Genomic DNA, 57,671 nt, shown 5'->3' on the forward strand with positions numbered 1-57,671 from the left:
CCCAGGCCCCGCACCGGATCCCACCCCGCAAGGATGATGGTCCCCACCCATAATCCCGCCAGCAGGGACAGGTACACCCGACGGCTCCACAATGCCAGGGAAATAGCAATGACGGGGGGTAAAAGGACAATCCACTCCACGGAATCACCGGGTACTACAAAGGGATACTCTGATCAAAACCACTTCGCTCAGCGCTTCACGTTCGCGCGTAAAGGATATCATGATTCCATCGTTGAAATCGGCTGAAAACATTGTGGTTCCAGAGCGCCGCGGACGTGAAGCGCCCTTCGGGAGGCTGCGAGGGGTGCGCTGGCCGTGTCATTCCTCATTATGTGGGGCCTGCCACATTGCTTCGTCATTCCTTGCCAGCGCACCCCTCGCAGCCTCTGAGCTTTGTGGACCTAATCAGAGTATCCCAAGGCGATCGATCAGGCGGGCCTGTTGCCGGGTTTCCACTTGATATCGCATCCTATGGAAGGAACCTGCTCGGCCAGAACCTCTCCGGACGAAAGCAAAAGGTCGAGCGCATCGTGCAGATCCTTGCCCGTCGCGACCCCCATGTCGGGGCGGGTTTCGTCGTAGCGCCCCCGGTAGACCAGTTTCCTGTCCCGGTCGTACACGAACAGATCGGGCGTGCATACCGCGCCGTACGCCTTGGCGACCTCCTGCGATTCGTCGTACAGGTAGGGAAACGGATACCCCTTTGCAGCGGCCCGCGCCGCCATCGCATCGAAAGAATCTTCCGGGTACCCCCTTGCGTCGTTTGCGCTGATGAGTACGAACTGTACATCCTTGTCCGCCCAGGCAGCGGCAGATCGGATCAGCGCATCCTCGACATGCTTCGCGAACGGGCAATGGTTGCAGGTAAAGACGATGACAAGCGCCGCCGCATCATACTGGTCAAGGCTCCGGCGGTCGCCGGAAAGGCCGTCCGCAGAGGGGTTCGCAGCGGGCAGATCGAAGGGCGGAGCCGACGATCCGAGCTCCTTCATTATCGAGTAGGTAAGCGCCATAATGTTGCCTTGTAGTACGTGAAAAACGAAAAGAAAGTGGTTACGAAAACCGGACAGATATCGATGTGTCCTGTGCACGCTGCTTTGCGCAGCGTTTTGCGCCCGCAGAATACATCGTTGGACATGCGATTGTCAAGCGAGCGGGCAGCGTGTTGCCGGTAAAATAAAAAAACCGCCGCCGGATATACCACGTACCCGGGAATCTGTCCGAAAAAAACGGAGGTCCCACCCCTACCGATACAACCCCCGCTTCGCTATGATTTCAAGCACCGCCGGGGGAACCATCTCCCGGACGGACCGCCCGGTCCGGATGCGTTCCCGTATGTTCGTACCGGACAGCTCGATCAGAGGCGTGTCGGCAAATTCCACATACTTTCCGAATCCTTCCGGGACCGCCGCCTGCTCGTACCCCGCGCGCGGAAACACGATGAGCGGCGCGCGGCGGACGATCTCTTCCGGCTCGCGCCACCGGGAAAATCCGGGCAGTTGATCGCTCCCTACCATCAGGCGAAAGGCCGCGCCGGGATGCGCCTCCTGTAACTTTCGCAGCGTTTCCACCGTATACGAGGTACCCCCTTGTCGTGTCTCGATTTCCGAGACCGAAAAAGCGGCGTTTCCCGCCGTGGCGGCGCGAACCATTGCAAGGCGGTCCGCGGCATCGGCCAGTTCCTCACCGGTCTTGAAAGGAGAACGGCTGTTCGGAATCCAGAGCACGCGATCCAGGCCGAATCGCTCGCGCACCATCTCCGCCAGACGAAGATGCCCCCTGTGCGGCGGATTGAAGGTCCCCCCAAAAACACCGATGCGCAGCACGCTTTCCGTTGCGGATCCGGCCACCTAAGGCTCAATTAGTAATTGCAAGTTCGGCAAGCCGCCCGGAAGCCTCTTCGTAAAGCGTCTCCGCTTCCTTCGCAACCGGGCTGTCGCGGAAAAGCTCGATGAGGCGGGTATAATTGTCGATCGCCAACTGGAGCCGCTCCGGCTGACGCGATTCGATACTCAAATCGGCGAACGCCATATACGAGCGCATCGCTCCCAGCAGCGCATCGTCGGCCCACCGGGTATCCGGATACGTATCGAAGACCCGTTCATACGAAAGCGCCGCCGCCTCATAGATGCCCCGGCGCTCGTACAGGCCGGCCGACTCGTATCCCTTCTGCGCCAGCTTCTCCCGCAAGACTTTCAGGTGATCTTCCGCCTCCTCCTTCAAATCGGAATCGGGAAACTGATCCAGAAACAGTTGCAGGTACGTGATCGCCTGGCGGGTATTGGTTTGATCGAGGGCGTACTGCGGAGAAAGATGATAGTACGATACAGCCCGCTCGAACGCGGCCGCCTCTACATTTTCGTGGGTCCGATAGGTATTCACGAACCGCGAATATTCGGAAGCAGCCAGAATATAATCGCGGCTTTCAAAATGGGCCCGCGCAAGGTGGAGTTGCGCATCGGCAGCCACCTCGGAGGTCCGCCCGTAATCGAAAACGCCCTGGAAAAACGGAACGGAGCGATCGTATCTCCCTTCCTCAAACAGGCGCAGGCCCTTGGTATAGGCATCTTCCGGGGAATCGTACCGGATGCGCCCCGCACCGGCGCACGCAGACAGCGCAATCGCCGTAAGTAACAATACGACAGGCAGAAACGGGCGCAAGGACCAGGACATAATCAGCGGCGTGAATACGTACACAGGGAACAGGGAAAGCGCGCGAAACGCGCCGGGAAAAGGCTGAAAGTATGTACCTTCGCCTGCTCCTGCTGTTCCTGCCGCCGGCGCACAGCGGACTGCGGCGTTTCGCCCGCGCCTACCTCAGCCGCCGCACCATCCCGTCCTGATACCTGAACCAGAACATGGCCGCGTTGACGTTGCCCCCCTCGAAGTCGATGCGCGTACCCAGTCCTTCCCGGAGCGGCGCCGCACGCACGCGATCCGCCAGCGCTTCTTCGGAATCATCCACGAGAAGCGGAAGCAGAAAGCGGGCCACATCGTACCCGGTGATCGCAAGGCGCCCTTCCGGCTCCGCATCCGAAAGCTCGCGGTACCGCGCCGCAAATGCCTGCAGGGCAGGATCATCCCCGTCCACGTAAAAATCGTCGGCGTAGGTCGTGGCGTACCGGGAGGCCCGCATCGTATTCGGAGCAAGCCGCCAGTCCCCGTTTCCGAGTACGCGGATCCGCTCGCCGAGACCCATGCTTTCGAAACTTCCCATCGCTGCATCGATGCGGGCCACGCTCTCTCCCGAAACGATCGGCATGTAGACGGCGCTCGCGCTCAGAATCGTGTCCCGGGGCAGCGTTTCGGACAAGCGGCTCCAGGCCGTTTGCGAAGCCAGCAGCGTATCGTACCGCACGGTCCTTCCCTCCAGCACCGCCTCCTCAAGAAATCCCTGCGCCATGCGTTCGCTGATGCCGTCGCGGTCCCGTTCGGCTATGACTCCGAAATCGTCCAGCCGCAGGCTCCTCGCGGCAAAGCGGGCCATGAGCCGCCCGCGCATGACGATGGTGGGATTCGCCTGAAAAACGTAGCGCTTCCCGCCCGACACGCGCTCATCGGTGGCAAGAGGCGCAACCAGCACCACCCCGGCCCGCTCCGCCGCCCCGGCGGAAGCCACCGCCTCGCTGCTGTAGAGCGGACCGATGATCGCCTGCACCCCAAGGAGGGCTATTTCCTCGACAGCACCCGTAGCACGGACCGAATCGACGCCTGTGTTTCGGAAAATCATGCGCACGGGGCGGTCGGGATGCTGCGCATTATGCTCGTCCACGGCGATGCGCACCCCGGTAAAAAGGGCCTGGGAAAGCGGGGCATCATTGCCGTCCAGCGGCAAAAGAATGCCCAGATCGCGCGGCAGCGGAATGTCGCGTTCCAACCCTTCTTCGGCCATCTCCCGGAGACGCCGGGCTGCGTCGACGTAGCCGCTCGACGGAAATTCCGACTCGAGGAGGTCGGCGTGCTCCATGACCTCTTCGAAACGCCCCTCCCGGTAGAGCGCTTTCGCTTCCATAAGCAAGGCCGCCGTGGTCTTCCGATGCAGGTCGTACGCCGATCGGACAACCCCGAACAGCCGGCCGGCCAGCGCATATTCGCCCTGTTCGAATGCTTCGAGGGCATCCTCGAACATCCGCTCCGCATCCTCGATTTCAGGCACATCGGCAACAGGCGGGGCATCCTGGGCAAACGCAAGGCCAGGCGCCGCCGCCAAACAGGCATACCACACCGCCATGAAAAGCAACGTGCGCATCAGACCCTGCATCGCGAATCGTCTCATTATTCCCACTCGATCGTTGCCGGGGGTTTGGAACTGATGTCGTATACGGCCCGGTTGACTCCTCGGATCTCATTCACGATCCGGTTGGACACATGCGCCAGAAAATCGCCCGGAAGACGCGCCCAGTCCGCTGTCATGCCGTCCACGCTGGTGACTGCACGGAGCGCGCACACGTTTTCATAGGTGCGTTCGTCCCCCATGACGCCCACCGTCTGCACGGGCAGCAGCACCGCAAAGGCCTGCCATACCGTATCGTACAGACCGCTCAAACGAAGCTCCTCGATAAAAATGGCGTCGGCCTCGCGCAGTATGGCGAGAGACTCCCGCGTCACCGGACCGACGATCCGCACAGCCAGGCCGGGGCCCGGAAAAGGATGCCGCCCGACGATAAGTTCCGGGAGGCCAAGCAGGCGGCCTATCTCGCGCACCTCGTCCTTGAAGAGCTCCCGGAAAGGCTCGATCACTTCGAAATTGTGTTTCTCGGGCAAGCCCCCCACGTTGTGGTGCGTTTTGATCGTGGCCGACGGCCCCTTGAACGAAACGCTCTCGATGACGTCCGGATACAGGGTCCCCTGGGCCAGAAATGCAGGATGATCGCCCGCCTCTTCCGCAATTTCGTGGGCTGCGCGGTCGAATACTTCCACGAACGCATTGCCGATGATTTTGCGCTTTTCTTCCGGATCGGAGACGCCCGCCAGACGGTCCAGAAACAGATCGGTGGCGTCCACGGCCTTCAGGCGCAGGTGAAAATGATCCCGGAAAACAGCTTGTACCTCCTCCCATTCGCCTTTCCGAAGCACCCCGTTGTTCACATAAATACAGGTGAGCCGGTCACCGATCGCCTCGTGCAGCAACACGGCGGCCACCGAAGAATCCACGCCCCCGGACAGACCGAGAATCACATGGGCATCGCCGACGGTCTCCCGTATCTCCCGCTTCTTCTCGTCCACGAAGGAGGCCCGCGTCCAGTCGCCCCGGCACCCGCAGATGCCCATGGCGAAGTTTTCGATGAGCAGGCGCCCGGCGGCCGTATGCACCACTTCGGGATGAAACTGTACGCCGTAGTGGGGGAGCCGGTCGGACGCTACCGCCGCAATCGGCGCATTGCCGGTATGGGCGATCACCCGGTAATTCGACGGCAGGCGGGTCAGGTGGTCGCCGTGGCTCATCCAGACGATGGAGCCGTCGGATACGCCCTGGAAAAGTCCCGAGGCATCGTCGATATGCAAATGAGCGCGCCCGAATTCGCGGCGCTCGGCCGGAGCAACCTCTCCTCCCTCAAGGCGGGCCATGGCCTGAAGGCCGTAACAAATGCCGAGCACCGGCATCGGCGACCCGTCGCTCCGCGTCATTTCGAGGAAAGCGGCGTCCAGTTGGGGCGCTCCTTCATCGAATACGGAGCAGGGACCTCCCGACAAGATGATCCCTTGCGGGTTCATCGCCCGGATTTCTTCCGCAGGTTTGGTGCAGGGATGAATTTCGGAATACACGCCCGCCTCGCGTACGCGCCGTGCAATGAGCTGCGTATACTGGCTCCCGAAATCCAGAATGATGATGCGTTCGTGCATCTTGCGCGGCCTATCCGGTCATGCGTTCGTAATCGTCCGAGGAAAGCAATTCCCCCGTCTCTGCGCCATCGGCGAGCGCAATGCGAATCATCCAGCCTTTCCCGTACGGATCGGTGTTGACATAGTCCGGGTGCGCCTCCAGCTCCTCATTGATTTCCAGGATGCGGCCCGACAGAGGCATATACACATCGGACACGGTTTTAACCGCCTCGACGGCGCCGAACGGCTCGTCCCGGGCAATCTCCGAACCGGGCGGTTGCAGTTCGACAAACACGACATCCCCGAGTTCGTCTTGCGCAAAGTCCGTAACGCCTACGGTCGCCGACGCGCCGTCATCCTCGATGCGTATCCACTCGTGGTCTTTCGTGTAGAGAAGGTCGGCAGGGTATTTCATGGAAACTGTGATGCTAATGCGGCAAAAAACGTCAGACTTCCGCTTCCGCAGGCGCCAGATCGAAGGTATCGAGAAACGCCGTGGTAAACTCGCCCGCCTGGAAAGAGGGATCTTCCATAAGCCGGCGATGGAACGGGATCGTGGTATGTACGCCTTCAATCACGAATTCGTCGAGCGCGCGCATCATTTTCCGGATCGCGAGCGGACGGGTCCTGGCATACACGATGAGTTTGGCGATCATGGAGTCGTAGTACGGGGGAATGGTATACCCGGCATACGCATGCGTATCCACGCGAACGCCCTGCCCGCCCGGGGTATGAAACGCGGTCACGACGCCCGGCGAAGGACGGAAATCATTGAACGGATCCTCGGCATTGATCCGGCACTCTATGGCATGGCCCGTCATCGGAACTTCCTTTTCCGGAATCCCTTCGCCCATCGCAATGCGAATCTGGAGTTCGATCAGGTCGGCGCCGGTGACCTCTTCCGTGGCCGGATGCTCCACCTGGATGCGCGTGTTCATCTCCATGAAATAAAAATCGCCGGAAGCATCGAGGAGAAACTCCACGGTCCCGGCGCCGGCATAGGCTACGGCCTCCGCCCCAAGCACCGCCGCGGCGCCCATGCGGGCCCTCAGCTCCGCATCGACTGCGGGGGAAGGAGATTCCTCGACCAGTTTCTGATGCCGCCGCTGGATGGAGCATTCCCGTTCGCCGAAATGCACCACATGCCCCTTGCCGTCTCCGAACACCTGGATTTCCACGTGGCGCGGGCCGTCCACATATTTTTCGATATACAATTCGCCGCTGCCGAAGGCAGCCTCGGATTCGGCGCTCGCTGCCGAAAACTGGCGCGTGAAGTCGCCGGCTTCGCGAACAATCCGCATGCCGCGCCCGCCGCCGCCGGCGGACGCCTTGACCATGACCGGATACCCGATGTCGTCGGCGATCTTCTTGCCGGCGCGCGCGTCGGGCACGGCCCCGTCGGAACCCGGCACCACCGGCACGCCCGCGTCCCGCATGGCCTCCTTGGCCGAACTCTTGTTCCCCATCAGGGCAATGGTCCCCGCTTTCGGCCCGATGAAAATCACCCCGTGATCTTCGCAGATCGCGCTGAAATCGGCATTCTCCGCAAGAAATCCGTAGCCGGGATGTACGGCGTCCGCCCCCGTCACTTCCACGGCGGCAATGATCCGGTCGGGGCGCAGGTAACTTTCCCGGGAAGGAGGCGGGCCGATACACACCGCTTCGTCCGCAAATCGAACATGCAGGGCGTCCCGGTCTGCCGTAGAATACACGGCCACCGTCCGAAGCCCCATTTCCTGGCAGGTTCGAATGATGCGGAGCGCGATTTCTCCGCGGTTGGCGATGAGCACCTTCTTGATCACGACGGAAACGGGATCGACCTGCCCGGCAGTTGTCAGGTTTCTATCAAAAAGAGGGGGTGATCGTACTCGACCGGCAACGCGTCATCGACCAGAATCTCCGCCACCTTGCCGTCCACCTCGCTCTCGATCTCGTTCATGAGTTTCATCGCCTCGATAATACACAGCGTATCCCCTGCGCGCACGATATCCCCCACCTCCACGAACGGTGCTTCGCCGGGCGCCGGAGCCCGGTAAAAGGTGCCCACGATGGGCGCCTTGACGACCGTGCCGTTCCGGCTGGCGGCCAGCTGGTTCTCAGCCACCGCTTCCTGCGATGGAGGCGGTTCGGGCGCCGGAGCAACCGGCGCGGGCTGCGCCGGGGGAGCAGAAGGCGCAGGAGCAGGCGCCGGAGGCGGCGCATAGGCGGCCGGAGGAGGCGCTGCATACGCAGAATAGACCGGCGGCGGCGCGGAAGGCGCCGGTGCGGCAGGGGGCTGCGTACGGACAACCACCTTGAAATCGTCTTCCGTAATCTCGACTTCGGCGACGCCGCTGTCCCGGACGATTTTAAGCAGCTTTCTGATCAGGGAAAGATCCATATGCACCTGGTAGCAAGGATCGGATTCAGTGGACAGTACTCGGAAAAATCGGGGTTCGGAAACAGTTGGTCAGGCCTTTTCCGCCGTGGCCGCGCGCGTTACGTATTCGCCGGTCTGCGTGTTGACGGTAATGACATCCCCCTCGTCGATGAAAAGAGGAACCAGCACGACGGCGCCGCTCTCCATGATGGCCGGTTTGGTGCCGCCGGTAGCCGTGTCGCCGCGCACGCCCGGATCCGTATCGACCACGGCAAGATCGACCTTTCCGGGCAACTCGACGTTGAGCGGTTCTTCGGCCTCGGCATGAAACAGAATATCCACGGTGGTGCCCTCTATAAGGAAATCCCGTCCCTCCACACGATCCGCCGGCAACGAAAACTGTTCGTAGGTCTGCGCATTCATCATATGAAGACCCAAGTCGTCCTGATACAGAAACTGGTGCGGGCGGCGCTCGATGCGGGCGGTTTGCACTTTCTCGCCGGCGCGAAACGTGTGATCCACGATTTTGCCGGAGCGAACCTGTCTCAGTTTGGAGCGCACGAAGGCGCCTCCCTTGCCGGGCTTTACGTGCTGGAACTCCAGAATCGTCCACAGGTCGCCGTTCCGGACGAGGGTAAGGCCGTTGCGAAAATCGCTTGTATCAGGCATGGCGAAGGGAGTGAGAACCGGTGCATTGCACGGCAAAAGCCGTTAAAACAGGACTTCCGCGGCCCTGTGCGGAATGCGTATGGCGAAGGGCTAATATACCTCCGGAGGGGCCTGTCAGTCAATCCGGACAGGACCGGACACATCCGCAGGCTGGGCAGGACCATATTTCTCGACCAGATGCCTCACAGAGGCTTGCAGCAATTTCCGTAACGCATCCATGTCGATATCGTCGAGTTTGTTTACGTACAGGCACGATTTGCCCGTCTTGTGCTTGCCCAACGCGCCCATAATCTCGTCCTGCCCGTCAAATCCGGTCATGACGTAGATGGAAAAGGCCCGCTTGCGCGGCGAGAATCCGGTCAGCATCCAGTCGATCTCCCGCCCGCTGGCATATTTGAACAGGTAACTCCCGAAACCAACGATATTTTCTCCCCACATGGCGGGTTCGTACCCGGTAATGTCCCGCATCAGGGCAACAAGCGTATGGCTCTCGCGCCGCTTCCGCTCATCGTCGAGGGATGCGATAAAACCATCCACGCTCCGGTCGTTCTTTCTGGTTTTCAGTTCGGCCATCGTTCGTACATGCGGGATTGCGTTTACCGGAATTGTTTCCTGTTGTCGAGCGTGCGCATGAGGTCGCTCACGCCGACCGGACCGTGGCGGTACAGGAACGGTTCCCCGTATTCAACCCCGATCCGGTGACCGAAGGTTCTCGCCCGGGCCTGTATCCAGTCCAGAAATCCCTTGTTCGATACGAAGGTCTCCGGTTCGCCGGACCCCGCCTCGTAGCCGGGGTTGTAAAATTGCGAACGGAACGCTCCCAGCGCTTCGAGCCGCTGTTCCCAAACGTCCGTCACATCCACCACGAACGTGGGTTCGAACTCGACGATATGCATGTAGTGCAGCACATGCTGCGGGCGCCAGGGAAGCTGCGGCGCCCCCTCGTCGTCCTCGGTCGGGATGCCCTGCAGCCCCGAATAAAAGCAGGCGTCGGCGCACAGGCGGGCTCCGGCGCCATGGTCGGGATGCCGGCACTCCGGCCCGCCGATCAGCACGATATGCGGGCGCCAGGTCCGCAGCGCACGGATGACGGGAAGACGGTTCCCGGGCGTGTTGGCGATGTTCCCGTCAGGAAGGCCAAGGTTCTCGCGGACCGTCAATTGCATGATTTCCGAAGCCCGGGCCGCTTCTTCGGCGCGCAGTTCCGGCGTCCCCCGGGTGCCCAGCTCGCCCCGCGTCAGGTCCGCCACGCCGACGCGGTATCCCTGCTTCGTGAGCGTGCAGATCGTCCCGCCCGCGCACAATTCCACATCGTCGGGATGCGCGCCAAAGGCAAGCACGTCCAGTGGAGGCGTTATGGAAGCAGCACCGGAAGCCATGTTACACCACGAAGTTTACGATGCGGCCGGGAACGTATACCTCTCGCTTTACGGCGCCTTGCCCGATATGCTTCGCCACATTGTCCTCCATGCGGGCCGTCTCCAGCACCGCATCCTTTGCGGCGTCCTGCGCCACGGTAATCGTCGCCCGTATCTTCCCGTTTACCTGCACCGCTATCTCTACGGAATCCTCATGCAGGTATTCCTGCACGAGTTCCGGCCAGGATTCATAGGCCAGCGTGTGTTCTCCTCCCAGCCTGCGCCAGAGTTCCTCGCCGAGATGCGGGGCGAAAGGACTCAGCAGAAGCACGAACGCGCGGGCCACGTCCTCAGGCACCGCGTCCCACTTGTACGCGACATTGACAAACTCCATCATGGCGGCAATGGCCGTGTTGAAGTGCAGCCGCTCGATGTCGGCGGTGACCTTTGCAATGGTCCGGTGCAACACGCGCAACTGCTCCTTCGACGCGGCGACCCCGTTCACACGGCCCTGCAGGGCGCCCGTCTCATCGTCGATCAGGAGACGCCACACCCGGTTCAAAAAGCGATGTACGCCCTCGACGCCGCGCATGCTCCAGGGCTTCACCTGTTCCAGCGGCCCCATGAACATCTCGTACAGGCGGAGCGAATCCGCCCCGTACTGCTGCACCACGTCTTCCGGATTGATCACATTGCCCCGACTCTTGCTCATCTTGTGGGCATGGGCCTCGGCCGGAACCGAAGGATCGCTCCTGAGCACAAACCCCTCCCCTTCTTTCCGCACCTCCGATTCGTCCACGCGCTGCCCGGCGACCGTATACTCCATTTCGCCGAGGATCATTCCCTGATGTATGAGCCTCCTGAACGGTTCGGGCGTGCTGACCACCCCGGCGTCGTAGAGCACCTTGTGCCAGAACCGCGCATACAGCAGGTGCAGCACGGCATGTTCCGCCCCGCCGATGTAAAGATCGACCGGCATCCAGTACCGCTCTTTTTCCGGATCGATCAGCATGCGGTCGTTGTGCGGATCGATGAAGCGCAGAAAATACCAGCACGACCCGGCCCACTGCGGCATGGTATTCGTCTCCCTGCGGGCCGGCGCGCCCGTTTCGGGGTCGACCGTATCGACCCATTCGGTGGCCGTCGCCAACGGGCCTTCCACATGCCCGGAAGGCCGGAAATCCGCAATGTCGGGCAGGGTCACAGGCAGCGCATCCTCCGGGAGCGGTTTCGGGACGCCGTCCACGAAAATCAGCGGAAACGGCTCGCCCCAGTAGCGCTGGCGGCTGAACAGCCAGTCGCGCAGTTTGTAATTGACCTTCCCGCACCCGCAGTCGTTCGCCTCCAGCCAGTCGATCATTTTCCTTATGGCGGCGTCCACATGCAATCCGTCGATGGACACGCCCCGCTCGGCAACGCCCGGGATCGCCCTGTGCTCGCTGGAGGAATTGACAAGTACGCCGTCCCCTGTCCAGGCCTCCTTTGCGATGTCGCCGCCTGAAACGACCTCCCGGATCGGCAGGTCGAAAGTTTTCGCGAAATCATAGTCGCGTTCGTCGTGGGCGGGCACGGCCATGATGGCGCCCGTGCCGTAGGAAATCAGGACGTAGTCCGCGATCCAGATGGGAACGCGCTCCCCGTCCACCGGATTGAGGGCGAATCCACCGGTAAACACGCCTGTCTTGTCGTGCTGCAGTTCGGCGCGCTCCAGATCGCTCTTGCCGGATGCCTCCCTGACATAGGCCGTAACCTCGTCGAGACGGTCGGGCGTCGTGACCTTCGCCACAAGGGGATGCTCCGGCGCCAGCACCATATAGGTGGCCCCGAACAGCGTATCCGGGCGGGTCGTGAATACGCGGATCTTCTCGTCCGGAAAATCGCACACGGGAAAATCCACTTCGGCGCCCTCGGACTTGCCGATCCAGTTGCGCTGCATTTCCTTGGTGCTCTCGGGCCAGTCGAGTTCGTCGAGCCCCTCGAGCAACTGCTCCGCATACTCCGTGATGCGCAGCATCCACTGGCGCAGGGGCCGGCGCACGCAGTCGTAGCCGCCCACTTCGGACTTCCCGTCCACCACCTCTTCGTTGGCCAGTGTCGTGCCCAGTTCCGGGCACCACCAGACGGGCACCTCGCTCTGGAACGCCAGCCCCTTTTCGTACAGCTTGAGAAATATCCACTGGGTCCACCGGAAGTAATCCGGAGAGGTCGTATCAACCTCGCGCCCCCAGTCGTACGAAAAGCCGAGCATCTTGAGTTGCTCGCGGAAACGCACGATGTTCGCTTCCGTGGTGATGCGCGGGTGGGTGTTCGTCTTCACCGCGTACTGCTCGGCGGGCAGGCCGAAGGCGTCCCAGCCGATCGGATGCAGCACATTGAACCCCTTCATGCGCTTGTAGCGCGCAAGGATGTCGGTTGCCGTATACCCCTCGGGGTGCCCTACGTGCAGACCCGTTCCGCTCGGATACGGAAACATGTCCAGGATGTAGAACTTCTCCTTATCCGGATCCGGCTCGTCGGGAGTCCGAAAGGTCTGTTCTTCGTCCCAGTACTGCCGCCATTTCCGTTCTATTTCGGCGAAGGGATATCCGGCCATGCCTGCCCTCGGTGAAGAAAATATCGGTCAAAGCGGGTAGATACTCTCTGAGGGGTGAAAGGGTTCGGAAGGGGTGGTTTGGGGGAGAAGGGAGTGTGCGGGAGTTGCGCCGGCGTGGTGGGGGCACGGCGGAGGCGTAGCGTGGATGTCGCGGGCGACACAGCGTGTAAAGTAAAGCGCAGGCAAATTGTAACAATGTTGCAACGATCCGGATCGGGCCTTGCGGAGCAGGAAAGGGATGTATACCTTGCAAGCGTTCCCTAATCGTATCGAGCATGGATTTCGACCTCGTTCTCATATCGTCCGTGGCCGTAGCGCTCGCCGGCCTGATCGCCTGGATGATCAAGTCGCTTGCCGAGCTGCACAGGCAGATCGCCGAGCTCCAGGGACAAATCGGTGATCTTCGGGGAGAAATCGGCGATCTTCGGGGAGAGGTCCGGGGAGAAATCGCCAGTGTCAGAGTAGAAATCAGCGATCTCCGGGCAGAAGTCCGGGAAGAAATCGCCAGTATCAGGGTGGAAATCAGCGACCTCCGGGCGGAGGTCTACAAGGAACTGAGCGAGATCAACGCCCGTCTCGGGCGGATCGAGGGGCATCTTTTCGGCGCAGACTTCCCGGCTGTTGCGACATAGATGATCGCTTCTTTTGTCGGCTTCCTGCTTTTTTTCACCCTCATCGGGGTGTCTTCCGCGTGGCTCAGCCGCGGCACCCGGCATGACTACTACCTGGCTGGCAGCAGCGTAAAGCCATGGCTGGTGGGGCTCTCCGCCGTGGCGACCAACAACAGTGGCTTCATGTTCATCGGTGTCATCGGCTACACCTATGCCACTGGCTTCCCCGCATTCTGGTTGATGTTCGGTTGGATCGCGGGAGACTTCCTGAGCTCTCTCTTTGTCCACAGCAGGCTGCGGGCGGCCACGTCACGCACCGGCGAGGTAAGTTATGCCGGTGTATTGGCCAACTGGTATGGGGCGCCGCACGACTGGCTGCAACGTGTCATCGGCGCGGTATCGCTGCTGTTCATGCTGGCTTACGCCAGCGCACAACTGGTCGCAGGCTCCAAGGCGCTGCATGTGTTCTTTGGTTGGCCACAGTCCACCGGCGCCATATTGGGGGCCGTGCTGATCACCGTTTACTGCTTTGCCGGTGGTATTCGCGCATCCATCTGGACAGACGCGGCTCAATCCACCGTCATGATCGTCGCCATGGGCGTACTGTTTTTCGTGGCGACCGAATCTTTAGGAGGTTTCAATGCAGCGCTCTCCGCCATGGGCGGTATTCCGGGTTACACCGACTGGTTTCCCGGCAACCTGCTGTTACCCGGGGCGGCGGGTACGGTGCTATTCATCCTGGGTTGGATGTTCGCCGGTCTGTCGGTGATCGGCCAGCCTCATGTGATGATCCGTTTTATGACCCTGGACAGTTCCGAACACATGCACCGAGCGAGAACCTGGTACTACCTGTGGTTCACCGTCTTCCACTTTCTGGCCACCTCCGTGGGGCTCCTCTCACGTATTTACCTGAGTGACGTCCCTGCTTTCGATGCTGAATTGGCGCTGCCGACCATGGCCGTGGATATGCTAAACCCGGCTCTGGTGGGACTGATTCTGGCCGGTATCTTTGCCGCCGCCATGTCCACGGCGGATTCACTGATACTGAGTTGTTCGGCCGCGATAACGCACGACCTGCTGCCCCGTCGGATAGAGCGTACGCTGCTCATCAAGGGAACGACTATCGCCATCACGGCGGCGGCGCTGGGCCTCGCAATGATCAACAGCCAGAGTGTGTTCAGTTTGGTCATCATGGCCTGGTCGGCCCTGGCAAGCGCGTTTGCTCCGCTGCTGATCGCTCTCTGCCTGGACTGGAAGCCTTCATTGCGCTTGAGTCTGTCAGCTATTGTGATTGGGCTTTCCGTAGCACTGTTGTGGCGATGGCTGGGTTGGGAGCAACACATTTATGAAGGCCTGTCCGGCGTTATCTCAGGCCTGGTGGTACTTCGCCTTGGGACCTATAGACATTCAGGCAATTCCGGAACGGCGATAGCTCGCAAGGGAGAATGAGACGATGCAACCGGGCAACACCCGACCCATCTATCTATCCTGTAATCACTCCACCTCACACCCCTCTCTCCGCCTCGTATCGGTGATCTGCGTAATCTTCCAGGCGGAGCCGTCGTGGAAAAAATGAAAGGCGTTGACGCCGCAGTGGCTGAACGTCTCCCCGAGATAGAACGCATAGTTCATCCACGCCTGGGCAAGGTGGCCGTCCACGGCGATTTCCACATCCCATATCTTTTCGTCCCACACTTCGTCATGTGGGGTCCCCACCGCTTCGACGAATCCGTCCACGCTGCCTGTATTCAACACGGGCTGACCGTCGCGCACGAACGCGGACTGCAGGCGCGCCTCCGGGTGAAACGTTTCCCGGACCATCGTGCTGTCGCCGGCCCGCATGCCGTCGAAGAGCTGGTCGATGACGGCCCGCACGCCTTCGGAAGACAGGTCGCCGGAAGACTGCGCCGCAACCGGAGCGGCAAGCGTCAATAAGCCAAGCGTCAGTATGATGCAAAAAACGGAACGCATGGGCCTAATCTAACGACCGAAAGACCTGGATCGCAACCCATGCCCGTATTGAATCCTTTCCGCATAACGGAACAGGCGCAAAATGACGCGACAAATCCGTAAAATGCCCTGCCGCGAAGCGCCTGTTCCTTTCGGGCACACACTGAACCACGCAAAGGGTTTACCACCCTACCCGCCTCCCTGTAACCGCACCACCTGATGCTCGGCGGTATCCGTATCGAGCGTCTCGCGCAGCAGATCCACGAAGCCCATGCCGTATTTGTTGAGAAAATGCAGCACGGACAGCTCGCGCTCCTGCAATACCCCGTTCGGATACAGATTTCCTTGCGCCTTTTCGAGGCGGGCGCGCACCAGGTCCTGTTTTTTCTTTTCGGCCCGCACAGCCTTTGCCCGCAACCGGGCCAGTTCGGTCGTCAACGCTTTTTGGGTGGCGTCGGCGGCCTTCGCCAGCGTACCGTCCACTTCCCGGAGCGGCGCCCGCACCTGATCGACCACCCCGCCCAGAAGCCGGGCGGCCTCGTCGAACGCCTCCTCGATATCCCCTTGCATCGAGTCCACCACGACGCGGTGAAAAAGCCGGTCCGCATCTCCCGCGAAATCCCCCACGGCGAGCCCGTACGTATCCAGCACCTTCGCTACATGCGGTTCGAGGAAGGTGGCGCCAGCACGGGGATAGATAAGCGGCATGGGAAGGCCCGCCCATTCGTACAGGGGATGGCACTGCGCAAAGTAGGCGATCTCGCCCGGCCCGCCCACATACAGCGCCGTGGGAAGCAGAAGGTCCTGCATCAAAGGGCGAAGCACCACATTCGGGCTGAAGGATTCCGGAGCGCGCTGCAACAACTCCAGGGCTTCCGCCCGCGTCATGCGCCGGCCCGTACCGCGCTCGACAAAATCCTCGCCATCCAGATCAAGCGGAATGCGCCCCTGTTCGTTCAGCAGAAAAAGATTGGCCGGACGCACGAACACCTGCTCATGGTACGTCTGTCCCAGTTCATCCGAAACGCGGCGTACGAGTGCGGCAGCGGTCTCGGCTTCCTCGATTTCCCGTGCGAAGAGGGGCGCGGCCAGCCGTTTCAGGGCCGCGTCGTCGGGATTGATGATCACCAGACAGGGAAACAGTGCCCGGAGCATCCGGGCGAAACCTTCGGAGAGCGTTGCGCCGGCGCCGTATGCTTGCCGGACCATACGCAGCACATCCCCCTTGAAATCCGTATCGGGAAGAAGCCCCTCCAAGCGGTCCGTAATCCCGTTACCCGGCCGTATGCGTCCCGCCGGCCCCGGAAGGCCGGCTTCATCGGCCTGCAAGCGCAACTCGACGGGCCGGTTGCTTTGCAGTGCAACGACCCTCGAAATCTCGTCCACATCGTGGTCTTCGCCCCCCAGCCAGAACACCGGCACGATGCGCCGCCCGGTTTCTTCGGCAAGCCGGTCGGCCAGCTGGATGGCGGAAAGCGCCTTCAGAATGGTATAGATCGGCCCCGTAAACAGGCCCACCTGCTGGCCGGTTACCACCGCTGCGGTATCCGGCTCCCGCAGCGCCTCGATGCCGGCGCGCGCCGCTTCCCCGTCTCCCCAGGTCGCATGCTGCCGCAACAGCGCATCGGCCAGTGCATCCCGGTCCCGGTCGAATGCGGCGGCCCGTTCGACGGCGCTTGCCCGTTCCCCGGAGCGGCTCCAGTCGCCCGCGAAATAGTCCGAAAGGGCTTCGTAGTTCGTGCAGTAATCCCGGAAAAGCGCCGAAAACCCGTGCAGGTCGGTAAACGGAATACGCGCTACGGACGCCTGCATATCGGTGGACGAAAGATGGGAACGGCGTAACCCGATATACGGCGCCGCGCTAATTCTGCTGACGCTCGCTCTGAAGCCGTTTGATTTCGTCGCGAAGTTCGGCAGCCTTCTCGTAATTCTCTTCCTGGACGGCCGCATCGAGCTGGTGCTCCATCCGCTCCAGTTGCGTCATGGCGACAGGGGCCGGTTCCTTCTCCTGGCGTATGCTGGCGTCCTGCATTACATCGGGGGCCACATAAATGGGAGCATCCATGCGCACGGCAAGCGCCACGGCATCGCTCGGACGGGAATCGAGATGGGCGGTCTTCCCGTTATGGGTATAGCATATCTTGGCGAAGAACGTACCCTCTCTGAGCTCGTCGATGACGACTTCGGTCACTTCGGCCTTCACCGCCTCCAGCGAATCACGCAACAGATCGTGCGTCATGGGCCGCGGCGGCTGAATCTTTTCCATTTCGAGAGCAATGGCCTGCGCCTCGAATGCGCCGATGATAATGGGAAGCCTGCGATCCCCCGCCACCTCGCCCAGAACAAGAGCATAGGCGGCACCCCCACTCGAAGGAGTGGTGGAAAGCCCGATGATATCTACCTTTACGTATTTCATACCGACAGCGCACGTTTTAACGCCGTGATAAATGCCTTGTTCTCGACTTCCGTTCCGGCGTTTACGCGAAGAAAACCCTGTAACTCAGGGTATCCGGACATGGAACGAACAAGCACGCCTTCCTGAAGAAAACGCTCTTTCAGGTCCGCTGCGTCCTGCGGCGTTCGGAATAGTACGAAATTCGTTTGGGACGGTACCACTTCCACGTCTTCCATTACTGCAAGAGCAGCAGTAATCGCAATACAGTCCTGTCGAATACGACGGGCGCGCTCCTCGATCACGTCCGGGTACGCGGTGAGCAGGATATGCGCCGCCGCGGAGGCCAGCGGATCGATCATGAACGGCATCCTCGCCTTGCGCAGCTCCTGCAGCACATCGGGATGGGCTATAAGAAAACCGAGGCGCAGCCCGGCAAGCCCGCACGCCTTGGAAAAGGTGCGAAGCAGAATGAGGTTGGGGCGTTCGTCCATAAGCCGGAGCGCACTCCCCTCGTCCGAAAATTCCAGATACGCTTCGTCGACGACCACGAATCCCTCCGAGGCGTCGGCAACCGCCGCAATCTCGTCGAGCGTCATCGCGAGCCCGGTGGGATTGTTGGGCGTCGCAAGCACAATGAGCGACGGGCGGCGCTCCTTCGCCGCCTTGACCAGCGCATCCGTATCGAAGCGAAAATCTTCGCGGCAGGGGATTTCGAGAAGATCGCCGTCGTGGAGAAGCGCCAGCTTCGCATACAGAGAAAACATGGGACGCGGCAGGACCACCGGCGTACCGCGCTCGATCAGCGCCAGAGCCAGCAGCCCGGCAAGGTCGTTGGAGCCATTTCCTGTTATGACCTGATCGGGATCGCATCCGGCATACGCTGCGAACGTCCGGGTCAGCCGCTCCGAAAATTCGTCCGGATACCGGTTGAACGGAATACGCGCAAACTCCCGGAGCACCTCCTCCTTGATCTCGGGCGGGAGATCGTACGGGCTCTCGTTCTGGTTCAGTTTTACGGTGGTCTCCTCGGGAAGGCCTACCAGATACGGGCGCCGGTCGCGGACAGCCGGACGAATGCGGCGTACGAGCTCATCCATGCGGATCTGCCTGTTCATCCTCTTGCCTGTTCGAGGCGCTGTGTGTAGAAATATCTCCTGTCAATCGGGCCTCCACGGCACGGGCATGCGCCTCCAGCCCCTCCGCTCTCGCAAACGCGGCGATGCGTGCACCGGTTCTTGCCAGCCGCGCTTCCGTCCATGCAATGACGGACTGCCGGCGCAGAAAGTCCTCCACGCCCAGCGCCGACGCATACCGGGCGGTGCCGCCGGTAGGAAGCACATGGTTCGGACCGGCAAAATAATCACCTACCGGCTCCGGCGAGAAGGGCCCCATAAAGACAGCGCCCGCATGCCGGATCCGGGGAAGCAGCGCTTCGGGATCCCGCACAAGCAATTCAAGGTGCTCGGGTGCCAGTTCGTTGACTGCTTCCACCGCCTGATCCAGCGTATCGGTCACGATGCAGGCGCCGTAATCGGTAAGCGAAGCCTCGACGATCGCCCGCCGCGGCAAGGTTGCCGTCATCGCAGCGGCATGGCCGCGTACGGCTTCCGCCAATTCTGCATCCGGAGTCACCAGCACCGCGGAGGCCCGGGGGTCGTGTTCGGCTTGCGCAAGCAGATCGGCCGCCGCAAAACGCGGATCAGCCTCCGAGTCGGCCAGCACGACGATTTCGCTCGGCCCGGCCACCGAATCGATATCCACCATGCCGTAGACCTGCTTCTTGGCCGTCGCCACATAGGCGTTGCCGGGGCCTGTGATCTTGTCGACGCGCGGCACGGTCTCCGTCCCGAAAGCAAACATGGCAATAGCCTGGGCTCCCCCCGCTGCGAATACGTGATCGACGCCGAGAACATGGGCCGCCGCGAGCACAAGCGGGTGCGGCAACCCGTCCGGCCCGGGCGGCGATGCGAGGTACAGATGCTCTACGCCCGCAACCTGCGCCGGAATGACATTCATCAGCACACTGGACGGATACGCCGCCGTGCCGCCGGGGACGTACACCCCCGCCCTTTCGATCGGTACGTACCGCTGCCCCAGTCCGGCGCCGTCTTCTTCCGTATCGAACCAGGACGCCCGAAGTTGCTTCTCATGGAACCGCCGGATGTTGTCTGCGGCTTCGACAAGGATACCGCGCAGCGCATCATCCAAACGGGCATGGGCCTCGGCAAGACGAGCAACATCCACGCGCAAGGAAGCGGAACGCACCCCATCGAACCGTTCCGTATAATCGAGGACCGCCGCATCGCCCCGCGAACGGACTTCCTCCACGATACGACGTACCGCCTCATCGATCCGGTCGCCGAACAAGGCGCTGCGACCGAAAAGGCGTTCCAGTTTTTCCCGGCGCTCGCAAAAAGGTACGACAGGAAGCATGATGAGAAGAGAAAGGTTGCGTAAGGACTCAGCGTGCGGCGACCGAACAGCGCCGCCTGCCGGGGCCCCGTGCCCGTAACAGCAAAAGCCCTGCCGGTTCGAGCGACAGGGCTTTCCATGCAAGACCGTCTCCGCCCGTATTAGCGGCGGTTCGTGCCTTCCGAGGAATGATCCCGGTCGTTGATACTGGTAAGCTCCGGCAGATTACGGAATTCGTATCCCGGGAGCCGCTCGTCGACCACATGCTTCACGACATCGTGCAGCGCCGTGATGAACTTGCCGAAATCCTCCTTGTAGAGGAAGATCTTATGCTTTTCGTGTCGGGTTTCTGAAACGCGTTTGCTCTCCGTAATGGTTACGAAGAAATCCTCGCCCGACCGGGTCGTCTTGACATCGAAGTAATAGGTTCGTTTCCCTGCGGGGACTCGCCTCGAATAGATTTCATCGCGGTGCGAATACATATCTACCTGGCCGTCCCGTCCAATCAACTCGTCGTTCGTCACGTGCTCAGCGTACGTTTGTTTATAGGATATCGATGGTGATCAATGGGGCCGGCGGTACAACACACAACAGCACAACCCCCTGCATACGGCATTCACCTTGCGGAAAATCCGACCGCAAAATATAACGATCTTGTGAACCCGGAGACAATTTTTTGTGTTCCCGCGTCCGGCATGGCTACGCTTGCCGATCCGTTTCACGTGCAAGATCAAACACCACACGGCGCGCCAGATCGAAAGGATACCCCCGGCGCACGAGATAATCGCAAACCTTCTTTTTTCGCTTCATGGGATCCGGCTCTCCCGACAGTCGCTCCCACCACGTTCTCCCCACCTCCACCGCACGGTCCGCAAGGGCATCCTGCTCAACGAACACGGCGTCCAGTGCAGCCTCCAGTACGGCAGGCGCCACACCCTTCCGCAGCAGATCGGCGCGCACGCGTACGGGGCCATGCCCTTCCTGACGGAACCGGCGTTCGGCAAACGCCTCCGCAAATGCCCGATCGTCGAGCAGGCCCGACGCACGCAGGCCCCCGACCACTTCATCTGCGATTTCTTCAGAATATGTCTTGCGCAACCGGCGTCGGACCTCCGCAGCCGTCCGGTCCCGGTAGGCCATATAACGCAACGCGAGCACTCGCGCCTTGAGCACAAGGTCCTGCCGGACCATCCGCACCTGCTCCTCGACGCCGAGCGATTTTCCTTTCGCCAGTCCGAATTCGAGGACCACATCCTGGTGCAGAGAGAAGGCAAACCGGCCGTCAATATGCACGGAAACGCGCTCGGGGGATTTGTCCAGCGCCCGCAGCAACGTAATGCTTCCCGACCGGAATTCGATATCCTGCGTCATGGCCGGTCTGAATCACTGCGGCGACGGAAACGCTCCACCCGTCCTGTCCACCTGCACATGAACCGAATCGACGGAGACTGCCGCAAAGATGCCGATCCCCCCTTGCACGCCGGAAACAGGTTCGCGCTGGTCGGGATCGTCCCTGCTCGCGGCAAACCGGGCATAATCCGGCCCGGATCGCACCAGCGAAACGCGCAGGCCATGTTCCGGCAACGGATCGCCTTCCTCAGGTACGCTGACGGCATACACCCCGGTCCAGGTCTTGCGTTCCGCGCTGATTTCCTGCGTTTGCTCTCTGAACACCTCGTCGGAACGAAGAAACAGATCCACAATGGGAGAAGAAAACGTGGTGAAAGGCTGCAACTGCGCCCGCACCCAGGACTCTTCCTGAAAAAATCCCGCCTCCGGCGCAGCCCATTCGATCGTGGCCTCGATCGGATATATGTACCCGGTGTAGGCGCCGGTCGCCAGAGTGTCCGACAACGCCAGGGAGTCGAGCAGCACCGCCGAAACGGGTTCCTCCGGGATTTCGAACGATACGGCAAGGATTTCTATTTCGGGCGGAACGACGCCATTCGCCTCAACCACGGCATCCCTCCAGACCGCGCTGAATGAGAACACGTCGCCGGCAGCCGCAACCCCGGCGCCGTTTCCCTCGGGCAGATATCGGCCCGACTGCCCCGGATCCGGCGTATACCGGACCAACTTATCCCCCAGCCTCATCTCCACAGCAGCGTCCGAAACGGCGGCTTGCGCAGCATCGTAGGGCTGCCGGGGCGACAAGGTCCGGTGTACGAACACAGGTTGGAGAGGCTGCCCGGAATTGAGGAATCCTTCCACCACGACCTGCGCCTCGTCAACCGGAGCCACCGTATCGCACCCCGCCGCTGCAAAGCATGCGCACAGCATGCCTGCAAACACCAGCCTCACGCTATGGATCGCCTGCGGCTTCATAATTGCATCCTGATTTCGAACAGGGGCAGGATGGGCAGACCGCGGCGGTTCTGCACCTCCATACCCTGCTCCGAAGGAAGGTACTGCCGCGCTGTTACATTGCGCCGATTGGTCACGTTGTACAGGTGCAGACGGGCAAGCCAGAACGCGCCCAGCACCCGGAAGCTGCGCTCCGCGGCTATGTCCATCCGGAAATAGGGCGGCAATCGCCCGTTGTTCAGAAACGGACGGTACAAATACCGGGTCGTTTCGTCGAGCGGATCGCCTATGGCGTACTGCGCCACAGGCACCGTCGTCGGGTAGCCGCTGCGCGCCTCCAGAATGGAGGTTACCCGCCATTTCCCGATTTCCCGGGCAACGAGAGCCCCAAAAGATCGGGGCACGTCATATCGGGACGGCCGGAACGAGGTTTCTCCCAACGCCTCCGAGCGTGTCAGAGATCTTCCCCCTGCATAGTTCAGGCGAACGGACCAGGGCCCTCGGTCGGCGACTGCGGAAAGTTCAACCCCGTACGCCCGCGCTTCTCCCCTCACATACTGCCCGAGCAATTCGCCCACATCGATCCCCGGCCCCACCAGTTCATTTTTATTGCGAAACTCATCCTCCGGCAGCAGGACATCCGTTACATAACGCCAGTACATATCCCCATGCAGGGTCAGCCCCCGCAAGGGCCTGCTCTCGAGCCCCATCGATCCCTGGTACCCGGAAGACGGCGCAATATCTTCACTTGCCGGAATCCAGCGGCTAGTCACGAGATCGTACGTAAAGGCATAGCGGTCGCGCAATCTGTGGAGATATTGCATGGTCCGGCCGACGCCGGCCCGCAGGCGAAGCCGCCGGGGATCCATGACATGCTCAAGCGCGAGGCTCGGGCTGACATCCGTGCGAAACTCGGCTCCGAACACATTCAGGCGCACTCCCGGATGAATGATCCAGCGCTCGTTCAATTGCCACACATCCTGCGCATACACGGCCAGTTCGGGCTCCGCCGCTTCGTTTTCCTGCGCATGCCGGTCGACCGTTCCCGCCGAGCGGCGGATCACCGCATCGAGCGATGAGGAAAAATCGCGCACACCGGCTTGCAAACCTACCTTTATCCGGTGGGAAACGGATTGAAAATATTCAATGTCCAGCTTCATCCCCGCGTCCCGCAGGTCCACCCGGTAGTCGGACTGCATGACCGCCGAGATCGTCGGGCGCAGCAAGGTGCTCTCGCGTGCCCGGTAGGTGGACAGATACGCTGTTCCCGTCGCGAAAAGGCGCTCGGAAAACAGATGCTGGTATCTTGCGCTGACCAACTGATTCCGCCACTCCTGAGCCACCTCGAAGAAAAGGTCCGCCGGGCGAAGCCAGGACGAGAAATCCAGCGACAAATCGAACGGCAGGCGCAGGTCGAGCTCATCGCCCCCGCGATAATAACTGATCGATAATCGATCCGCGCTCCCGAACCGGTGCGTGTACTTGGCGCTCGCGTCGTAGAAATGGTATCCCGTGCGGAGCGTGTCCCGGCGGCCGTCCGCATTTTCTACGGGGTGCTCGCGTCCGATAATCTTGTCGAGATAGGACCTGCGCGCCGCCGCCATGAACGAACTGTTGGCGGTCACCGGCGACTCGATCACCATACGCCCGCTGAGCGGACTCACCGCCATGAACACCCCGGGTTCCTGCTGTGACCCGTCCTTCATCTGCGCATCCAGGACCGACGATATCCTCCCCCCGTATTCCACGGGAAAAGAGCCCCGGTACAGCTTGATATCCTTGAATGTCTCGGTCTGGAAGATGGAAATGAGGCTGAATGCGTGCCAGGGATGATACACAGGCGCTCCGTCGAGCATATAGAGATTCTGATCGGGAGAAGCCCCGCGAATCAGCATGCCGCCGTGGAGTTCGCCCGCTTTGCGTATACCCGGAAACCGCTGAAGGGCCTGGAACAGGTCCGATTCCCCGGGGAAGGACGGAAGCCTTTCGAGGCGGCGAACCGATTCCCTGAGCAGACCCGGCGAAGCTGCGCCCACCGCATAGTCCGCGCGTTCGTCTTCCACGACAATGCCGCCTCCTTCCAGCGCTACAGGGACAAGGGGCACGATAACCGGCAAGGGGGTCTCCGCAATCCGCCGCTCCCCGGTCGTATATCCCAAAAAGGAAGCCTGCACGGCATAATCGCCCGGAGGCAGGGAAGACAGCGCAAAATACCCGGCATTGTTCGTCACTGCGCCAATGCGCAGTTCGGAAAGGTAGATGTGCGCACCCGGCAGCGCTTCGCCGGTTTCCCGGTCGATCACGAATCCGCGCAACGTCCACCGGCGTGCGGTTCCCGCCCCGTCGGCGACGGAAGCACGCACTACAACGTATTGCCTGCGGCGCACGCGCTGCGCTTCAAGCGTTGCCGGCCTGAGCACGCACGCAAGGGCATCCTCGACAGACGATCCTTCGTACGTGCAGGTCGTGTTCCGGTCCAGGACCAACGCTTCCGAGAACACGATATCGACGCCCGCCTGATCCCGCACACTCAGCAGCGCATCCCGCAGCGGCGTTTCTTCGACCTCGACGCGGATGGTTTGCCCCACCGCCGGGAGCGACAAAAGCAGAAAGAGGAATATGACCGACAGCCTGCGCACGCCCCAAAATACCGATTTACCCTCGGACACGCCCTCCGGAATCGGACAGAGAGAAAGCCCCGTGCGTCCGGGAAAGGCGCAAAAAGAGAGTACCGGAAAAGTGCGCCGGGGTTCGCGTCAGCGCAAAGATGTGAGGTGGTATCCCTCGCTGCCGTCTTCGGATTCGGTCTTGTCCGTTTCGACGGCGGCGCCTATCGCCATGGCTACGATGTCCAGCGTTCCGGCAAGCGATTCCTCCTGTGCAAACCGGCCGGTCACCCGCTCGTCGAGCAACGCCTCATCCGCCGAAATATCGACCCCGTAGTGCCCGGAAAGCAGGGGAAGGATGTCGCGCACCGGCGTAGCGTGAAATACGAACAGGCCCGTCCATGCGAGGTGTTCGTGGATCCGTACGAATACAGGGTCCGAAGGAACGCCTGCTGACGTCATACGGCTCATCTGGCCGGGAGCAAGCAGAACCGCCTTGTCCGGGGCCCGCCGGCCGCTCAATCGCAGACTACCCTCTACCAGGACGACTTCCGTGCCATCCCCGGCGGTACGCGCGCCGAAGGACGTGCCGAGGACCGTCACCTGCGCATCCGGCGTAACGAGCAGGAATCGGTCGGTACCCGGGATAATGTCGAAAAGGGCGCGCCCCTCGAATTCGACGCGCCGCTGCCCGCCTTCGACCATCGCACCGGACGCATAGGTCAGACGCGAATCATCCAGCAGGCGTACGCTGGAGCCGTCCGGCAAGGCAACCGTTCGCACTTCGGCGACGGCAGTCCGGACCGTAACTGTATCCGGGTCAACCGGGAACAGGAAAAACACAAGCGTTGCGAGGACGGCTGCGGCAGCCACGCCGATTCCTGCCTGCAAAACGCGGCGTTTGGAAGAAGGCGCTTGCGCCGGAACCCGCCGGGAGGGGATGCGATCCCTGCGGACAGGTCGAATAGAGCGGGAAGAAGATACACGGGGCGAAGCAGGCGCTTCCCCAACGGACGCCTCCGTAAACCACGCCGCCCAGTGCGCCTCGAAATCCTGCATGTCGTTGCGAATGACGCTCGCTACAGCCGCGAGCCCGGAACTATCTGCAAGAATTTGCCGAAATGCAGGGGCAATCTCTTCGACACGCATTCGTTCGGAATCGGTCAGCGCAGCCGCTCGCCCGCTCTCGTGCAGCACGAACAGAACAAACTGTTCCGGATCCGCCGAGGCTTCGCCCATTTCGCGAACCAGCGAAGCGCGTACGGCACACCATTTCCGGAGGAGCGCAGCGGCAGCAGGATCGGAAGCCAGAATATCTTGCAATTCCATGGCCCGCTCCGGGGTCAGGTCGCGATACAAAGCGATCGCATCAATATGTTCAAACGGCGCAGGCACGAAAACATCCGGGCATAGAGCGGTGCGTTGACATTATGTTAAGCCGCTGTGGAGACCGAAAAAGTAACGCCTCGTCCAAAAGAAAAAGGCATACGGCGAATTATGCGCCGCCGGATTCTCCGAGTGTTTTGCGCAGTTTGCGGAGCGCTCGTTTCACCTGCATCTTCACGGCAGCTTCCGTCATATCGAGCGACCGCGCGATTTCCGCATACCGATAGCCGTATTCGCGCATTTCCAGAATCGTACGGGCCTTTTCACTCAGGAGATCGAGCGCCCGCTCGGCATCGATGCGTACGCCCGCCCCCGGAATCGCTTCACTCCATCTCGATAATGCATCCGGGCCGGCAAGGTATTCCCGGGGGGCATACCGTCCCCGGTAGTAGTCCTGGGTTTCGAACACCGCCGCTTTCATGACAAAAGCCTGTAACCGGTCCGGCTCATGCAGGTCCGGGAGGCTCCGGTGGAGGCGCAGGAGCGTGTTCTGCACCAGATCGTCTACCTCCGCCCGCTGCCCGATCCGCGATACGAACCAGGCGCGAAGCATGGGATCGAGCCGTCTGACGATTGCCTCGAACGCCGCTTCGTCGCCTTCCTGCGCTTGCCGGACGAGTGCGGCGTCTATGAGACGATTCCCGGACAAATCGAAAAATCCTGAAAAACGAGCGTGGAATGGCGAGGCGGAACAGCAAACAGAAGATAAGAACGAATTCGGGAGCGATCAGGCCGTCGTCGCCCCTTTCGGCAGCCCGCCACACTACCATCCACGAGGACAGCCACATCAAGGCCGGTCCTTTTCGCCTGCGGAGTCATTGTTCCACATACTACGCACCTTGTGGGCGTCTCTGACGCCGGTGACGAACGCCACGACAAGCGTAACCGCAAGCCCGACCACAAACGCAATCCCGACAAAAATGACGATCTCTGTGATGCTCATTACTTCAATAGCATCATGCGGCGCACCAATACACGCTCGGGAGTTTCGAGGCGGTACAGGTACATGCCGCTCGGCAGACCGGAACCATCAAACTGTACCTTGTGATTTGCCGCCTGCCGGATACCGTCCACAAGAACAGCCACCTCCTTGCCCAACAGATCAATGACGGAAAGGCGCACACTCCCCGCTTGCGGCAAAGCATATTCGATGGTTGTCTGCGGGTTGAAGGGATTCGGGTAATTGCCCGAGAGTTTCAAGAAAGCAGGCACCTCTTCCTGCTCTGTGGATGTGGGCGTTGTGGGTGTAGTAGGTGTGGTGGGAGGTGTTCCTCCTCCGTCTCCTCCTGAGCCTGGCCCAGGGTCCGATCCTTGGCTGGTAGCGGGTTGTATGAAGTCGATGGCGAGATCGCTTTTCGTGGCGTTCGTGACATTAGAGGCATCGCCGCCAGTAAATGCGCCGTCGGCCAAAGCAACAGTCAGGTTGTTCACGTCATCGACATGGGCCGTGGCTTGGCCTGTGAGCGTCAGAGTCAGGATCGTGCGGTCATCGTCAAGAGCATAGTCTACGGCAAGCCCTTCCGGCAGATTTGTTACGGTAACGTTCTCGCCCGATGCGACGCCAGCGGTGAATGTGTCGTTGGTCAGCGTTGCTGTGACGCTACCCGTTACCGAGCCGTCATTCGCCGCCGCTTCGGTAAATCCTCCCGCCCAAGCAATACTCCGCACCACAGGCACGGCAACGGTCCCCGAAACAGTTACCGACGGGGCGCTTTCGCCATATGCGCTCAATGCAATCACCCGGTAGTAACGTGTCGTTCCATAGGGAACGTTTTGTTCGGTGAAGATGACTTCGTTCGCCGGTGACAGATTGGGCGTAATCGCAGTCCACGGGGCGTTGCCGTCAGCCGACCGCTCTACCCTGTAGCCGGTCACAGGCGCACGTGACGGGTCTGCTACCGATGCCGGGAACCTGAAACTGATGTTTTGGCCATTCACTGAAACCTCGACGGCAGTAAGGTCAGGAGCGATTGGGACGCTCAGGTTAGGCGAGGCCACCTTGTAGTTTGGGTCACTTATGATCGAATAACTCTGGTCGAAGACGATATTCGCAAACGTATCTGTGCATGAGGATCCGGCGCAAAACTTCTTGATTGTGCCGCCATTCGCATTGATCGGATCAACAAGAGTGATGCCGTCCGCATCTTCATCTCCTGCCTGCACCGTGTATTTGAACAGCAAAATACCCCATTGCCCCAATCCGTGAGGGTATGACGCCACGGGATCGTAAACAGCATACTTTATATTGTCGCTTCTGCCGTCTAAACCCATTCGGATAGGCAGCAGTGGGGTCCCTGTCACTTCCAGCCATGAAGTCCACCTGACTTCTATTACGATTTCATCGCCGGGAACGAAGGTGTTGTCATCGCCCGGATCGGAAGTTATTTCTAACATACTCACCACTGGTGCATCCGCCGTGAGCGTCCTGCCTGCCACAACATCCGAATAGCCAGTGTACCCTTGAGTCATTGACAGGCGCATACGAAATTCGTATTCCGTGTCCTCCTCCAGGCCTGGATATGGATTAACGACTATGGGTTCGTCTTCCCGGCTGCTGTTGTGGAAGACTTCCTTCCATTCCGTATCCGGCGTTCCGTCGTCATTGCCATCCCACTCAGGCGCAGTGCCGCGATAGTATATTTCAACGAAAACAAGGTTGTTGTGAGTGGCGGCTACGCCGTTCACAGTGCCCAGGTTTGTTGGCAATGCCCAGGAAACAGAGATTTTCTGCCTGCCGGGCGTCGTGGAAGTTATCACAGGTGGATCGCCCAATGCTTCGTTGTCCTGGATCGTTACCATGACACTCGATGTGGTGCCCACGGTATAACTGGCGCCGCTCGCCAACGAGATCGTAACCGTGCCGTCTGGCTCGTCCAACCTGTCGTTGTGCGTAGGCAAGGAGAGCGAAGCGCTTGCGCTTCCGTCCGCAAAAGAGGCCAGTCCGCTGGCCGCCGCAGGGTTTGTGTCCCATCCGAAATTCTCTCCGTTCGCCACAGTGAATTTCACGTTGAACGATGCGGCGCCGGACGTGGTATTCCTTGTGACGGTGATTGGTATATTCCCTCCCTCGGTAATGGAGGTGGCGATGGTCGAGATCGTGATTTCAGGTTTTGGGGTGGAAACCTTGTGACCTGCGTCGTTCGAAATAGCGTAACTGCCGAGGGCCAGATTCGCATTGGCATTAGTGGAGGTGTGCTGGATTGAACCTCCATTGAGATCGAGCGAACCGGTAATGCTTATCCCGTCAGCGTCATTGTCTCCTGCCTGCACGGTATAATCAAAATTCAGAAGCCCGGCGGACTCACTAAAGTCGGGAAGTGAATCGTCAAGATGAAACGTTGCATATCTCTTTGTGTCACCAATGATAATAGGCAATCGGGGCGATCCCGTCACACTCAGACCGGCGTCGTAAGTGACATTTACCGAGATGACTTCGCCAGCCACGTAGGTGTTGTTGCTGGCAGGGCTGGTCTCTATCTGTACATTTGAAATGCTTTGCGCCTGTATCGCTCCGGGGTTCAGACTCAGGGCAAAGAAGAGGATCGCGGCGAGGACAAAACCGCGCACGGCCTTGTTAAGGGCTTTCATAGTAACTTGGGGAAATACATACAAACAAAATGTTGCCAAATCTCCGCTTGCCCCTTCGGCTCCGGTCGCCGCTTCTCCCGCCTTGGCCTTACTCTCCGGCGCACACACAGGGGAAGCGACTCAGCCTGACTTCGTTCGCTCCATTATGGGTTGATCCGGACAACGCCGCTAAGGTTACGCAATGCAGTGTGTAGATTTCGTGATAATGAGGGGGGGGTAGTGTGTTTTATGTGATGATCCAATTATTCACAATCATCTCTAATCTCTCTAATGGAGAATCGCGTCCCAAACAATCTGCATGCCATGTTGGAGAGCGAACGACTACGAAGCCCTTTGCCAACTTTTGTATATGGTCCCCGAAATCATCGCGAATGGGAGACCCGGCCGAAAAAAATGCAACATTGGAACGTGTATCCGGTATATTGTATATAGTCTAACATAGACTATATTAGGATATTAGCCGGAACGTAATTATACAGAGGCGACTATCGTGGCGCATTCCGATTCCCCAAAATCCTGGACTGTGAGCGAAGCCAAAGCGCATCTCTCCAGAATCCTGCGGTTGTCCGAAGCAGAGGGACCTCAACGCATCGGGATCAGAAAATCCTTTGTGGTGATGCCCGCGGACGTATGGGACGCCCACGCCAGGCCGGACAAACCGCTTGGCCAATGGCTGATCGACAACGTCCCTCGAGGAATACATCTCGAAGCACCCGATCGCAACGAGCCTGAGCGCGAGATTCCGTTTGCTAACCGGGGCGCGACGTGAACGGATTTCTTTTGGACACCAATGTGGTTTCGGAACTGACAAGGGATACGCCGACACCGCAGGTTATCGAATTTCTGGCGGAACATTCCGAACTGTGGTTTTCGACCATCGTTCTGCACGAACTGGAGTTTGGCTTGCGGTTGCTGCCCGATGGGCGCCGTCGTGAAAATCTTCGGGTCATACTGGCGGATTTCATAGAAACGTATGCGAATCGAATCCTCCCTGTCGGATACGAAGAAGGGCAGTGGGGCGCGAGATTCCGGGCGGATGCACGGCGGTGCGGGCGTGTCCTGCACCTCGGCGATGCGCTGATTGCAGGAACTGCGAGGGCCCATGACCTCGCCATTGCAACACGGAACACGGGGGACTTCAACGGCCTCGACGTCGCCACGGTCAATCCCTGGGAAGAAAGGTTATATTCGGACGAACAAAGTGTCTAACATACCGGACGCCCTTGAAATTCCTGATCGACCAACGGGAGCATCCTCTGATCTATCCCGTATATTTCGCATAGCGGCCGGTCGATACCGACACATAAATTCTCAACCCCGTTGCAGCAAGCGATTATGAATCTGTCCGAGACCATCACGTCCGCTATCGTAGTAATGGCCTCTCTGTCGCTGCCCGTTATCCTGGGCTTTTTGCTGTACAGCACATTGCATATCCGCAAGGACCTGAACAAGGATATTCAAGACCTCCGCAAGGACCTGCATCAGGACATGCAAAGCCTCCGCAAGGAGTTGAACCAGGACATCAGCGCAATCAACTCCCGGTTAGGCCGGATCGAAGGACGGCTTTTCGGTGCAGACAGCCCCGCTTGACCTGCTCCTCACCCCACTCCGTATTCCAGCATCTTTCCGCGCACGAACGTAACGGACCGGCGCAAGCGTTCCATACCATGGACTGGATCGTCGCCGTCCTCAATGGATATCCAGCCGTCGAAACCCACCTCCGCCAGAATGGAAAAGATGCGGTCGTAGTCGTTGAGGCCCTCGCCGATCACTCCGTGCTTCAGAATGTCCGCATAGCCCATGCCCGGCTCAGTTTCGATCCGGCGCAGGTCCGCCAGCGTACCCCCCTCGAGTATCCGGTCGCTGGCATGCATGGTTACGACCCGGTGCTTCACGGCTTCGAGTAAGGCGATCGGGTCTTCCCCGGCAATCAGCGCATTGGACGGATCGTAGTTCACGCCGAAATGGGGCATGTCTCCAAGGCGGTCCAGCACTTCCAGAAAGGTTTCGCTGTCCTGCGCGAATTCGGGGTACATCCAGTACCCGTCCTTGTAGTGGTTCTCCAGAATCAGCGTCACGCCGTGCCGGGCGGCGCAAGCGGCGGCATCCCGGATGCATTCGGTCACCCTGTCCAGCGTGCGCTCGCGGTCGAGCCCCGGCCGGCGCTGCCCCGTGAGCACGCGGCAATAGCGGCCTCCGAGGGCCGCGGTCGCTTTGATGGCGCGGCACTGCCGGGCGACCTCCTCCTTGCGCTCCACGGGATCGGGTCGGGTGAAATCCGGAGAATGGCACATCATGGGAATCGAAAGCCCTCCCGCACCGGAGGCATGCTCGCGGAGCCGAGCCAGCGCGTCCGCGTCTCCTACAGGCGTAAATCCTTCGTAGAATTCCAGCCCGTCGATGTCCAGCGTCGCTGCAAGATCGATCCACTCCTCGACACGCATGGTGCGCGTCACGCAAAGCGCATCCAGAAAGCACTTGGGGAAAACGGCGAGCGGCATCGGCTACTTGGATGCATTCTGTCCCACGAGCGGCCACTGTTCGATTTCGAAGACGGAGCCGTTGACGGGCCCCGCCTGATCCGAAAGCCAGAACACGATGTGCGCCGCCGCCTCTTCGGGAGCGAAAATGCGGCCGGACGGGGCATGCTCGGGGGGTATATTTTCCCACCAGCCTTCTTCGGAGCCGTCCTGCACCTTGATCCTCTTCTCGTTTTCGGTGAGCGTCCATCCCGCGTTGATCTGGTTGACGCGGATCCCCTCGCTCGCCAGATACGCGGACAGGTTGCGGGTCATTGTCATCAGCCCGCCTTTCGTCATGGAATAGACCAGCAGGTTCCGTTCGCCGCCCAGCGCATTGATGGATCCCACATTCAGAATATGCCCGCCGCCGCCCTGCTTCCTGAACTGCGCCACGGCGGCCTGGCTCAGAAGAAGAGGCGCCCGCAGGTTCACGGCGACTTGCCGGTCAAAGAGGTCGGCGGCCGCATTGTCGATATTGGAGCGCGTAAGAAGCGCCGCGTTGTTGACGAGCGCATCCAGACGGCCAAAACGCTCGACAGTAGACTCGACAAGACGCCCCGGCGCCGCAGGATCCTGCAAATCGCCCAGCGAAAACGCGGCGGCCTCCCCCAGTTCCTCCGCGAGCGCAGCGGCGCGGTCAGCGTTCCGGCCATGAATCATCACCTGACCGCCCTCGGCCACGATGCGGCGGGCCGTGGATTCTCCGATGCCCGTCGTCGAGCCGGTAACGAGAATGACTTTATCCCTGACGAGTTGTCCCATAGCGCTATCGGATACCGTGCCCCTGTAACTTACGCAATCAGGGAATCAGGATCGCCTTTACATAGGTCCGTTCGTGCATGCGCTCGAAAACCTCTTCCCACTCCTTCATAGGCGCAATACGATCTATGAGAGGCGACGTATCCAGGCGGCCGCTTGCAAGCAGACGCAGCACGCGCTCCCAGATTTCCCGGTAGTGTGAAAAACTGCCTTGCAACGTAACGGCTTTTTGAACCAGGGGATCGAGGCTGCCGCCGAACGGCTGTTTGCCCCAACCGACTTTGGTGATCCAGCCGCCTGGCCGCACGGCGTCCAGCGCGGTCCGGAGCGCTTCGGAAACGCCTGCGGCGTCCACCACCACATCGACGCCGAGACCGTCCCCGAGCGCCCGCCCCGCCTCGACGGCATCCTCCGCGGGTACAGGAACGAGACCCAGCCGCTCCGCCACGGCAAGGCGATGCGTATCCGACGCCAAACCGGCTACTTGTACAACCCCTGCACCCGCAAGCCGCGCCATGACCCCGCACAGCAAACCGATGGGACCCGGGCCGAGCACCAGCACATGATCTCCCGGTCGAATCCGCGTCTGCACGCAGACGGCATGATACGCCACACAGCACGGCTCCGTAAGCGCCGCCTGTTCGAAGGTCAGTTCGTCCGGGATGCCATGCAGACAGCGCTCCGGTACGCGCACATATCCGGCCATGGCGCCGTCCACGCCGTACCCGAAACCGAGGCGCGAGGGGTCCAGATGATACCGCCCCTGCCGCACCAGCGGGGAATCCGGATCAATGACGGCGGCGGTTTCGCTCGTGATCCGATCCCCTTCCCTGAACGTCCGCACGGCGTTTCCGGCCCGCGCCACGACCCCGCTGAATTCATGCCCAAGCACGCAGGGGTAGTTGACCGGCCAACTGTGCGCGCCTGCCCATTGATGTACGTCGCTGCCGCATACGCCGACCGCCCGAACCTCGACAAGCACCTCCTCGGGACCGATCTCCGGCACGGGTATCTCGCGAAGCTCGACGCTCTTCGGCGCCGCCGCATGATTCACCACGGCCTGCATCGTGCGAGGAATATGCTTCATGAACCGGTCGTTTCTTTCCCGAAAGCATGCACCCGCGTGCAGATCTCCCGGAGAATGCCTTCCACATCTCCGGATGCAGCCCGGAATGCATGCGCATCCACGGCGAGCGGAGCGCCTATGACCACGATGGGCGCACCCCAGGCCGGCGCCTGCACGGCCTGTTCGATATCCAGTCCGCCCACGGCCTGCACCGGGATATCCACGGCGGCCACTACTTCGCGCAACCGGTGAAGGGGCGTTTCGAAAGGCTGCCCCCGCTCCTGACGCAGCGTCCGGTAGTCATAGCCGATATGATGAATGACGTAGTCGCAGCCCATCTCCTCAAGTAATCGAGCGCCGGCCACCGGATCCGGCATCCCGAGGTTATCCCCCATCACTTCCACGCCCAGTTTCCTGCCGGCCCGCACCACCAGTTCCACTGTTTCCGGCTCGGCCTGTCCCATCACCACCACATGGGTCGCGCCGGCGCGGGCCATGATTTCCACTTCGAGTCCGCCTCCGTCCATGGTTTTCAGGTCCACCACGAGGGGCTTGTCCGGAAACCGTTCCCGCAAGGCGCGCACGCCGTGCATCCCTTCGGCAATGACGAGCGGGGTACCTGCTTCGATCCAGTCGACGCCGGCCCGTACGGCCATCTCCGCCATCTCGACCGCTTCCGGGATCGACGTGACGTCCAGCGAGATCTGTACGACCGGCTCCATGAATCAGTACAGAAACATGGGCTTGTTCAGCACATGGTGCACCTTTGGTCGATACGCATCCACGTCATAGAGTTCGTCCACATCCACGCGCTTCACGCCGGTCGTTACCTCGTCCATGGGAATGTGCGTATACACGCCGCCGCGCAAGGCTACCATCCTGCCGCTGGCTCCTTCCCCAAGCAGGTCCATCGCCATGTTCGCGTAGTTGACGCCCACCATCAGGTCGAGCGCATCCGGCGGACCGGACCGCATCAGGTACGCAACGGACTGCAGTACGATCTTTTCGCCGGTGAGTTGTTTGAGCGCCTTCCCCGTGGCTTCCCCGATGCCCCCCAGTTTGCGATGCCCGTACGGGTCCTCCTCTCCGCTTTCCATCACCTCGCCGCCGATCATATAGGCGCCCTCGCTGATCGTCACCATAGCGTAGTTGCTGGGATTCATGCGCTTGTCCTGCATGATCAGGCCCGCCAGTTTTTCCGGGTCGAACGGCACCTCTGAAATGAGCGTCCGGTCCACCCCGGCGAGATACGAACTGATGAGGCTGGTCTGCCCGGAATTTCTTCCGAAGAGCTCGATCACGGCGATGCGCTCATGGGAACCCGTGCTGGTGCGGAGTTGGTGAATGAATTTGATGCTCCGCGTAATGGCCGTCCCGAACCCGATGCAATAATCCGTGCCGTATACATCGTTGTCCATCGTCTTGGGAATGGCCACGACCGGAAATCCTTCGCGGTGCAGGCGCTCCCCGTAGCTCAGGGTATCGTCTCCCCCAATGGGAACGAGCATGTCGATGCCCAGGTGCTTAAGATTCGCAAGGGCATGGGGAGTAAAATCGAAGGGACCTTCTTCCGTCATATCGACCGTGTCCTTCAGGAAGTCGGGCACATCGTCCGGTGATACGCGGCCCGGGTTGACGCGGCTCGTATGCAGCACCGTGCCACCGGTCCGGTCGATTTTCCGCACGGTCTGAAAATCCAGTTCGACCGTGTACTTGTCGAGGCTGGCCTGATCGTCCCGGTTCATCCAGAGCAAGCCGCCCCATCCGCGGCGGATGCCGACCACTTCATTTCCCTGCTCCATCCCCCGCATGGCGACCGCCTTGATGCAGGGGTTCAGGCCGGGTACGTCCCCGCCCCCGGTCAGTATGCCGATTCTCATGGTATTCGTACGGTTGGTGAATTATTTCAGCCTTTTAATATAACGAAATGACAGCCTGACATGCGAGTGCCGGACCCCCGGTTTGATATGGAACACCCCTTCGGAACGGCTTCGTAACAACCTTTTAAGGATACTCTGATTAAGTCCGCAAAACTCAGAGGCTGAAAGGGGTGCGCTGGCAAGGAATGACGAAACAGTGTGGCAGGGCTTACGCCGTCCGCGCCCAGGCGTGCAGCAGGATGCCCGCAGCAACCGCCGCATTCAGCGACTCGACGCCTTGCGCTCCCGGTTTTTCATTCCTGTGCATCCGGCCGGGAATGAGCACCCGCTCGGCGATCCGCACCCGAACCTCCGGAGAAATTCCGTGCGCCTCGCTGCCGAGCACCAGAACGGACGGCAGCACCGGTGTCCAGTCATCCACCGGAATGCCCTCGAGGTCCGCGCCGTAGACGGCGAATCCGTACGCCGTGAGATTCTCAAGCATCCCGGCCGGATCGGGCGTTTCGACATGCTCGACATCCCATACCCCACCCATGGAGGCGCGCACGACCTTCGGGTGGTACGCATCCACGGAATCCGGAGCAGTTACCACGGCCTCAATGCCAAACCAGGCCGCTGTCCGGATGATAGCCCCCGCATTCCCCGGATCGCTCACGCCGTCGAGCAATAGCACCCGCTGCATGGATGCGAGCGTCTCCGGCGCCGCCCGCCGGATGCCCGCGACCGCCAGCACGCCCTGGCTGGTTTCGACCGCGGATACCGTGCGCATATCCCGTTCGGACACGACATATACCCGGTCCTCCGGAATACGGAACCGTTCCGCAAGGCGGCCCTGCGCCGATTCCGATACGAGTAGCGTCCGCAGTTCGGCCCCCGCGTCGAGGGCCGCTTCTACGGCCCGTACACCTTCAGCAATCGTTTCCCCGTACCGGTCGCGGTACTTTCTGTGAGCCAGCGAGCGGATTTCTTTCAGGCGGCGTTGGGGAAGACGGGTCATGGGTACAGTGCGGATGGGGCCGCGCATGTTTTCGTGGGAAAGTAAAGATACAATGCGCACGCATGCATCCTTCTTAAGGATACTCTGATTAAGTCCGCAAAGCTCAGAGGCTGAGAGGGGTGGTTTTGATCAGAGTATCCTTTTATTTCCTTTTAGGCCGCATACTGCTATTTTGATGCCGCCATACGCTTTTCCCGGTACGGTTCCGTATCTACCGCTTGCACCCTCGTTCGTTTTGCCCTGACGCTTCACCTGTTCTGACCCCGGCCATGACACTTCCGACCTCTTCGCTCCGCCGTTCCCGCAAAACATCCGTCTTTCTCTTCGCCGCAACGTTCGCTTTGGCCGTGCTTGCAGCTACCGCACTCGTTCCCTCCGCACAGGCGCAGGAAATGCAATGGGAAGACTATGCGCCCCGCTCCACGCTGGTCGTCGAGAAACATGAGGTGACCCGCGCAAAATTCCCGTTTGTGGACGCCCATGCACACCAGTGGGGCATCGCCGAGATGTCCGGCGAAGAAATCGCCGCCATGGTGGCGGATATGGACGCAATGAACATGGCTGTCATGGTGAACCTCAGTGGGGGAACCGGCGAAGAACTCCAGGCGAAAATCGCCGCCACGGACCTGCATGCCCCAGGGCGCTTCGTGCATTATGCGAACATCGACTTCGAAACGCTGGACGATCCGGATTTCGGCGAGAAAGCGGCAGCCCAACTGGAAGAAGATGTACGGCAGGGCGCCAAAGGGCTGAAGATTTACAAGAACCTCGGCATGGACATCTTCTACGAGGACGGTTCGCGGCTAAAAACCGACGACCCGAAACTGGACCCCATCTGGCAGAAGGCCGGCGAACTGGGTATTCCGGTCCTCATCCATACAGCAGACCCGGCCCCGTTCTGGGAGCCGCAAGACCGCTTCAACGAGCGCTGGTTCGAGCTCAAGGAGCGCCCGCGCCGCAAACGCGATCCGATCCCTTCCTGGGAAACCCTCATGGCCGAACACTGGAACCTGATCGCCAGACACTCGAACACCATTTTCCTCAGCGCGCACCTCGGCTGGCTGGGAAACGACCTCGGACGGCTGGGCGGCCTGCTGGACAAAATGCCCAACATGTACACCGAACTCGGGGCAGTCATCGCCGAACTGGGCCGGCAGCCGCGCGCCGCGAAGGCCTTCCTGACGAAATACCAGGACCGCGTACTCATGGGCAAGGATTCGTGGGAGCCGTCCGAATACTACGTCTACTTCCGCATCTTCGAGACGGCGGACGAATACTTCCCGTATTACCGCAAGCGGCATGCTTTCTGGAGCATGTACGGCATGGATCTCCCGGACGAGGTGCTGCGGAAAATCTACTACGAAAACGCACTCAAAATCATTCCCGGAATTGACCCCACCCTCTTCCCGGACTCATGATCCTGCGGCACGGGCGCTCCTTAATTAGAATAGCCGCATTGTAATAGCCGTCGCAACCCGCCGGCGGCTGCTCGGCACTCCTTCAACCCCTGACGATATGACCCGCTTTCTCTCCCGTCTGGCCGTTGCTGCGGCGCTTGCCGCAACCCTGTCCGCCTGTTCGGAAGCGCCCCCGCGCGCGCCGGTGGGCGCCGGTGCGGACTGGGCAAATTATCTCGGCCACCCGAGCAGCAACCAGTATTCCCTGCTCGACCAGATCGATACGGAGAATGTCCACCTGCTGGAAATGGCGTGGGCGTACGATACGGGGGAGGTAAGCGAATACCAATCCAACAACCTCATCGTGGACGGCGTGCTGTACACGGCTACCCCGAACCGCAAGATGACGGCGCTGAACGCCGCAACGGGCGAACATCTGTGGACCTTCAATCCCGACGAAACCAATCCCTTTGGTGGCGGCATGCACCAGGGCGGCGGCCGTCAACGGGGCCTCATATACTGGGAAGACGAAGAAAACGGGCGCATCTTCACGACGAAAGGCCCCTGGCTGTACTCCCTTGACGCAGAAACAGGCAAGCCGGTCCCCTCGTTCGGCGAAGGGGGCTGGCTCCATATAGGCGACCGCATCGACTGGGAAGGCCGTCCGAACGTGGGCCTGAACTCGGGCGGTTATGTCTATGAAGGCATGCTTATTTTCGGCGTACGAGTAGCGGAAAACGTGCCCGGCGCAGTCATTGCACTCGATGCTCGGACCGGCGACCGCGTCTGGATCTTCCATACGCTGCCCCGTCCGGGGGAATTCGGGTCGGAGACGTGGCCGGAAGGCTATCTGGAATACACGGGGGGCGCCTCGGACTGGTCCGGCATCGCAATGGATACGGAGCGGGGTATCGTGTACTCTTCGACGGAAACCGCAGGCCCCGACTTCTACGGCGGCGACCGGTACGGCGAGAATCTGTTCGCCAACTCCATCATTGCACTGGACGCCCGTACCGGCGAGCGCATGTGGCACTTCCAGTTCGTCCATCACGACCTGTGGGATATGGACAACCCGACCCCGGCCACGCTGCTGACCGTCCGGCACGAGGGGGAGTGGGTAGACATCGTCGCCCAGGGCACGAAGATGGGGCTGCTGTACGTCTTCGACCGGGTTACGGGCGAGCCGCTCTGGCCGATTGAAGAACGCCCCGCCCCCGTATCGGAATTGCCGGATATGCAGGCGTGGCCCACGCAGCCCTACCCCACGTGGCCGCCGCCGCTCATGCGGCAGGAATACACGCTGGACGACGTATCGAACATCTCGCCGGAGGCTCAGCAGTTGACCACCGACCTGATCACGCAGTCCGGCACCTATGGATCGTTTCCGCCGCCGAGTCTGGAACAGAAAATCAAGTTTCCGGGATACGACGGGGGCATGGAATGGGGCGGATCGGCCGCCGACCCCGATGGCATATTGTATGTGAATATCAACGAGATACCGTGGTTCTATCAACTCATCCCGACGAGGCGCCCTGACGGCACGCCCCTGCCTCGCGGGGAACGGTACTACCGGTCAATCTGCGCGTCCTGCCACGGGCTGGACGGCAGCGGCGATCCGGGAGGAGGCTTCCCGGCGGTCACGGATATGGGGGAACGCTACAGCCGGGAGCAGGCCATGACGCTGCTCGTGCAGGGCGGCGCGCGCATGCCCCCCTTCGATCAGGTCCCCGAGGAAATTCTGAACGCGATTCTTGACCACCTGTTCGGCGAGAAAACGGCTGTGGAAGAAGACGAGGAGGACGAATATGTGCCCCCGTATGCCTTCCGGGGGTTCCAGCGCTGGCTGGATCACGAAGGCTACCCGGCCATCAAACCGCCCTGGGGCACACTGAATGCCGTCGATCTGAACACGGGCGAGATTAAATGGACCGTACCGCTCGGCGAGTACGAGGAATTGACGGCGCGCGGCATTCCGCAGACCGGTACGGAAAATTACGGCGGACCGGTCGTGACGGCGGGCGGCGTATTGTTTATCGGCGCCACCGCCGACGAGAAAATACGGGCCTTCGACAAGGAAACGGGCGAAGTGCTGTGGGAAGCCGATCTGCCTTTCGGAGGAAACGCTACGCCCAGCACCTACATGGTGGACGGGAAGCAGTATGTGGCGATTTCGGCGGGCGGCGGCAAGTCGAACCGGCCTGTTGGAGGCATGCTGGTGGCGTTTGCGCTGCCGGACGAGGCATCCGCGGAAACGACGGACGATACGGGAGGAGAATAACCCGCGCCACGCGAAACAGGCCGGTGCGTGACCCCATCATCGCATGGCTGTTACGCGGGCAGTCTATCCGCTGCGCCGGGGCGCCTTCTATTTTATTTCGCCAGTGGGCGCTATCTGTTTCGCCAGTGGGCTGGGCCGCGGTTAATGTACAAGGAACTGGTACCGCAAGCATGGGTTAGGAAACAAAGGTAGCTCGGATACGTAGCGACCGATAGCTCCACATGACGTATGCAGACGCTTCGCCATCATATCGTCTCGCCGCTGTTGAGCCTGCTGCTAATCGCGGGCCTGGCAGCGCCGCCGCTGCATACGATTTCGCATTTTGGCGAGGAGCACCACACCCCTCACGATGCGCCAATTTTCGAAAGTGAGGAGTGTGCGCCGTGTGCGCTTGCTGCCACACTCTACGGCGTCACGTCAGAAGTGATTACGGTTTCGTCCGCATACGCGGCCCGGCAACACCGTGCGTCAGCTCCTGATCTCGTTTATGCCCTTCATTCCGCGCCTACCGATGCGCGTGCACCTCCCTTAACCGGTTGACGTGAGATAATCAGGGACCCTCCCGGCCCGGCATACCTGCATCCGGGCAGGCTACGCGCTGGAGGGAGGTGTCTCGGGTGCGTTCGTTGTTGCCCACCGCTATCCGCTGGTTCAGGTGGGTACCGTGCTCTTCACAGCTGGGGGGGGCAAACCGTGTTTCGATTCGATCAGGTACTTCATTGTGACGGACGGCAAGTGGCGCTTGATCTGCCCCACTTTGCCGATTGTCAGGGCGAACACCAGTTCGAACGCAATCTATGGGGTAACGGCAACGCGACGTTGCTGCACGTGATGGCCAGCCTGCTCCCGGGTCACGGCGATAGCCAGGATTTGGGTGTATGGATCCGGCAAACACACCAGGCGAAATTCAGCGGCCTCACGCTGGTCCTGGCAGAAGCATGACTGAATGTTCTGGCGCCTGACTGGCGCTCGCGGCGTGCGGTGGATTAAGGGCCCGGGACGGAGAAAGACCCTCGCCTCTTCTGCGAAGGACAATCCTGGATGACCATTAGCCAAACAAGTCTCTTATCATGCTGGAAGCGATTCAATTGACCAAGACCTACAACGGCATCTCTGCCGTCGATCACTTGAACTTGAAGATTGAGCCTGGCGAAATCTTCTGTCTGCTTGGGCCGAACGGGGCCGGCAAGACCACCACCATCAACCTCTTTCTCGGCTTTACCGAGCCGGATTCCGGCACGGCGACGGTCAACGGGCTCGATGTCCGTCAGCATCCGCTCGAAACGAAAAAGCACTTGGCCTACATCCCCGAGCAGGTGATGCTCTACAAGAATCTTACGGGCCTGGAAAACCTGGAATATCTGACGGCGCTGGCCGGGCACGATCACTACAGCGCCGTCGACCTGATGGATTTTCTGGCACAGGCCGATCTGCCCGAGGAGGCCGCCACCCGGCCTGTCTCAACCTATTCGAAGGGGATGCGCCAGAAGGTCGGAATCGCCATCGCGCTTGCCAAGCAGGCCGGTGCTCTGCTGCTTGATGAGCCGACATCCGGCCTGGATCCGTCTGCATCCTTCGAGTTCTCCCAATTGCTGCAGGGGCTCCGAGAAAAGGGGGTGGCGGTGCTGATGGCTACGCACGACCTGTTTCGCGCCGTCGACGTAGGCACGCGCGTTGGCATCATGCGCCACGGTAAGCTCGTGGAGATGCTCACCACTGACGAACTCAAGCATCCGGACCTGGAGAAACTATACCTGAAGCACATGCGCGGCGAGATCGTCGCCGCCTGACGCTGCCTGAACGGGCGACCCTTTGAGGCAGTATTCGCCCTTCGCTATCAATTCTGACCAGGGAGCATGGATCGGAATAGAGACGCGCGCCTCCCTTCACCACACAGATCGCTCAAATCCATGATCACCCGTATTGCCAGAAAAGAATGTATCGAGATGATCCGCGACGGACGGTTTCGCTGGGCCGCCGGCGTCGTCTTCGCTCTGCTGGCCGGCTCACTGATTGTCGGCTGGAAGCACTACGCCAGCGTCGAAGCACAGCGTGCTGAGTCCCAGGCTACCGACCGGGAGATGTGGGTAAGTCAGGGCGAGAAGAGCCAACACTCCGCGGCGCACTTCGGCAACTATGCCTTCAAACCCGCTTCGCCGCTGTCGTCGATCGACCAGGGCGTGCTGCCCTACACGGGCGTCTCGGTCTTCATGGAAGCGCATCGGGTGAGGGAGGCCAGTTATCGTCCCGTGGAAGATGCCAGCGCCATGCACCGTCTTGGAGCCCTCACGGCGGCCTCTACGCTCCAACTTCTAATCCCGCTGCTCATCATCTTGCTGGCGTTTTCCTCGTTTGCCGGCGAGCGTGAACAGGGGACGCTACGCCAGTTGATGAGTCTCGGGCTCCAGCGGCGTACGGTGGCACTGGGCAAAGCGCTTGGGGTGGTGTTACCCTTGATGCTGCTGCTCGCCCCGGCCGCTGTGGTGGGCGCAGTAGCGATGGCGCTGTATGCCGGACCGGACGCAGCGCTATGGAGTCTGTCGCGCCTGCTCCTTATGGTCATGCTGTATCTGCTCTACTTCGGTCTCTTCATCGGGCTTGCCCTCATCGTGAGCGCACGAGCCTCGTCGGCACGGGTAGCCCTCATCGTTCTGCTCGGCTTCTGGCTCTGGAGCAGTTTCCTCGTACCCCGTGCCGCGACAGACGTAGTCGATACGCTCTTGCCTACGCCGACCAGCGCCGAGTTCGATCGGGCCGTCCAGGCAGATTATGACCAACTACCCGCGTGGACCGATCGCACACGCGCCGTCGAGGAACGGTTGATGCAGGAACATGGCGTGGATACGCCGGACCTGATCCCTGCCAGCGTCGCGGGCTACACCTTTCTGGAGGCCGAGGAAGACGAAACGATGATCTACCGCAAGCATTTCGATGCGCTCGGCGACACCTACATGGCGCAAAATCGCATGGTTCAGGCCGGGGCAGTGCTTGCCCCGATGGTCGCCGTTCAGGCAGCGTCGATGGGACTGGCCGGGAGCGATTATGCTCACCATCGCCACTTTGTCGAGGCCGCCGAGACGTATCGCTACGACTTCGTCCAGACGCTCAACCGCGACATGGTAGCGCAGAACAGTAGTGGGGATTATCGAGCCGGACGCTCGATGTGGGAGAGCATCCCCGCCTTCACCTATCAATCGCCCGGCCTCGGCTGGGCGCTCGGCCATTACACCACTGGCCTGGGGCTTCTGGGACTGTGGTTTGTCGCGGTCGCGCTGGCCGTGCCCGTGGCTGTCACCCGAATGAAGATCAACTAAGGAAGCGATTATGCTCGGCAGGATATTCACTTACGAAAACCGCCTGCTTCGGCGGGATCAGACCACCTGGATCGTGGTGACGCTCTTCGTGGCCCTGACAATGTATGCCGCCGTTAACGGCAGGCAGGAGTTGAATCACCGGCATAGCTTGGCGACAGAGACGACAGCGGACTACCAAACGCAAGTCTTGGAGGCACGGCACGAAGCCGAGGGCCTCGAAGCTGCGATGCGCGATGAAGGCCGCTCGCTGGAAACCTATGACTGGGGACCGCGCCATCCGTACAACGTCGGATCGAGCATGGGTCATCCGGCGACGTTGCCCCCGACGCCACTGGCGGCATTTGCCGTCGGGCAAAGTGACATCTATCCGGCGGCCTATAAGGTGAGCGCGGCCAGCAGCGTGGCCCTCGGACAGACCGACCAACTCGAAAACCCGTTCAAGCTACTGGTAGGTCGCTTCGATCTGGCATTCGTCATCCTGTTCCTTTACCCACTGCTGATTCTGGCGCTCACGTTTTCTCTGACGGCAGCGGAGAAAGAGACGGGCACGCTTCGTTTGCTGATGGCACAGCCGGTGCGTTTGTCAACCCTGGTCTGGGCCAAGGTATTGAGCCGGGGAGCGCTGATCGTCGGGGCGGCGCTGGTGCTGACGGTGCTGGCCTTCGTCGTGACGGGCGCTGCATTCGAGGGTGGGTGGGGTCGCTTCGGCCTCTGGCTGGCAATCACGCTGCTCTACGGAGCGTTCTGGTTCGGCCTGGCGCTGCTGGTCAATGCCTTCGGGCGTTCGGCAGCTACGAACGCGATCATCCTGGCGGTCTGCTGGCTCGCGTTTGTGGTCATTCTTCCTTCTCTGATCAATGTCGTCGCCAGTACGCTCTATCCCGTGCCTTCGCGCATGGCGTTCATCACAGCGATGCGGGTGGAGACGACCGTAGCGGAGCAGCAAAGCAGCGAGTCGCTGGCGAAATTCTTTCAGGATCACCCTGAAATCGCGCCGGTCGGTGACGACGAGGCCAACTTCGCCATGCTCCGTGTGGTCCGTGACGAACGCATCGCAGAACAGCTGGCTCCGGTAATGGGGCGCTTCGTTCGGCAGCAGGGGCGGCAACAACGATTCGTGCGCGCCCTCGGCTATCTGTCGCCGACCCTCGTCACGCACCGGATGCTTCTGGATGCGGCCGGCACCGGCCCGGCTCGGCACACGGCTTTTCTCGAACAGGTCGAAGGGTTTCAGGCTATGTGGCAGGAATACTTTGTACCCAGGTATTTCGCCAACATCGCTTTCCAATCCTCTGATTACGACGCCATGCCTCGCTTCGAGTATCGCGAGGAAAGGCCGGCAGAAGTGCTGGATCGCCTGGCGTTCCCCTTGTTGATTCTGATGCTTGCTACAGCCCTCGTTGGGGGCTACGGCTTGCGCCAGTACCGGCAGTATCCAGTTGCGGAATGACCATGCGACATCATCGTAGCGCATGCGGCCCATGCGCTGTCTCATCAGGATTATAAACCCTTATCGCAAAGCCATGAGTGGTTATCTCAAGACAGCTTTTCGGAAGGGGCTCCCGGGGTTGTTTCTGGCGCTCGTTGTCGCCGGATCAGCGCAGGCCCAGGAGGTATTCCCCGCACCGGACGTCCCACTGACGATCCGGGCAGCACGGGTACAGGGCACGGTTCATCTCGACGGTGATCTGAGCGAGACGGACTGGCAGCGCGTGGCGCCTGCTCGAGGCTTCCGCCAGACCGAGCCGCAGCAGGGCAACCCGGCCACGTTCGACACGGAGGTCCGCATCCTCTATGATGATAAAAACCTCTACATCGGCGCAATCTGTTACGATACCACCGGTACACCCGGCGTCCGCGTACCCGACCTTCGGCGAGATTTCAACTATTTCCAGAACGACCTTTTCGGCATCAGTCTCGATCCATTCCGTGACGGGCGTAACGCTGTCGTATTTCAGACGAATCCCTATGGGGGGCAGCGCGACATCCAGGTCATCGACGGCATCATCTACAACCGCGACTGGGATGCCGTCTGGGACGTGCGCACGACGGTAACGGATCGGGGATGGGTCGTGGAGATGGCAATTCCATGGTTCACGTTGCGGTATCCGGAAGCAACGGCAGACATGCAGTGGGGCATCAACTTCGTGCGTAACATCCGGCGGCACAATGAGATCACCGGCTGGTCACTCTGGCCGCGTGTATACTCCCCCTATCGGATGGATTATGCGGGTGTGCTGGAAGGCATCGAGCCGCCTCCGCCTTCGACCAACCTGCGCGTGCAACCCTACCTGGTCATGCGCAACGACCGCACCGGCGCCCGAGACGATCTCTTCGACGGCGTCGAGCCCGAGGTCGGTGGCGACCTGAAGTGGTCCGTGACGCCCAGCACCGTTCTCGACCTGACCGTCAACACCGATTTCGCCCAGGTGGACGCTGACCGGCAAGTGATTAACCTCTCCCGGTTTTCTGTCTTTTTCCCGGAGAAACGCGCATTCTTTCTCGAAAACGCGAACCTGTTCCATGCAGGGTCGAGTGAGGCGGCCATCCCTTTCTTCAGCCGCCGCATCGGGCTGGACAACGCTGGGCAGCCCATCCCTATCGACGGCGGGCTGCGGTTGATCTCACGGACGCCCCAGCGTACCTTCGGCGGGCTGGTCGTTCGCCAGCGGGGAGATAACCGGACGCCAACAAGCCATGTCGCCGTTGGGCGGTTCATTCAGAACGTTGGCAGCACCAACCGCATCGGTGCACTCGCAACGGTTCGGCATGACGAAGGCCTCGCAAGCGCACCCTCGGTGCTCAACGTTGTGGGCACGGTGGATGGACATTTTCGATTTACACAGACACTGGCGCTCCAATGGATGGCCTCGGGTTCGTTGACGCAGCATGAGGATGGCGACGGATTTTCGACCTATGCCTGGCTCGGCAACAATACCAACTGGGGCTATCTCGGGCACATACAAGCGCTCGTCTCCGAGAACTATAACCCTGGCGTCGGCTTCGTCGCACGTCGCAACCTGATCGTGACAAGTCCAGCGGGCAACGTCGATCTGCGCCCGGACTGGAAGCCGCGCTTTGTGCGCCGATTCGGACCGGGATTTGTCTCTTACATCTACCATCGCCTCTCCGACAGGCAGTTTCAGGAAGCCTCGCTGAGTTTGACGCCGCTGAACGTGGCGTTTCAAAACGGCGCCGAGATCTCGTTTGGCATCGAGCCGAACTGGCAGGAATTGGAGCCCGAAGATGTCGCTTTCTTCCGACCACTCGGCATCGAACTCGCGCCGGGCAACTATCACTACTTGCGCTACAACGCCGAAGTCCAGTCTGACCTCTCGCGCAAGTATTCGGGGACACTCGAACTAACCGTAGGCGATTTTTTCAATGGAACGCTGACCAACCTGGAACTCTCCGCCCGGCTGGCTCCGTCGCCGCGCATGGCCCTGAGCGCGGCCTATGAATACAACCGCGCGAAGGGTCTCGGCATCAACGGGGAGGACGAGGTGTCGCACCTGTTCGGGCCGGAGCTTCGTCTGGCGCTCGATCCCCGGTTGCAGTTCAACGCCTTCTACCAGTACAACACGGTGGCTGAGCAGGCGAATTGGAATGTGCGATTCAGCTACGAATTCCGCCCGCTCTCGTACCTCTACCTCGTCTTTAACGACGCCCGCTACTTCGTCAACGACACCACCCGGCGTACTGATCCGGAACGCTTCTCCACGCAGCAACAGGCCATCGTCAAGGTGACCTATTTGCGGCAGTTATGATTCCACACCCTCATTCCTGTAACTGCGATTTCGGAGGACATGCGTATGACAGCCTTCCTTGAACAGCCCTTTCTCACCACCGTTGTTACCGACTTTTGGGGCACAGGCAAGACGACGCTGATCAACCGCATGCCGAAGCCTGACGCCTGTCCTCACCCGCCTTTGACCTTGTGACCTTACATGACAATCCGCACTGTTCTACTGAGCTTCTTGCTTACAACCACCGCTAGCGCACAAACGGCCACGTTAGTTGGGCGCGTGATAGATCCAGCCGTTGAAGGACCGTTGTCGGGAGCCACTATTACGGTTGTGGGCCTGTCCTTAGGGACGGCTACCGAGGACGACGGCACCTATCGCATCGAGGCGGTTCCTGCGGGGCAGCACACCGTCCGTTTCTCTTTCGTGGGATATGTGTCATTGGATACGACCATCGTCCTCACAAACAATGCCGTATTTCGACTCGATGTAGCCCTCAACGAGTCGGAGATTGCGTTAGGCGATGTGACGGTGCAAGGCAACCGCGAGGCCGTGGCCATCCGCCAGAGTCCATTTGCGGTGACCGTTCTGGATGCGCAACGGTTGGCTGGACGCGGGCTTACCCTTGACGAAGCCATTGCACGGGTCTCGGGGGTGCAAGTCCGTCGCTCGGGCGGGCTTGGGTCTGCCTCCGTGTTCTCAATCCGTGGCCTCGAAGGCGAGCGGGTCCAGGTCTATATCAACGGCAACGCCTCCGATCTATCGGGTAACGCCTTCAGCTTAGATAATCTACCGCTACAACTCATTGAGCGGGTTGAAGTCTACAAAGGCATCGTTCCGGCTACGTTTGGTGGGGACGGACTAGGTTCTGCCATCAACGTCGTGACCATCCATCCGGAAGGCGGTTACTTCGATGCAGGCTATACCGTCGGGTCGTTCGGGCAGCATCAAGTTGCCCTCGTGGGACAGCGCCCTATCGCATCGGACACGGAGTTGGCCGCAACGCTCAACGTGGATTGGGCAGCGAACGACTATACCATGGAAAATCCGTTTCGGCCGGGTTTGGTGGTGCAGCGTGACCACGACCAACTCCGGCGGGTGCTTGGCGGCCTTGCGCTTCATCTCCACCAGACCTGGTTCGATAAGGTTGCCATCGAGGCAGGTCTGGTTTTTACCGAACGTCAAATCCAGGGTGTTCAAACCAATATCCAGCACGCTCGCGTTTCGTCGGGATTAGGGGTCGTCGTTATGGAAGGGGTGCGTGAGGGCGCGCTGGGTGGGCGTCTTGATGTGAGAACGGGACTGGTAGGTGGCATCACCAATGCTGCGCTCCTGGATACATCGGCTGTACGCTATGAATGGGACGGGGCCACACGACCAAGCCCCAATGGTCGTGGCGAAATTGGCTTCTTTCCATCCGATTCCGATAACCGGATCGTCCTCGTACGATGGCGCGGCGCCACTACCTATCGGTTCTCAGATCGCCATGCCTTGAGTGCGACCGCGGTTCTCGACCGCAACGCCTTTCGTCCATCAAACCCCCTTGCCAATGCCTTTGCCGGGCGCAACGTGAGTGACAACCCAGGCGACCAGGCCAGCGCGGTCGTTGGACTCTCGCACGAATGGCAAATGCTCGGTGGACGGCTCACGAATATTATCGGGACGCGGGGATATGCCTATTGGGCCGAGGGCACGCCCTCTTCACTATTCAACCCCAGTGCAACCGCTCCCGAGCAAGTCCGGAACCGCACGTTTACTGCTGGCGCGAGCGAAGCCATTCGGTATCACTTTACTCGTTCAATCCTCGGGAAAGCCTCAGTAGAGTTGGCGCACCGGCTGCCCGCTACGGCAGAGTTGTTCGGCGATGGGCTGCTTATTCTGGCGGCCCCCAATCTTAGGCCAGAGCGTGCTGTCAACCTGAACATAGGCGTACAGATAGACACGAATATCGGAAGCCGCCGCCTACAGGCCGAAGTCAGCGCGTTCTGGTCGCGGCTAACCGATATGATCCGCCTCGGGCCGGGTCTCGGCGGCACGGCGGCGTACTCCAACCTGGGTGCTGTGCGCATTGCAGGTGTGGAGGCCGAGGTGCAAGGCGATGTGACGAACTGGCTCTTTGCCCGCGCCTATGGGACGTACCAGGACGCTCGCGATGTGTTAGCTACAACACCCGGAACCTCGGTCCCGAACCCTACCCATGGCCTTCGAATCCCCAACTTGCCCTATCTCTATGGGGGCCTTTCCGCCGAGGTTTATCGCAACGATTTCTTTAGCAAAGGATCCCGCGCCAAGGTGTTCTATGAAAGCCTTTTCACCGAAGAGTATTTCTTTGCCTTCGAAGTCAGTCGGCGTCAGGAGCGGCGCATTCCCCGTGCGTTTACGCATAACGTCGGCGTCGAGGTTGCCTGGTTGAAGCAAGGCTTTACAATTTCCGCCGAGGTTCAAAATCTAACGGATGCAAACATCTTAAACCTTTTCAATCAACCCCTGCCGGGCCGTGCTTTACGGCTCAAGCTTCGGTATACCCTCATCGGCAATCGCTGACGAGACCTCTTTCTACCCTACTCACTATCCTTCTTACCCCTGCCATGTTACGACTCCTTCCGCTTGTGCTCATTGCCTTGACGCCCCTTGTTGGTTGCGACAGCGATGCTAACGAACCTGATCCCGTTCCAACCCCCAGGCTTATCATTGCCAACGGTGTCCCCGATCAGTCCGGTCAGGATGGATCGACGTTTATCCAGGCTATCAGCTTGCAGACGCCGAACGTTACCAACGCGAATGCCGTAGAGCAAACCTTCTTTGCCTACACCCATATTCGAGGACGTGAGGTCATCGTGACCCAGAACATACAGGGCGATGTAGCGACGCGGTATGTCGTCGGAGAGGACGGCCTCCTCAATGAAGCCGGCCAGTTGACGCTGCCAGCGGGTGGGTTTGGCTCAAATGTCGTTTGGATGAGCGATACGCGGGCGTTTGTAAGCCTCGTCTTTGCCGGACAAATCATTGAATTTAACCCGCAGACGATGACGCAGACCGCCGTCATCGACCTGACTGCGCTCGGGATTGCACGCAACCCTGTGAATCCCGACGACACGAATCCCGAGCCTGCGGTTATGCTCCTGCGCAATGGCAAGCTGTACGTTGGGTTACAGCAGTTTTTTGCCCCCTTTGCCAACGCTGATGGTGTAGACATTGCCGTTTTTGATGCCAATACGCTTGCTTTTGAACGAGTAATCTCAACCGAGAGCTCCGCTGGACCGGGTCGTTATGGCTACAACCAGTCTATGTTTGTCGATGAGGCCGGGGATATCTATGTGTACTGCACGGCCTCCTTTGGCTTTGTGCCGGGCCAAAAGAGCGGATTTCTGCGCATTCGCAACGGAGCCGCCGAATTCGACTCCACCTATTTCCTCGATGTGTCGGCACTGAATGTGCCCGTCGATGGAGGACAGATCGGGACAGTGGGAGGCAACGTGGTGTACCACAACGGATTCGCCTATGGGGCTGCCGAGATTCCGGCTGGGCGCTCGAACCCGCCCGACTATGTGCGCGATTTTAACTGGCAGCCCGTTCGTTTCAACCTATCTGCGGGAACCGTCGAAGTACTTCCGCTACCGCCGGGCAACGGACTCTCAATAGGGATAGAATTGCTCGATGGGCAGATTTTATTTGGGATTGGTACGCCAACGGCTACGGGGTTATTCCGCTATGATCCGGCCACCCAACAGGCCACGTCTGAACCCATTGTCACGACCTCTGGGGTACCACAGGCGGTCCTGCGCCTGGATAATTAAAATCGTTGTCGACCTCGGCGAGGACGCGCTGGGCGAATACCCCGAGACAAGCCTGATGGCCCTCGGCTCGGTCGTCCTCGTGCTTGGTCACATCTTGAACCTGCGATTTTGGAGGACATGCCTATGACCGCCTTCCTTGAACAGCCCATTCCCGCCACCGTTGTTACCGACTGCGATGATCTAGCCCCAACGCTCCTTCCCGGCACCGACCACGATGTGCTTGCCGGATTTCTTGATCCTGCGGCCCGCGACCGGATCGCCTTCATGCCCTCAATTAGGTGATTGATGTGGGAATGGTAACTCATGTATTTAAGTGGGAGCTCGCCAGATACGTACGTAGTGGTCAATCTCTTGCATTCGTCTTCAACGACGCCCGCTACTTCGTCAACGATACCACCCGGCGTACTGATCCGGAACGCTTCTCCACGCAGCAACAGGCCATCGTCAAGGTGACCTATTTGCGGCAGTTATGATTCCACACCCTCATCCTTGAAACCGCCAATGCGACCCATAAACTTGATCCTTTTCGGTGGTCTGGTGCTCCTTGCAGGGGCCTGCCGGCCTACTATCGAACAGCCCGAGACGAACAGCACTACGGCCGCTGCCTTCGAGCCGGGCACGGACTACTTCCCCGACAAAGCCGAAATCCAATATGCCGAGCACTTCTCCGTAACGTATCACGGGCACTACAAGGTAGTGCGGACGCACGCCGAGGTTCGACCCTGGCGAAGTGACACCGCGCCCGAGCCCCACGAAGACGTGATGGTGCTGGTACAACGCGGCACGCCGCCCCCTCCACGTACGGGCGATCTCGAAGACGCCACCGTGCTGACCATTCCGGTCACCACCATTGCCGTCAACAACGACGGCACCCTTGCTTTCGTGCAAGCCCTGAAGCGCTCGGACGCAGTGTTGGCTGTCGGTGGCTTGCACACCTACGACGACACGCTCCGTCAGCGTGTTGAGGCGGGCGAAATCGGCCAGATAGGCTATAGCTGGCGTAGCGAACCCGACTTAGAAGTGCTCCTGGACCGGCAGCCGGATATTGCGTTTTTGACCGTGGATACCCCTTACAATGTGAAGGCGCTTGGCCGGGCACGTGAACTGGGCCTCCCAGCGGCTGCGATGTTCGAGTGGGCCGAGGCGCACTATCTGGGTCGCACTGAATGGATTAAGTATCTGGCTCTTTTCGTAAACGCCGAACGTGACGCCAACACTATGTTCGAGTCGGTCGCCAGTCGGGTCGCTGACCTGAAAGCGCTGGCAGCCTCCGCACCGCATTCCCCGATGGTACTCTGGGGCTACTACGGCGGCAACGGACGCTGGTGGATGCATCGGAATAATCTGGAAGCCCGCTTCCTGCATGACGCCAATGCCTTCAACCCCTACGAGAATTTCGACGGTGACCATCACACTGAGGGGGAGCCCATTTCGAGCGAGCAACTCTTGGTCGCTGGCACCAAAGCCGACCATTGGATCATCGGCGATATCCACGCCGCCGAACTGCCGCCCGACACCTACATGAACAGGTTCACTGCATGGACGCAGGGTGCTCTTTACCACAACTACAAGCGAACCAAGTGGGAGTACAACGCCTACGACTGGTTCGAGACAGCCTTGGTACGGCCCGACTGGGTCCTCGCCGACCTCGTCACACTCCTGCACCCTGAGGTGTTGCGCCATCACGAGACCATATTCTTTGACCTCTACGAAAAGCCGTGAAACGCCGCCTATTGCCTGGGATGCTCTTCTTAGGGTTTGGGGGATGTCAACGAACGGCACCTGCTCCGGACCAGTCAACGGCATGGGAACGCCAGTCCTGGACGCCTTCTACCAATACCAACCTGACCATAACATCATGGCTTCTGCTATTGAATCCATGCCTCTTGCCGAAGTAGAAATCAGCCAGCGACGCGGAAAGCCGGCCTTGCCGGCCCAGCCCGTTGATCTTCGCGCCGCATTACGTCCATTGGCATTCACGGGTCTACTGGCTGGTGTCATTGGCCTGTTCTTATTGGAGCTAATGATTGGCTCCGTTGCCATCCCGCTTCGCGACATCCTAACGTTGCTGATCGGGGATGAGCCCAGCCAGGCTGCCTGGGCTACGATCCTATACGAATTGCGCCTGCCGCGTGCGATTACGGCTTGCGTAGGTGGGGCTGCCTTTGGGGCGGCGGGGCTCCAACTCCAAACGCTCTTCCGCAACCCTTTGGCCGGCCCGTGGGCGCTGGGAATCACGGCCGGGGCGCAATTGGGCGTAGCGCTGGTCGTCGTCACGGGTAGTGTGGTCGGTTCTGCCTTCTTGGAACAGGTTGCGTTCTTGAGCAACCTGGGCCTGGTGGCCGGAGCCGGGCTCGGGGCAGCGCTCGTACTTGCAGTGATTGCCTCCGTGTCCCGGCGCGTAAGCACCATCACCCTGCTGATTGTGGGATTGATGCTGGGCTTCCTGGCCAATGGGCTGGTGAGCGTCGTGTTGCACTTCACTAACGAGACGCAAGGCGCAGTGTTTGCATCCTGGAATGACGGCAGTTTCGCCGGCGTGCATTGGGATCACTTTCCGGTGTTGCTCCCGATGCTGCTTGTCGGTATTGTGGCTGCGCTCTTGCTGGTTAAGCCTCTTAACGCGCTACTGCTGGGCGAACACTATGCTGCCACCCTTGGCCTCTCGGTAGGGCAAGCCCGGATGATGGCCCTGACAAGTGCAGTGTTGCTGGCGGCGCCCGTCACGGCCTATTGCGGCCCGATTCTCTTTATCGGCCTGATTGTGCCGCACCTTTGCCGTGGACTGTTCAACACCTCGGATCACCGCATCCTGATGCCTGCGGTCTTGCTGATGGGGTCGGTGCTGGCGCTCGGCGCTGATCTGTTTGTTCACCTGCCATGGGAACGGCACTTCCTCCATCTCAACGCAGTCAATGCGCTCCTGGGCGCACCCGTAGTGATCTGGGTGATTCTGCGTAACAAGCACATGCGGAGCTTCGCTGTGTAGCGCCTGCCTCTTGTCCACCTTTTGTCATCTGCATTCGCGTCTACGTTCTATGCTTGCTGTCGAAGATCTCGCTATCGGCTACGAATCGCCACGCACCCCTGCCCATGTCGTTGCTGAAGACATCAACATATCGCTCAACGAGGGCGAGCTGGTGTGTCTGATCGGTCCAAACGGGGGTGGAAAAACGACACTGATGCGGACGCTTGCCGGGATGCAGCTTCCCCTGGCCGGGCGTGTAGCCATCGATGGGAGAGACGTCCATACCATGCCTGCGCGTGAGCGTGCCAAACGCCTCAGTGTAGTACTTACCGAGCGTGTCAGCGCAGGTTTGCTCTCGGCCTATGCCATGGTTGGTTTAGGACGCTATCCCCACACGAATTGGTCGGGCGCGCTTTCCGATAAGGACCACGAAATCATCCAATCGGCTATCCGTATGGTGGGGGCCGAAACCTTCATGCACCGCAGCGTAAGCGAACTGAGCGACGGGGAACGCCAGAAGATCATGATGGCCCGCGCTCTGGCTCAGGAGCCTCGCCTGATGATCCTGGATGAAATCACCGCTTTCCTCGACCTCCCTCGGCGGGTCGAGATCATGCGTTTGCTGCGCCGCCTGGCTCGCACCACCGGGCGCGCCATCCTGCTTTCGACGCATGACCTCGATCTGGCCTTGCGTAGTGCGGATCGTATCTGGCTCTTACCCAAAGGAGGGGCATTGCAAGCCGGGGCTCCCGAAGATCTTGTTTTGAACGGAGCCTTCGAATCCGCCTTTGCCAGTGAGGGGATAGATTTCGACCGGGAGCATGGTTCCTTCCGGATTCACCAGCGTTTCGAGGCCGAGGTAGAGTTGGTTGGGGAAGGTGCTGCGTTGTTCTGGACCCGGCGCGCCCTGGAGCGCGAGGGGCTTCACGTTCAGGAAAACGGACAGCCGGCGTCCATCCGCGTGGAGATTGTGGCTGAAGGCCTGTCTCTGCGTTGGCAACTCACGCACGGCGGTCAAACGCACACCTATGATGCGCTCTATGACCTGACCCGCTATGTACAATCCTTTCCCCGCACAACTCGCGCGGAATCATGATAATCCCCAGCGCCAAGTCGGTCCCATGAAGCCTTTGATGCTAAGCGTGTGCCTGTCCTTCCTCGCACAGCCTCTGGCCGCCCAAACCAACGGGGATTACGCCCCCGGTGCTCAACCGCCCATCAAGCTGCACCGCCTCTCGCAGCCGATTCAGCTTGATGGCATCATCGACGAACCAGCCTGGCAAGCGGTCGACCCTTTTCCTCTGGTGATGTATCAGCCCACGTACAAGGGCGCCATGACCGAACGCACGGAGATTCGGGTGGCCTACGACGACGACTACCTCTACGTCTCCGGACAACTGTACCATGTCGACCCCGGCAACCTGCGCACTAATTCGTTCTACCGCGACCGCTGGAGCGGCGACGAGACTTTTGCCATCGTGCTCGACACATTCAACGACAACGAGAACGCTCTGTGGTTTTACACAACGGCCCTCGGTACCCGCTTCGACATCGCAGTAGCGGACGATGCGGCCAATGGCCGAGCCTCTAACAACCGAAATTGGAATACATTCTGGGATGTAGCAACTACACGAACCGACGAGGGCTGGTTTGCTGAGATGCGCATTCCTTTCAACAGCCTTGGTTTCCAGGATGAGAACGGGCGTGTAGTAATGGGAATGATCGTCTATAGGTGGATGGCTCATAACAACCACCGCTACATTTTTCCGGACATTCCACCCCGCTGGGAACGTGGCAGCAACAAGCCCTCGGTAGCGCAAGACGTAATACTCGAAGGCGTCTACAGCCGGAAACCCGTTTATGTGACTCCGTATGGTCTCGGGGGCGCCCGGCGGATATCTGAACTGGACCCTTCAGAAACAGCCTACCGTTTCAAAGACGACTTCACGCGTGAAATCGGTCTCGACGTGAAGTACAACCTTACCAACAATCTCACGCTCGACGCTACGGTCAACACCGATTTTGCCCAGGTCGAGGCCGACGACGAGCAGATCAATCTGACGCGGTTTTCGCTCTTTTTTCCCGAAAAACGGCAGTTTTTTCAGGAGCGCTCCGGCATCTTCGAGTTCGATACCGGGGCTAACGGCAGCCGCCTTTTCCACAGCCGCCGCATCGGCCTGGTCGACGGGCAGCCGATTCGTATTCTCGGGGGCTCGCGGCTCGTCGGGCGCGTGGGCGAGTGGGACATCGGATTGCTCAATATGCAAACGGCAAAGGAGGGCGGCATCCCTGCCGAAAATTTCGGTGTGTTACGGCTGCGTCGAAAGGTTTTTAATCCCTTCTCAACCGTCGGAGGCCTGGCTACCAGCCGGATCGACGCCGACGGTGGATACAATTTGGCATATGGGATCGATGGCATCGTGCGCATCGTCGGGGATGAGTACCTCACCACGAAATGGGCGCAGACGCTGGACAAGGATCGGTTGGATGCGGGCGCCTTCAATTTCCTGGATGCCGGACGTTTTATGCTCAAGTGGGAACGGCGCAACATACAGGGGTTGAGCTATGAGTTGGAAGTCACCCGATCCGGGGCGGATTACAATCCCGCCGCCGGCTTTGTCCGCCGCCGCGACGTTACCTTTCTCAGCCCCGATGTCAACTATCAATCATTCCGAGGGGCTGACTCGCGGTTCCGGCGTATCTGGGTCGGTAACTGGTCCAATATGTACCTGCGCAATGAAGACGGATCCGTTGAGTCGGCATGGCTTCATCCCTTTTACTGGTTTGAAACCAAGGGTGGCGCGACGGTGCTGCTCTCGACGGCTCATACCTACGAGGACACGCGCATGTCTTTTCCGCTCTCCAAAGAGGTTAGGGTTCCCATCGGATCCTACTG

The 57,671-nt window shown here is 60.3% G+C and carries 49 protein-coding genes (1 of these 49 running past the window's edge); 19 read left to right on the forward strand and 30 right to left on the reverse strand.

The annotated features are described in order from the left end of the window. Positions 1 to 428: 428 nt before the first annotated feature. The 12 genes from F4Y00_01360 to F4Y00_01415 form a co-directional block, all read right to left on the reverse strand. The gene (locus F4Y00_01360; GenBank protein ID MYE03612.1) at positions 429 to 1,013 is read right to left on the reverse strand and encodes a thioredoxin family protein; all 585 of its coding nucleotides are present in this window, start codon (positions 1,011 to 1,013) and stop codon (positions 429 to 431) included. A gap of 231 nt (positions 1,014 to 1,244) precedes the next feature. After that, positions 1,245 to 1,826 carry a nicotinate (nicotinamide) nucleotide adenylyltransferase gene (nadD, locus tag F4Y00_01365; GenBank protein ID MYE03613.1) on the reverse strand — a complete coding sequence of 194 codons (582 nt, stop codon included), beginning with the start codon at positions 1,824 to 1,826 and terminating at the stop codon, positions 1,245 to 1,247. A gap of 31 nt (positions 1,827 to 1,857) precedes the next feature. Further along, positions 1,858 to 2,673 (reverse strand): outer membrane protein assembly factor BamD, encoded by an 816-nt coding sequence (gene bamD / locus F4Y00_01370; GenBank protein MYE03614.1) that lies wholly within the window; start codon positions 2,671 to 2,673, stop codon positions 1,858 to 1,860. Positions 2,674 to 2,812: 139 nt separating this feature from the next. Continuing rightward, complete coding sequence (locus F4Y00_01375; GenBank protein MYE03615.1) at positions 2,813 to 4,276, reverse strand: ABC transporter substrate-binding protein; 1,464 nt, start codon at positions 4,274 to 4,276, stop codon at positions 2,813 to 2,815. Then, positions 4,276 to 5,844, reverse strand: a complete 1,569-nt coding sequence (gene guaA, locus F4Y00_01380) for a glutamine-hydrolyzing GMP synthase (GenBank protein ID MYE03616.1) — start codon at positions 5,842 to 5,844, stop codon at positions 4,276 to 4,278. Before guaA ends, F4Y00_01375 begins: the two co-directional genes overlap by 1 nt. Before the next feature lie 10 nt (positions 5,845 to 5,854). Then, on the reverse strand, positions 5,855 to 6,238 hold the full coding sequence (gene gcvH, locus F4Y00_01385) for a glycine cleavage system protein GcvH (protein MYE03617.1): 384 nt from the start codon (positions 6,236 to 6,238) through the stop codon (positions 5,855 to 5,857). A gap of 31 nt (positions 6,239 to 6,269) precedes the next feature. Then, entirely contained in the window at positions 6,270 to 7,625 is a 1,356-nt protein-coding gene (gene accC, locus F4Y00_01390; protein ID MYE03618.1) for an acetyl-CoA carboxylase biotin carboxylase subunit, read from the reverse strand. A 32-nt stretch (positions 7,626 to 7,657) separates the two neighbouring features. Beyond that, positions 7,658 to 8,203 (reverse strand): acetyl-CoA carboxylase biotin carboxyl carrier protein, encoded by a 546-nt coding sequence (accB, locus tag F4Y00_01395; protein ID MYE03619.1) that lies wholly within the window; start codon positions 8,201 to 8,203, stop codon positions 7,658 to 7,660. 69 nt (positions 8,204 to 8,272) lie between these two features. After that, entirely contained in the window at positions 8,273 to 8,851 is a 579-nt protein-coding gene (gene efp, locus F4Y00_01400; protein MYE03620.1) for an elongation factor P, read from the reverse strand. 114 nt (positions 8,852 to 8,965) lie between these two features. Then, positions 8,966 to 9,424 carry a DUF1801 domain-containing protein gene (locus F4Y00_01405; GenBank protein MYE03621.1) on the reverse strand — a complete coding sequence of 153 codons (459 nt, stop codon included), beginning with the start codon at positions 9,422 to 9,424 and terminating at the stop codon, positions 8,966 to 8,968. Positions 9,425 to 9,447: 23 nt separating this feature from the next. After that, entirely contained in the window at positions 9,448 to 10,230 is a 783-nt protein-coding gene (gene bshB1, locus F4Y00_01410) for a bacillithiol biosynthesis deacetylase BshB1 (protein ID MYE03622.1), read from the reverse strand. 1 nt (position 10,231) lies between these two features. After that, on the reverse strand, positions 10,232 to 12,802 hold the full coding sequence (locus tag F4Y00_01415; GenBank protein MYE03623.1) for a leucine--tRNA ligase: 2,571 nt from the start codon (positions 12,800 to 12,802) through the stop codon (positions 10,232 to 10,234). A 275-nt stretch (positions 12,803 to 13,077) separates the two neighbouring features. Between F4Y00_01415 and F4Y00_01420 the strand changes: the two genes are divergently transcribed. Both F4Y00_01420 and F4Y00_01425 read left to right on the forward strand, forming a co-directional pair. Then, positions 13,078 to 13,434, forward strand: coding sequence for a hypothetical protein (locus F4Y00_01420; protein ID MYE03624.1), 357 nt, complete (start codon positions 13,078 to 13,080; stop codon positions 13,432 to 13,434). Beyond that, on the forward strand, positions 13,435 to 14,862 hold the full coding sequence (locus tag F4Y00_01425; protein MYE03625.1) for a sodium/proline symporter: 1,428 nt from the start codon (positions 13,435 to 13,437) through the stop codon (positions 14,860 to 14,862). A gap of 45 nt (positions 14,863 to 14,907) precedes the next feature. On the opposite strand, the gene F4Y00_01430 is transcribed toward F4Y00_01425, so the two are convergent. From F4Y00_01430 to F4Y00_01485, 12 genes are all read right to left on the reverse strand, one after another. Then, positions 14,908 to 15,384 carry a nuclear transport factor 2 family protein gene (locus F4Y00_01430; protein MYE03626.1) on the reverse strand — a complete coding sequence of 159 codons (477 nt, stop codon included), beginning with the start codon at positions 15,382 to 15,384 and terminating at the stop codon, positions 14,908 to 14,910. Between the two features lie 168 nt (positions 15,385 to 15,552). Continuing rightward, positions 15,553 to 17,313, reverse strand: a complete 1,761-nt coding sequence (bshC, locus tag F4Y00_01435; GenBank protein MYE03627.1) for a bacillithiol biosynthesis cysteine-adding enzyme BshC — start codon at positions 17,311 to 17,313, stop codon at positions 15,553 to 15,555. Beyond that, positions 17,225 to 17,779, reverse strand: coding sequence for a bifunctional nuclease family protein (locus F4Y00_01440; GenBank protein MYE03628.1), 555 nt, complete (start codon positions 17,777 to 17,779; stop codon positions 17,225 to 17,227). Before F4Y00_01440 ends, bshC begins: the two co-directional genes overlap by 89 nt. Beyond that, positions 17,776 to 18,873, reverse strand: a complete 1,098-nt coding sequence (hisC, locus tag F4Y00_01445; GenBank protein ID MYE03629.1) for a histidinol-phosphate transaminase — start codon at positions 18,871 to 18,873, stop codon at positions 17,776 to 17,778. The genes F4Y00_01440 and hisC overlap by 4 nt, the downstream gene beginning before the upstream one ends. Beyond that, positions 18,848 to 20,191, reverse strand: coding sequence for a histidinol dehydrogenase (hisD, locus tag F4Y00_01450; GenBank protein MYE03630.1), 1,344 nt, complete (start codon positions 20,189 to 20,191; stop codon positions 18,848 to 18,850). Before hisD ends, hisC begins: the two co-directional genes overlap by 26 nt. Before the next feature lie 140 nt (positions 20,192 to 20,331). Further along, positions 20,332 to 20,652, reverse strand: a complete 321-nt coding sequence (locus F4Y00_01455; protein MYE03631.1) for a DUF3276 family protein — start codon at positions 20,650 to 20,652, stop codon at positions 20,332 to 20,334. Positions 20,653 to 20,869: 217 nt separating this feature from the next. After that, the gene (locus tag F4Y00_01460; GenBank protein ID MYE03632.1) at positions 20,870 to 21,541 is read right to left on the reverse strand and encodes a recombinase RecX; all 672 of its coding nucleotides are present in this window, start codon (positions 21,539 to 21,541) and stop codon (positions 20,870 to 20,872) included. A gap of 12 nt (positions 21,542 to 21,553) precedes the next feature. Then, complete coding sequence (locus F4Y00_01465) at positions 21,554 to 22,495, reverse strand: DUF4249 family protein (GenBank protein MYE03633.1); 942 nt, start codon at positions 22,493 to 22,495, stop codon at positions 21,554 to 21,556. Then, positions 22,492 to 25,113, reverse strand: a complete 2,622-nt coding sequence (locus F4Y00_01470) for a TonB-dependent receptor (protein MYE03634.1) — start codon at positions 25,111 to 25,113, stop codon at positions 22,492 to 22,494. Before F4Y00_01470 ends, F4Y00_01465 begins: the two co-directional genes overlap by 4 nt. 117 nt (positions 25,114 to 25,230) lie before the next feature. After that, positions 25,231 to 26,475, reverse strand: a complete 1,245-nt coding sequence (locus F4Y00_01475) for a DUF4974 domain-containing protein (protein MYE03635.1) — start codon at positions 26,473 to 26,475, stop codon at positions 25,231 to 25,233. A gap of 100 nt (positions 26,476 to 26,575) precedes the next feature. Beyond that, entirely contained in the window at positions 26,576 to 27,019 is a 444-nt protein-coding gene (locus tag F4Y00_01480) for a sigma-70 family RNA polymerase sigma factor (protein MYE03636.1), read from the reverse strand. Between the two features lie 389 nt (positions 27,020 to 27,408). Beyond that, positions 27,409 to 30,054 (reverse strand): T9SS type A sorting domain-containing protein, encoded by a 2,646-nt coding sequence (locus F4Y00_01485; protein ID MYE03637.1) that lies wholly within the window; start codon positions 30,052 to 30,054, stop codon positions 27,409 to 27,411. Positions 30,055 to 30,541: 487 nt separating this feature from the next. On the opposite strand from F4Y00_01485, the gene F4Y00_01490 reads away from it, so the two are divergent. The 3 genes from F4Y00_01490 (at position 30,542) to F4Y00_01500 (ending at position 31,644) form a co-directional block, all read left to right on the forward strand. Continuing rightward, positions 30,542 to 30,823, forward strand: coding sequence for a type II toxin-antitoxin system Phd/YefM family antitoxin (locus F4Y00_01490; GenBank protein ID MYE03638.1), 282 nt, complete (start codon positions 30,542 to 30,544; stop codon positions 30,821 to 30,823). Further along, on the forward strand, positions 30,820 to 31,263 hold the full coding sequence (locus tag F4Y00_01495) for a type II toxin-antitoxin system VapC family toxin (GenBank protein ID MYE03639.1): 444 nt from the start codon (positions 30,820 to 30,822) through the stop codon (positions 31,261 to 31,263). The genes F4Y00_01490 and F4Y00_01495 overlap by 4 nt, the downstream gene beginning before the upstream one ends. Positions 31,264 to 31,389: 126 nt before the next feature. Beyond that, positions 31,390 to 31,644: a hypothetical protein gene (locus F4Y00_01500; protein ID MYE03640.1), complete on the forward strand. Its 255-nt coding sequence runs from the start codon at positions 31,390 to 31,392 to the stop codon at positions 31,642 to 31,644. Positions 31,645 to 31,652: 8 nt separating this feature from the next. Here F4Y00_01500 and F4Y00_01505 read toward each other — a convergent pair whose 3' ends face one another. The 6 genes from F4Y00_01505 to F4Y00_01530 all read right to left on the reverse strand — a co-directional run bounded on the left by F4Y00_01505 (position 31,653) and on the right by F4Y00_01530 (position 37,278). Then, positions 31,653 to 32,555 (reverse strand): sugar phosphate isomerase/epimerase, encoded by a 903-nt coding sequence (locus F4Y00_01505; protein ID MYE03641.1) that lies wholly within the window; start codon positions 32,553 to 32,555, stop codon positions 31,653 to 31,655. 3 nt (positions 32,556 to 32,558) lie between these two features. Beyond that, complete coding sequence (locus tag F4Y00_01510) at positions 32,559 to 33,338, reverse strand: SDR family oxidoreductase (protein ID MYE03642.1); 780 nt, start codon at positions 33,336 to 33,338, stop codon at positions 32,559 to 32,561. A gap of 37 nt (positions 33,339 to 33,375) precedes the next feature. Further along, complete coding sequence (locus tag F4Y00_01515; protein ID MYE03643.1) at positions 33,376 to 34,401, reverse strand: alcohol dehydrogenase catalytic domain-containing protein; 1,026 nt, start codon at positions 34,399 to 34,401, stop codon at positions 33,376 to 33,378. A gap of 17 nt (positions 34,402 to 34,418) precedes the next feature. Further along, positions 34,419 to 35,123 (reverse strand): D-arabino 3-hexulose 6-phosphate aldehyde lyase, encoded by a 705-nt coding sequence (locus tag F4Y00_01520; GenBank protein ID MYE03644.1) that lies wholly within the window; start codon positions 35,121 to 35,123, stop codon positions 34,419 to 34,421. A gap of 3 nt (positions 35,124 to 35,126) precedes the next feature. Next, the gene (locus F4Y00_01525; protein MYE03645.1) at positions 35,127 to 36,281 is read right to left on the reverse strand and encodes a phosphofructokinase; all 1,155 of its coding nucleotides are present in this window, start codon (positions 36,279 to 36,281) and stop codon (positions 35,127 to 35,129) included. Positions 36,282 to 36,489: 208 nt separating this feature from the next. Further along, complete coding sequence (locus F4Y00_01530; protein ID MYE03646.1) at positions 36,490 to 37,278, reverse strand: RNA methyltransferase; 789 nt, start codon at positions 37,276 to 37,278, stop codon at positions 36,490 to 36,492. A 269-nt stretch (positions 37,279 to 37,547) separates the two neighbouring features. Between F4Y00_01530 and F4Y00_01535 the strand changes: the two genes are divergently transcribed. The 14 genes from F4Y00_01535 to F4Y00_01600 all read left to right on the forward strand — a co-directional run. Beyond that, positions 37,548 to 38,696 (forward strand): amidohydrolase family protein, encoded by a 1,149-nt coding sequence (locus F4Y00_01535; protein MYE03647.1) that lies wholly within the window; start codon positions 37,548 to 37,550, stop codon positions 38,694 to 38,696. A gap of 97 nt (positions 38,697 to 38,793) precedes the next feature. Continuing rightward, positions 38,794 to 40,953: a PQQ-binding-like beta-propeller repeat protein gene (locus F4Y00_01540; protein MYE03648.1), complete on the forward strand. Its 2,160-nt coding sequence runs from the start codon at positions 38,794 to 38,796 to the stop codon at positions 40,951 to 40,953. A 228-nt stretch (positions 40,954 to 41,181) separates the two neighbouring features. Continuing rightward, positions 41,182 to 41,493: a hypothetical protein gene (locus F4Y00_01545; GenBank protein ID MYE03649.1), complete on the forward strand. Its 312-nt coding sequence runs from the start codon at positions 41,182 to 41,184 to the stop codon at positions 41,491 to 41,493. Between the two features lie 153 nt (positions 41,494 to 41,646). Next, positions 41,647 to 41,895, forward strand: coding sequence for a hypothetical protein (locus tag F4Y00_01550; GenBank protein ID MYE03650.1), 249 nt, complete (start codon positions 41,647 to 41,649; stop codon positions 41,893 to 41,895). 128 nt (positions 41,896 to 42,023) lie between these two features. Then, positions 42,024 to 42,743 (forward strand): ABC transporter ATP-binding protein, encoded by a 720-nt coding sequence (locus F4Y00_01555; protein MYE03651.1) that lies wholly within the window; start codon positions 42,024 to 42,026, stop codon positions 42,741 to 42,743. Between the two features lie 66 nt (positions 42,744 to 42,809). Beyond that, positions 42,810 to 44,267, forward strand: coding sequence for an ABC transporter permease subunit (locus tag F4Y00_01560; GenBank protein ID MYE03652.1), 1,458 nt, complete (start codon positions 42,810 to 42,812; stop codon positions 44,265 to 44,267). Positions 44,268 to 44,277: 10 nt separating this feature from the next. Beyond that, positions 44,278 to 45,717 (forward strand): DUF3526 domain-containing protein, encoded by a 1,440-nt coding sequence (locus F4Y00_01565; GenBank protein ID MYE03653.1) that lies wholly within the window; start codon positions 44,278 to 44,280, stop codon positions 45,715 to 45,717. 22 nt (positions 45,718 to 45,739) lie between these two features. Further along, positions 45,740 to 48,034 (forward strand): carbohydrate binding family 9 domain-containing protein, encoded by a 2,295-nt coding sequence (locus F4Y00_01570; GenBank protein ID MYE03654.1) that lies wholly within the window; start codon positions 45,740 to 45,742, stop codon positions 48,032 to 48,034. Between the two features lie 180 nt (positions 48,035 to 48,214). Beyond that, the gene (locus F4Y00_01575) at positions 48,215 to 50,554 is read left to right on the forward strand and encodes a TonB-dependent receptor (GenBank protein MYE03655.1); all 2,340 of its coding nucleotides are present in this window, start codon (positions 48,215 to 48,217) and stop codon (positions 50,552 to 50,554) included. Positions 50,555 to 50,598: 44 nt separating this feature from the next. Then, positions 50,599 to 51,807 carry a hypothetical protein gene (locus F4Y00_01580; GenBank protein ID MYE03656.1) on the forward strand — a complete coding sequence of 403 codons (1,209 nt, stop codon included), beginning with the start codon at positions 50,599 to 50,601 and terminating at the stop codon, positions 51,805 to 51,807. A 501-nt stretch (positions 51,808 to 52,308) separates the two neighbouring features. Beyond that, positions 52,309 to 53,529: an ABC transporter substrate-binding protein gene (locus tag F4Y00_01585; GenBank protein MYE03657.1), complete on the forward strand. Its 1,221-nt coding sequence runs from the start codon at positions 52,309 to 52,311 to the stop codon at positions 53,527 to 53,529. A 157-nt stretch (positions 53,530 to 53,686) separates the two neighbouring features. Next, the gene (locus F4Y00_01590; GenBank protein ID MYE03658.1) at positions 53,687 to 54,796 is read left to right on the forward strand and encodes an iron ABC transporter permease; all 1,110 of its coding nucleotides are present in this window, start codon (positions 53,687 to 53,689) and stop codon (positions 54,794 to 54,796) included. 49 nt (positions 54,797 to 54,845) lie between these two features. Continuing rightward, on the forward strand, positions 54,846 to 55,871 hold the full coding sequence (locus tag F4Y00_01595) for an ABC transporter ATP-binding protein (GenBank protein ID MYE03659.1): 1,026 nt from the start codon (positions 54,846 to 54,848) through the stop codon (positions 55,869 to 55,871). Next, positions 55,831 to 57,671, forward strand: partial view of a carbohydrate binding family 9 domain-containing protein gene (locus F4Y00_01600; protein ID MYE03660.1) — the 5' portion only. The gene runs 463 nt beyond the window's last position; the window shows 1,841 of its 2,304 coding nt (coding positions 1–1,841); the start codon lies at positions 55,831 to 55,833; its stop codon lies beyond the right edge, outside the window. Before F4Y00_01595 ends, F4Y00_01600 begins: the two co-directional genes overlap by 41 nt.

The sequence above is a fragment of the Bacteroidetes bacterium SB0662_bin_6 genome, from assembly GCA_009839485.1.
Lineage (GTDB): Bacteria > Bacteroidota > Rhodothermia > Rhodothermales > VXPQ01 > VXPQ01.

What these genes read in the sequence shown, in the direction of transcription:
- F4Y00_01360 (MYE03612.1), bottom strand. Translation starts at nt 1,013, where the DNA reads ATGGCGCTTACCTACTCGATAATGAAGGAGCTCGGATCGTCGGCTCCG.
- bamD (MYE03614.1), bottom strand. Translation starts at nt 2,673, where the DNA reads ATGTCCTGGTCCTTGCGCCCGTTTCTGCCTGTCGTATTGTTACTTACG.
- F4Y00_01375 (MYE03615.1), bottom strand. Translation starts at nt 4,276, where the DNA reads ATGAGACGATTCGCGATGCAGGGTCTGATGCGCACGTTGCTTTTCATG.
- guaA (MYE03616.1), bottom strand. Translation starts at nt 5,844, where the DNA reads ATGCACGAACGCATCATCATTCTGGATTTCGGGAGCCAGTATACGCAG.
- gcvH (MYE03617.1), bottom strand. Translation starts at nt 6,238, where the DNA reads ATGAAATACCCTGCCGACCTTCTCTACACGAAAGACCACGAGTGGATA.
- accB (MYE03619.1), bottom strand. Translation starts at nt 8,203, where the DNA reads ATGGATCTTTCCCTGATCAGAAAGCTGCTTAAAATCGTCCGGGACAGC.
- efp (MYE03620.1), bottom strand. Translation starts at nt 8,851, where the DNA reads ATGCCTGATACAAGCGATTTTCGCAACGGCCTTACCCTCGTCCGGAAC.
- F4Y00_01405 (MYE03621.1), bottom strand. Translation starts at nt 9,424, where the DNA reads ATGGCCGAACTGAAAACCAGAAAGAACGACCGGAGCGTGGATGGTTTT.
- bshB1 (MYE03622.1), bottom strand. Translation starts at nt 10,230, where the DNA reads ATGGCTTCCGGTGCTGCTTCCATAACGCCTCCACTGGACGTGCTTGCC.
- F4Y00_01415 (MYE03623.1), bottom strand. Translation starts at nt 12,802, where the DNA reads ATGGCCGGATATCCCTTCGCCGAAATAGAACGGAAATGGCGGCAGTAC.
- F4Y00_01420 (MYE03624.1), top strand. Translation starts at nt 13,078, where the DNA reads ATGGATTTCGACCTCGTTCTCATATCGTCCGTGGCCGTAGCGCTCGCC.
- F4Y00_01425 (MYE03625.1), top strand. Translation starts at nt 13,435, where the DNA reads ATGATCGCTTCTTTTGTCGGCTTCCTGCTTTTTTTCACCCTCATCGGG.
- F4Y00_01430 (MYE03626.1), bottom strand. Translation starts at nt 15,384, where the DNA reads ATGCGTTCCGTTTTTTGCATCATACTGACGCTTGGCTTATTGACGCTT.
- bshC (MYE03627.1), bottom strand. Translation starts at nt 17,313, where the DNA reads ATGCGGCCGTCCAGGAAGAGAATTACGAGAAGGCTGCCGAACTTCGCG.
- F4Y00_01440 (MYE03628.1), bottom strand. Translation starts at nt 17,779, where the DNA reads ATGAAATACGTAAAGGTAGATATCATCGGGCTTTCCACCACTCCTTCG.
- hisC (MYE03629.1), bottom strand. Translation starts at nt 18,873, where the DNA reads ATGAACAGGCAGATCCGCATGGATGAGCTCGTACGCCGCATTCGTCCG.
- hisD (MYE03630.1), bottom strand. Translation starts at nt 20,191, where the DNA reads ATGCTTCCTGTCGTACCTTTTTGCGAGCGCCGGGAAAAACTGGAACGC.
- F4Y00_01455 (MYE03631.1), bottom strand. Translation starts at nt 20,652, where the DNA reads ATGTATTCGCACCGCGATGAAATCTATTCGAGGCGAGTCCCCGCAGGG.
- F4Y00_01460 (MYE03632.1), bottom strand. Translation starts at nt 21,541, where the DNA reads ATGACGCAGGATATCGAATTCCGGTCGGGAAGCATTACGTTGCTGCGG.
- F4Y00_01465 (MYE03633.1), bottom strand. Translation starts at nt 22,495, where the DNA reads ATGAAGCCGCAGGCGATCCATAGCGTGAGGCTGGTGTTTGCAGGCATG.
- F4Y00_01480 (MYE03636.1), bottom strand. Translation starts at nt 27,019, where the DNA reads ATGCTTCGCGCCTGGTTCGTATCGCGGATCGGGCAGCGGGCGGAGGTA.
- F4Y00_01485 (MYE03637.1), bottom strand. Translation starts at nt 30,054, where the DNA reads ATGAAAGCCCTTAACAAGGCCGTGCGCGGTTTTGTCCTCGCCGCGATC.
- F4Y00_01500 (MYE03640.1), top strand. Translation starts at nt 31,390, where the DNA reads ATGAATCTGTCCGAGACCATCACGTCCGCTATCGTAGTAATGGCCTCT.
- F4Y00_01505 (MYE03641.1), bottom strand. Translation starts at nt 32,555, where the DNA reads ATGCCGCTCGCCGTTTTCCCCAAGTGCTTTCTGGATGCGCTTTGCGTG.
- F4Y00_01510 (MYE03642.1), bottom strand. Translation starts at nt 33,338, where the DNA reads ATGGGACAACTCGTCAGGGATAAAGTCATTCTCGTTACCGGCTCGACG.
- F4Y00_01515 (MYE03643.1), bottom strand. Translation starts at nt 34,401, where the DNA reads ATGCAGGCCGTGGTGAATCATGCGGCGGCGCCGAAGAGCGTCGAGCTT.
- F4Y00_01520 (MYE03644.1), bottom strand. Translation starts at nt 35,123, where the DNA reads ATGGAGCCGGTCGTACAGATCTCGCTGGACGTCACGTCGATCCCGGAA.
- F4Y00_01525 (MYE03645.1), bottom strand. Translation starts at nt 36,281, where the DNA reads ATGAGAATCGGCATACTGACCGGGGGCGGGGACGTACCCGGCCTGAAC.
- F4Y00_01530 (MYE03646.1), bottom strand. Translation starts at nt 37,278, where the DNA reads ATGACCCGTCTTCCCCAACGCCGCCTGAAAGAAATCCGCTCGCTGGCT.
- F4Y00_01535 (MYE03647.1), top strand. Translation starts at nt 37,548, where the DNA reads ATGACACTTCCGACCTCTTCGCTCCGCCGTTCCCGCAAAACATCCGTC.
- F4Y00_01540 (MYE03648.1), top strand. Translation starts at nt 38,794, where the DNA reads ATGACCCGCTTTCTCTCCCGTCTGGCCGTTGCTGCGGCGCTTGCCGCA.
- F4Y00_01545 (MYE03649.1), top strand. Translation starts at nt 41,182, where the DNA reads ATGCAGACGCTTCGCCATCATATCGTCTCGCCGCTGTTGAGCCTGCTG.
- F4Y00_01555 (MYE03651.1), top strand. Translation starts at nt 42,024, where the DNA reads ATGCTGGAAGCGATTCAATTGACCAAGACCTACAACGGCATCTCTGCC.
- F4Y00_01560 (MYE03652.1), top strand. Translation starts at nt 42,810, where the DNA reads ATGGATCGGAATAGAGACGCGCGCCTCCCTTCACCACACAGATCGCTC.
- F4Y00_01565 (MYE03653.1), top strand. Translation starts at nt 44,278, where the DNA reads ATGCTCGGCAGGATATTCACTTACGAAAACCGCCTGCTTCGGCGGGAT.
- F4Y00_01570 (MYE03654.1), top strand. Translation starts at nt 45,740, where the DNA reads ATGCGGCCCATGCGCTGTCTCATCAGGATTATAAACCCTTATCGCAAA.
- F4Y00_01575 (MYE03655.1), top strand. Translation starts at nt 48,215, where the DNA reads ATGACAATCCGCACTGTTCTACTGAGCTTCTTGCTTACAACCACCGCT.
- F4Y00_01580 (MYE03656.1), top strand. Translation starts at nt 50,599, where the DNA reads ATGTTACGACTCCTTCCGCTTGTGCTCATTGCCTTGACGCCCCTTGTT.
- F4Y00_01585 (MYE03657.1), top strand. Translation starts at nt 52,309, where the DNA reads ATGCGACCCATAAACTTGATCCTTTTCGGTGGTCTGGTGCTCCTTGCA.
- F4Y00_01590 (MYE03658.1), top strand. Translation starts at nt 53,687, where the DNA reads ATGCCTCTTGCCGAAGTAGAAATCAGCCAGCGACGCGGAAAGCCGGCC.
- F4Y00_01595 (MYE03659.1), top strand. Translation starts at nt 54,846, where the DNA reads ATGCTTGCTGTCGAAGATCTCGCTATCGGCTACGAATCGCCACGCACC.